Here is a 57,671-nt window from a genome sequence, read left to right as displayed (position 1 = left end):
TTATTTTTTAGATGATCTAATCTTGCTTGTTTCACTGTGATGAAGATATTTATTTCGCAATACTTGCTTTCCCTCCATAAACCTAAGCACGGCAATGACCATATTGAATATAATTGCTGATAAAATCAGTCCAATATGCAAAATTTCCAATTTCATTTTCGACATATTGGATTTATGCTTGGGTGGCTCACAGTATTCTAAAATTGCTTTAAGTGGCTTAATTTAGACAATAGCAAGGTTGCTACTGTCTTAACAATCACTCGATTTGCTTTAAGCCGTTTTAAATGTCCGAAAAATTATCTTGTCTAATAATAACTTGCTCTTTTCTTGGAAAATTTATCCAGTTGTTTAAGAAAACCATCAAAATAATCTTTTTCTTTTTCTTCAATACGATAGCCTGCATATAAAGTCCGGCGTAAACCTTCAGGTGCAACGCAGTCGAGACGTCGAGATACCACCCAACCTTTTTGCTCATATTCATTTACCACCCAATCTGGCAAAGCAGCAATACCATGACCACTGGCAACCAACTGGATCAACATTTGAGTCAGATCTGTAGTACGAATATGTTTGGGCTGAATATTGGCAGGAATAAATAGTCTAGACATAATATCAAGACGATGCTTATCTACAGGATAGGTTACCAAAGTTTCTTCTGCTAATTCCTGAACCGTAATTTCCTTCATACGCACCAGAGGATGGGTCTGAGATAAAACCAAACGTGATTCATATTCAAAAATTGGGAAATATTCGATGCCTTTCAGTGCGATCGGATCAGCAGTAATTAACAGGTCAAACTCACCTGTTTGCAATAATTCATGTGGATTTGCTTCAAAGCCAGAAGCAAAGTCTAAGTCTACATCGGGATATTGTTGACGGTATTGATTTAACAACGGCATTAACCAGTCAAAACAACTGTGACACTCAGAAGAAAAAACAATTCGTCCAGTTTGTCCGTGTACGATACGGGTAATATCAGATTGAGTAATTTGTACTTGAGGCAAAATATCATCTGCCAATTTCAACAACCTCTGTCCTACATTGGAAAAACTGACAGGTCGTGAACGACGGTTAACTACTTCTACACCAAACCATTGATCCAGCTCTCGGAGTTGATGCGACAATGCCGATGGGGTCAAACACAGATCTCCTGCGGCTGCCACTAATGAGCCATGCTCACGAAGAGCAGTCAGTGTTTTTAGATGTCGAAGTTCTAACATTCAGTCTTTACCAGATGAGTTTGTGACGCAAATCATTGCCTATAGCATAACTGATTCACTAAAGTTATGTTTAATTATTTTCACCTATTGATCAATATAATTATTTTTTTTCACCTTAATATACAATGAAATAATCTGCTACGATATTGTATTTAGCTTTTAAAGTACATCAACTTTAAAATAAACCTCTGATATAACAATTAAAATCCTCAATAAAAAAGGATTTAATATAAAATCATTCAGCTTAACATGAAAACATTTCACCTAATCGCAATCCCATATCAGATAAAAACTTTTACAATACTCAATTCATCACTTTTTATATTGTTCAACATGACGCTGGAACGAAAAAAACTCGAATTACCTCAAGGACACGATAAATTGTTGCTTCATTCATGCTGTGCGCCGTGTTCAGGTGAGGTGATGGAAACCTTAATTGAATCAGAAATTGATTTTTCGATCTTTTTTTATAACCCCAATATTCATCCTGTAAAAGAATATTTAATCAGAAAAGAAGAAAATATTCGTTTTGCCGAGAAGCACAATATTGAATTTATCGACTGCGATTACGATACCGACAATTGGTTTGCCCGTGCCAAAGGCATGGAAAACGAACCTGAAAAAGGTATTCGCTGTACCATGTGTTTCGATATGCGTTTCGAACGAACAGCCCTATATGCCTATGAACATGGTTTTCGCTTAATCAGTAGTTCCTTGGGTATATCTCGTTGGAAAGACATGCAACAGATCAATGGCTGTGGAATCCGAGCAGCAGCACATTATCCTGAAATTGAATATTGGGATTATAACTGGCGCAAAAATGGTGGTGCGCATCGTATGATTGAAATCAGTAAACGGGAAGAATTTTACCAGCAGGAATACTGTGGCTGTGTGTATTCATTACGTGATACCAATCGCTGGCGTATGAAAAATGGTCGTGATCGAATTAAATTAGGTGAAAAATTTTATAGTAATGCTATGGATGAAGAGCACTAAATTTAGCTACTCTGCCTTATACCAATTTTTCCAAGAGCTGGTTCCTCGTACCTCGATCGGTACGGTTGGAATCAGTTGTTCTTTTAACAGTTGAATTTGATCCACATCATGCGCTAAACGGGATTTAACCGAATGGATGCATTCCCTGTCGCCAAACTCACAGCGATCTAAATCGGTACCGCCACATGGACCATTGGCTAATCCTTTGGGGCAAGTTTCTGGGCAAATATATAAAGTTTCAGCCAAACGACATTGACCACAGCTTTCACAGCCCAGCAAATAATGCTTACTTAAATATTCAGTCTGTAAGAGTACTTTGGCAGCAGCTTTTCTGTTCCAAAAGCTGGCATTAAAAATAAAAGTACCAATCCCTTTCACAAAGTTAGACTGAAACATGGCACGATGAATCAGGTCTAAAAACTGATATTTCACCTTGTTGTTCAATGCTGACTTTATCCGTTTAACTGCCACTTTTGGGCGAAGTTGTTCACCCTCTGCCAGCTGCCACAATTGATTCCAGAGTATCTCGCATTGAGACAAATTCAGGTCGCGATATTGTTCAATATACTGTTCTAACAGCATTTGCTCATCAGCTTTATGACATGCTGAAAGGTGTACACCGGCATAACCCAAATGTTGGCAAATCAAAATTTGTAAAGCACAGCGCTTATACACATTTTCTGGGCATTGATTGACTTGATCCTGTGCTAAAACCTCTAGCATATGCGGGGTAATCACGATACCGGCAACTTTATGCTTCACCATAAATTGTGCTCGCGCTAAAGTCAGTGGCATGACACAAGCGAGCGTTTTTTGGATATATTTTTCTTGGGCTAAAAAAGTTTGCAGTTGTTTTAAAGCAGACAAATCAAAACCCAATTGAGTAATGATGTAATCTGCACCTGCATTTAATTTCTTATGTAGTTTTAAATACTGTGCTTGTTGTTCAGCTGGCGTATATTTAAAGGGATTAAAAGCCACACCAATATGGAAACCGCCATATTGATGAGCAGCCATAACCGCATTGACCGATTCTAAATAGCGGGTTCTGGCATGTTGCCCCTGTCCATCATGGTGTTGTTTAAGCTTATCACCTGTCAGTAACAAGATATCTCGTAATCCGACTGAATCTGCTTGCTTTAAAAATAATTTAAAATCATCAATGTCTCTCCCCTTACCTGCATAATGTAAAACCTTCTCGATATGATCTGGATATGCTTGTGCAGCGATCAAAGGGGCAATATCCTCATCAGTACGCACACGATCAGACAAAGTCATACAGGCTGGAAAACCTGCCAAACTTTCCCTGACAGGCAGTACCTGTTTTTTTGTAGGGAGATACTCTACTAAGCAACAAAATTGATTTTGCGCAAAATACTGGGAAAGCTTAGACATAAAATACAAATGTAAAAAGACAAACAACAAAAAATTAAGTCAGAATTATAGAATGTTTTGCATCAAATTACTGTGCTTAGACACAATTTTATCTGGCATGCAGCCTTTCGAATGACCTGTTTATAAATTGAAAGGGACCATACTAAAAATTTCGGATCAGACTCTTTGTAAAATTTTAGTTTTTTATACGTTCTGCTAAGACTTGTTTAAGTACATTAGTTCCGTTGATTACAGAGGGAAAACCTGAATAAACTGACATCAAAAGCATAATTTCCTTGATTTCCGTTTCACTTAATCCAATATTCAACCCTGCATGGATATGGAATTTGAGTTGGGGTTGTGCTGTTCCTAATGCAGTTAATGCCGCAATCGTCGCAATTTGTCGGTATTGCTTGCTTAAATTATCTCTTGCGTAAATATCGGCATATCCATACTCAAGGATAAACTTGAGCAATTCGGGAGAGAATTCAGCATATGCTGTTTTTAGCCGATCTACTTGCTGACTGTCCAACTGTGATAATTCATCTTCACCTAATTTTAATCGATCAACATGATTAATTTTACTCGCTGTTTTACCTATTTCATCATGGATGCCCTGCTTTTTTCTTTCTACTAAAACATCTTTGAGTATATTCATTGCATTGATGCTACTTGGAAAACCTGAATATCCAGACATTTGTAAAATGACTTCCTTAAGTTCATTGATGCTAGTTCCTGTATTTAATGCCCCGTTGATGTGAACTTTTAATTGTGGTTGCGCATTACCCATTGCCGTCAACGCAGCAACAACCGCGATTTCTTTAGACTTTAGGTCAAGCCCAGTTCTTGAATAAACATCACCAAATGCGTATTCAATAATGTATGTGCCTAGATCAGGCGAGACATCTTTTAGACTTTGAATGACTTTTTCACCTGCTTCGCCATCAATTTCTTTGAGTTTTTCCCAACCTCTTTCATATCGACTTAATTGCATTTCGCTTTTAACAGGGCGGCTAAAATCAGGCAGTGTACTCTTCTGCATAATCTTTTCTCCTTTGATTTGATGATTGAATGGGTGCATCGATAGACGACCATCGGTGTTTATATTGATTTCATTTATCGCTTGCACAGATGGAGCCAATGCTATTCCGATAAAATAAACGGTCAAAATGACTGCATGTTTAAAGCACATCTTTTTCTCTTTGCTGTGTTTATAAAGCTGTGTTTATTAATTTGCTATGTAAATCAATAAGAATATTTTTCTGACCAATAAAGTCAGATGGATATAAAGTTAAATAGTCATGCTGAATTCTCAATGCTAATTTTTTATATGGCGACTTTTATAAGCTTGCATCAAGATGTCTTATCAATGGATTAAATTAACACAGAAATATAAATATTATTAAAATATAAGTGTAGAGATTCTTATTATTGTAACATTTTATACCACTCCTCAGGTCTCAAAGTGGAACAAATCAATAGCCTATTAAACACAGCAGCACTTTTTTGGCAAAGCTAAATTGTTTTTAAATTTTCAAGATTTTTCCCTGATCCATATAAAGCACTTGCGCATTTAAATAAGCCAACTCATCGGCGTGATGTGTCACATAAATCATCGGTAATTGAGTCTGGGTTTTTACCCGATCAAGGAAAGGTAAAATTTGCTGTTTTAAGCGTTGATCCAAACCTGTTAAAGGTTCATCTAGCAATAATAAATCTGGAGAAGACAACAGCGCTCGTCCAATTGAAACACGCTGCGCCTCTCCACCAGAAAGTTGATGTGCATGGCGCTTAAGTAAGTTCCTTAGTTCCAATAAATCCACAATCTGCTCAAAAGCAAATTTTTTGTCGAGATCAGTGCGTAAATGTTCGGCATATTTTAAATTCTGTTGAACATTCATATGTGGAAATAACCATGCCTTTTGAAAAACCAAAGCAATACGACGCTGATGCATCGGGACACGAATTTTTTTCTGATCATCAAATAATACTTGTTTGTTCAGTAATATTGAGCCTTGGCTCGGTTGTAATAACCCAGTGATATTTTTAAGTAAGGTTGATTTACCACATCCTGAAGGTCCCATGATCCCGAGTAATTGTTGTTGCATGTGCAACTGTACCTGTAGATTCAAGTCAGCATATTGAAACTGAAAATCACATTGCAGCATCTTTGCCTCCTAGTTTTCGCTGATACTTCTGCAAAATATAATAATTTGCAATCAATGCTGAGAAAGCGATTAACAAAGACAGCACCACCAAACGCATGGCAGCCTGCTCACCATCAGGTTGTTGAATCAAGGAATAAATGGCGATTGGGATAGTGCGTGTTTCATCTGGAATATTCCCGACAAAAGTAATGGTTGCACCAAATTCCCCCAAACTACGGCTAAAACATAAAATACTCCCGATTAAAATTCCGGGTAGCGCCAAAACCAAACTAATACTTCTAAACACCTTGAATGGACTGGCACCTAGAGAGCCTGCCACCTGTTCTAATTGCTGATTGATCATTTGAAAAGACAATCGAATCGGCTGTACCATAAGTGGGAAAGCCACCACCATCGATGCTAAAACTGCACCTTTCCAATTAAAAGCCATTTGAATACCGAGTTGATTCAAATATTGACCAATCCAACCCTGTGCACCAAATAAGATTAAAAGTAAATAACCTAAAACAACTGGCGGTAAGACCATTGGCATCTGTAGTAATGCTTCAACAACAAACTTCAACTTAAAGTCATAACGCGCCAGTATCCAAGCCAGCATCACAGCAAAAGGCAGGCAGAATAAAGTTGCACAAATCGCAACTTTTGCCGATAAATACAGCGCACTCCACTCTTCAGGGCTTAACATAGACGATGACCTTAAAGTGTAAATCCATATTGAAGCAGTATTTTTTTGGCTTGCGGATTTTCCTTTAAGTATTGATTAAATTTAACTGCAGATGGATTATTTTGTCCCTGTTGAGTCAAAGCAATCGGATAGACGATGGGTTGATGACTATTGCTTGGAAAAACACCTGAAATTTTGACTTTTTTACTGATCAACGCATCTGTTTTATAGACGATTCCCACCTGACACTCGCCACGTTCAACAAATGCTAAGGCTGAGCGAACATCGTCAGTGCCAACAATTCGACCATTCAAACTATCGAGCCAATTCAATTTAATTAAGCTTTGTTTGGCATATTTACCTGCGGGTACAGATTCCATTTGTCCTGTACACAAGCGACCCTGAAAGGATTGCGCAAAATTAAATTGTGGAACAGTTTTAAACTGTTGCTTACTTTGAACTGGACTGATTAAAACCAACTGATTAAACAGAAAAGGCTTCACTTGGTTGTGTTGAATTTTTTGTTTTTGTACCAAGTAATTCATCCAATCCTGATCGGCAGAAAAGAAAATGTCGCTGGGTGCACCTGCTTCAATCTGCTTTGCCAGAGCTGATGATGCACCAAACACAGGCACGATTTTAATCTCAGGATTTTGCTTTTCATATACTTTGGCAATATCTGTAACAGCATTGGTCAAACTTGCTGCCGCATAAACCTTAACAGTTTCAGCATGTGACAACGTCGAAAATAGCGTGAAAGCAAGCACAAAATTGATCGGTCTACGCATTTTTGGTTCTCTCAGTTTTGGATGAATAACACAGGTAAAATCTGTCCTTTCTGTATGTCTTGCTCTGCGGGAACCCGTACAATACAGTTGGCATGGATGAGATTACTGAGCATATGAGATTGTTGTTTTGCTAAACTTTTTAAACTTAAGTGACCTTGTTCAAAGACAGCACTCATTCTTAAAAATCGTTCACGTGCATCGGATTTAAGTGCGTGACTGATGATGCCGTTTTGCCACTGTGGGGGAGATTGATGCCCTTGCAAAGCGCCAAGTAAAGTTGAGACGTAGACTTGCATACCGATATAGACCGCAGCTGGATTTCCCGGTAATGCCAATAAATAACAATGACGTTGATCTTTGCGCTGATATTTAGCAAACAACATCGGTTTGCCAGGTTTTTGTTTGACTTTCCAAAAAATTTGCTCAAAACCTAACTTGAGTGCAACAGGTCGAACAAAATCATAGTCCCCAACAGAGACACCACCAGTACTAATAATCAAATCATATTGATTTTTGAGTTCGTCAAATAAATTGAGGACTTGTTGTTGTTGATCATCAACATGAATCACATCTATGCTTTGATTGTGTGTTTGGAACCATGCCTGAATCAAAGGTCCATTTGCATCAAAAATTTTACCTGAGTTTAAACACTCGACAGTCTCAGCAACTTCATCCCCTGTAATTACTACAGCAATTTTAGGGTATTTAAAAACCTTTAATTGCTTTATTCCTGCCATACTCAACGCAGCAATCACTCCCGTATTTAGCTTCTGACCAGCAGGCGCAAGTCGCTGACCTTGCGTCACCTCTTCACCCTTCTCACGAATATCTGCATATTGTTTTAATTTTTCATCAATTCTAATCACTTGCGTGCTAAGCACTTCCACAATTTCCTGACGGGCAACTGTAGTAGTTCCTATCGGTATTTGACTTCCTGTGAATATTCGTAAGGCCTGTCCTTGTAACAGTTTCACATCGACTGTTTGCCCTGCACGCACCTCACCCACAACATCAAACTGTATACCCGCTTCTATCGGTTCTTGACTAGATAACGCATATCCATCAACAGCACTTTGCGAAAACAAAGGTAAGTCAATCTTTGAAAAAATGTCATCTGCAAGATATCGATTAAGCGCTTGGCTCAGCGGTAAAACTTCTATATCTAAACAATGGCTATGTGTCAAAATAAGCGCTAAAGCTTGATCAATAGAAATTAAGCCCTTCTCTACACCGCAATCCTGACTAACAACCTGATGATTCATTGATAGCCTCCTGTATGCGGAATATTTTTTTGCACATCAAAGAGATGAACCAAAGCAGGTAAAATCGCAATGAATGATTCTTGTGCACCTTGTCTACTTCCCGGCAAGGTGATGACCAAGCTTTTTTCAATATAGCCAGCAACCCCACGGCTTAAGGCAGCATAAGGTGTACGGCGCTGACCAAAACTGCGTGAAGCTTCCATCAAACCGGGAATTTCACGCTGAAGTAAGGGTTGAATGGTTTCAACAGTAAGATCTTTTGGCCCTAATCCTGTCCCTCCCACTGTTAAAATCAGTGGATATTGATTTTTTTGCTGTTCAATTAAAGCCAATAATTGTTTAGGTGAATCAGGAATCACTTGATAGTCAATTCCCACAAAATTGGCTTGTTCGAGGATCTCCAATACATTTTGCCCAGCAGTATCTGGTTTTTTGCCTGAAGCAACAGTATCAGATAAAACAATAATTGAAGCAGTCAAAGGTTCTTTCAATACACGCGTAAAGTGCGATTTCCCACCTTTTTTCTTCTGTAATTTGCATTGATCTAGACATAAGTCCTCGGGTTCACAATGCGGTTTCAACATATCGTACAAGGTTAAACCTGCCAAACTCACTGCTGTTAATGCTTCCATCTCTACGCCAGTTGGACCTATTGTTTCAACTGTAGCCATGATCACCACATGGGTTTCATTTAACTCGTATTCCACATCTGCACGATAGATTGGCAAAGGATGGCACAGTGGAATTAACTCATCGGTACGTTTGGCTGCCAAAATTCCTGCAATTCGGGCAGTTTTTAATGCATCACCTTTTTCAGTATTGCCATTTCTTAACAGTTCGATGCAATGCGAAGGTGCATGTAATATCCCTGTTGCAACCGCTGTACGATAGCTTTCTGCTTTCATGCCCACATTTTTCATTACATCTTCCTTCTATTGCGATATTTTCCAAGGCAAATCGTGTTGTGCTGAATATGTTTTACATATGCCATTGATAAATAGTCTGTTCACAAGTCTTGTTGAGTACAACGTTTTGCTCACGATCTGACTGCAATGATTTATGTGCTGAATGTTGATGTTCACAATGCTGTTGCATGTGAGATTCATTATGTGAAACTTGACTTGATCCTACATAGTCCTTACGGATACAACAGCCTGCAACATATTGGCTACTTCCATCTTGATAAAACTCTTCTTTCCACACAGGAACCTCATGTTTTACTCGCTCTACAGCTTCTTCACACGCAGCAAAAGCTTCACGACGATGTGCTGCATAAGCCACTGCAATAATGGCTTTTTCACCAATCTCCAAAGTCCCAACCCTATGGATCACTCGAACATAAGGCACAGCAAACTGCTGTTGGATTTCTTGTTCAATTTGACGAATCATTTTTTCAGAAACAGGCGCATAGGAAGTATATTTTAATGACTTAACCGCTTTACCTTCATGATGATTCCGCACAGTTCCAATAAAAAAATCAATTCCACCACATTCAGGAAAATTTTGAATCGGGTCAAAACTTTCTAGGCGCAGTGCTGAATCCTGAATACGGTTAAATTGTTTGAGACTATGTTTAAAAGTATGCATATCAACCTCCAGCCACTGGAGACAGTAAAACCACGGTACTGTCTGATTCTAATAAAGTTTGACGTGGAATAATGTCTTCACCAATCGCGCAGGCACAACGATCAAGCAATGATTCTGCCTTGGGATAACGGCATATTAAGTCATCTAAAACGTCTGAGATTGTCATTCCAGATTTAGTTTGCAGACTTAAATCTGAAGGTAATAAACGTTCTATCGCACCAAAACATTCAATTTTAATCTCAATCGTTGGCGATGATTGCTTTGAATCATGGTCTATTGCTGTTTTAGAAAGAACGGAAGAATTCAACATATTAGCCTCCAATCATATACATACTAATTTTTCGGGATGGGGAGTGATCTAACTTTGCTTCTTGAGCGATATCATGAAAACCTCTTTTTTTCTGCCAAATATAATCAGTCAGAGTCTGTTGAAGTTGTAAATTAGACTGTAAATTGAAAGTCTTAGGAAAAAAAGTAAAGCGTTGAGGCAATCTAGCGTGTACCGCAAAAGATATGGTTTGCACCGAAGGTGTTTGAGCGAAATATGTTGGATGCATCCGAGCTGATGATTGTTGTAATGCTCTAATCTGTGCCTTGAGGGCAATACCTTGAGGGGCAAATAAACAATTGAAGAAATCGCCTTGAGCTGTCAGACGCACACGATCACAAGTACCACAAAATGAATGAGTGATGGTTGAAATAATCCCAATCGGATAACCATTAATTAAATATTGTCGAGCAGGCTCAGAGGATTGCCCCTGTTGTAAGCTGACTTCAAAATCTTGCTTTAATTGCGCTAAGATATACTGCTCACTCACAACATCTGCTTGTGTCCAATGTCCTGCACCATCTAAAGGCATAAATTCTATAAAACGCACGATGCAATTATTTTGAATCGACCAATGTGCCAAAGGTAAAATTTGATCTTCATTTTTACCTTTGATGAGTACCGCATTGATCTTGATTTTTAATCCGACTTGTTGTGCAATTCCAATTCCGTCAAGTACAGGCAGTAATTCTTTTTTGGTCAAATCTTTAAATTGGCTAGGTTGCAAACTGTCTAGACTGATATTTAAATCATCAAGCCCTGCTTGTTTTAACTGCACTGCATATTGTTTAAGATAATAAGCATTGGTGGTTATCGAAACTCTTTTTAAACCCAGTTTTTTCAATTTTTGTAAATCATCGATGAAATGTACTACACCTTGACGCATCAACGGTTCTCCACCTGTGATACGAATATGCTCGATTCCACGCTGCACCATAAACTCGCAAAAAACATACAGCTCTTCAAAACTGAGTAAATCATGTTTTTTGATCCACTCAGGATGTTCAGGCATGCAGTAAACACACTTAAAATTACAGCGATCAGTTACCGAAATTCGAAGCTTACGCTTGATGCGACCATGTTGGTCGATAAAGGCAGTATTCTGTTTATGTGGTGTCATTGCATTCATACACACATCCCTTGAAGCACTGTTTAAGTTCAAAATGTTTTAAACTTGAAATTTGCGCTATTTTCTTAAGCTTAAAATTGCAAAAAGTGTTCCAACTTTAATCATTGCGAAGCGAACTTAAAATAAAACCACTGTTGTTGTTTTTTACCAACAACTAACCTAATGATTTAAAAAATAATCTATTTTTTAATACAACAGTTTTAACTGGCGATATTGCTGCAGCTCATCTAAAGAATTAATACTGTGAAAAAAAAGTGCATGATTTTCAAAAGCTGCCTTTTGAGCGTGCAAATCACTAAAACACTGTTTTAAACTGCGCTGTCCCTGATCAAAATGAGTGCGTATCATGGCGAATGAACTGCGCTTTAACAGACAGAATGGATATAACGCTTTGCCATTGATCTCAACATAAGCCACCTCTGCCAACGGGACACGTGCTAAAGCCCGATGTAATTTCTCAACTACCTGAACTGGAACAAATGTCACATCGCAGGGCACAAACAACACATAGTCAGATTTCACATAAGACCACGCACTTTTCATTCCCATGAGAGGCCCTAAAAAGCCTCTTTCATCATCTTGATAGCAATAAATATTGGGAATAAGTTTTTGATAAATCGAATAATCACGATGACTGTTGACCCAGACTTGTGCAACTTGATGTTTCAGTTGTTGATGGATTTTTAGTAACTGAATTTGATCATCAAACTTTTGCAAAAGCTTATTTATTCCATTCATACGTCTTGCTTGACCACCCGCAAGGATCACCAAATCAGTTTGAGGGTATGTCGACAACTTTGTTGTTATTGCACTTTTTTTTTTCATTCTATCGCCTCCGCTTGACAGGCTTTAATCAGTCCACGTATCTCAGGTAGACAGGAACCACAGTTACCACCTGCTTTTAGGCAGGCAGTTACTTGTTTTTCATGTTGGATGCTTTTTTCTTTAATGGTGGCAATAATTCGATTTTTACCCACTTTAAAACAACTACAAACCAGTGGACCATCACTGTTTGCTATCGACATGGCTTGTCCTGCCAAAAGTGCTTTTCGGTGCATTGCGCTGAGTCGTTCCCGCTTAAATAAACTGGCAACCCAGTCCCGATCAGGTAATAAAGCTTTTGGTGCGATATATAAACTCGCAATCAGGCGACCATCTTTTAACACCACACTATGACTGATATGTGCGGTTTGATCTTCTAAATTCAGCCATTCAAAGCTTTCATCTTGAAAAGGTAAAAGCTGCTTTAAATGCTGGGTAATTTGTTCAAAACGACGCCGATCCGCCAATTCATAACGTATCGCCTGAGTGGTTTTAATTTTGGTCCACCAAACTGTACTTTCGATACTGTTTTGAACCAGATGTTCATAACCCACTCGTACATAAAACACGCCTTGCCATTGTGTATAGAATGGTTGAATCATCACTGGAGTGTGCTTGAATTCAGGCTCTCCTGAGATCGCATCAACAACTGGGTTGACCACTTTTCCAATCCGCGCATCTGATGCAAACTGATCATTCCAGTGGATTGGCGCAAAAATTTGTCCACGGCGAATGTTATCACTCAGTACCGCTCTTAAAACACATAAGCCCCATGCGGATTTGATCTCAACTAGTTCAGCGTCCTTCACTCCATATTTCAGTGCATCATTAGGGTGGATTTCACAAAAAGGTTCTGCCTTATGGCTAGACAAATTTGCAGAAAGACCCGTGCGAGTCATGGTATGCCACTGATCACGAATCCGTCCTGTATTGAGAATTAAAGGATATTCATGTGTCGTTGAATGTACTGGATCAATCGCTGTTGTGGCAATAAATTTGGCATGTGTATTGTTATGGCTGAATTGCCCAGATGAAAATAATTGAGCAACATCCTGCTGATGTTCCGAATCCAAAATAGGCCACTGTACTGGTGCAAGCGATTGATATTGCTTAAATGAAAGTCCAGTTAAACCTGCCAAATTAAAATATCGAAATGTGTCAGTCTCTGAACGAGATGACAGTCTTTGGTTTTGATAAGCGGATAACTGTGCATGTTCTTTAAAAATTTCATGGCTATTTTCAAAATCAAAACCTGAGAAACCCAATTTTTTTGCTACTTGCGACACAGACCACCAATCTGCTTTTGCCTGTTCAGGTGCTACTAAAAAAGCCCGTTGTCTTGAAATACGCCGTTCAGAATTGGTCACTGTTCCATCTTTTTCTCCCCACCCCAAAGCGGGTAAAAGCACATCCGCAAATGCTGTAGTGTCGGTGTCTTTACATATATCGGATACCACCACAAACTCACATTGAGTTAAAGCACGTTTAACCTGATCTGCATTGGGTAAACTCACCACTGGATTGGTCGCCATAATCCAAATGGCTTTAATTTTCCCTTGTTCAACTGCCTCAAATAAATCTACTGCTTTTAAACCCACCTGTTGAGCAATCGTTGGACTGTTCCAAAATGTTTGAACCAATTGTTGATGATGAGGATTCTCCAAATCCAGATGTGCTGCCAACATATTGGCAAGCCCCCCCACCTCACGTCCGCCCATGGCATTGGGTTGCCCCGTCATCGAAAATGGCGCTGCACCTAACTTTCCAATTTTTCCAGTCAACAGATGACAATTAATGATGCTATTGGCTTTGTCCACACCTCGAGAGGATTGATTAACCCCCATTGAAAAAAGCGTCATCACTTTTTCTGTGTGTGCAAATTTTTCAAAAAATAACTGTAATTTTTCCTGTGAAATTGCTGTTTTTCTCGCAACATTTTCTAAGCTTGATTCCGTTTCAGCGCTTTGTAATGCTTCGTTCAACCCTTGTGTATGGGCATTTACAAATTCGGTATCGGTATAGTTATGTTGATATAAATATTGGAGTAACCCATTAAACAGTGCGACATCTTGTCCAATTTTAATTGGTAGATGTAAGTCAGCTGCTTCGCATGTTGCGGTAAACCGTGGATCAATGACCACCACAAATAAATCATCTTGTTGCTGTTGTCTACGCTCTTTAGCTTGCATGATTCGTTGATACAACACAGGATGACACCATGCCGTATTTGACCCAACCAACACCACCATGTTTGTATGTTCAAAATCCTCATAACTGGCAGGTACTAAGTCTTCACCAAAAGCACGTTTATGTGCCGCAACCGCCGAAGACATGCATAACCTTGAGTTGGTGTCGATGTTGGCTGTTCCCAAATAACCTTTAACAAATTTATTGACCACATAATAGTCTTCAGTCAATAACTGCCCAGAGACATAAAATGCAATACTTTCGGACCCATATTGTTGGATATAATGTTGAAATTTATCTGCAATCAAATCAGTTGCAGTATCCCAGTCACTCTCTTGACGTTCTGTTTTACTTCCAAGCATGGGGTGTAAAACACGTGTTTCCAAACCAACTGTATCAGCGAGGTTACTTCCTTTGATACAAAGTTTTCCATAATTGGATGGATGATCAATATCTCCTGCAACAGACAGCTTTTGCCCAAATGCAGTCTTTTCAACTGTTGCACTCACACCGCACCCTACACCGCAATAAGGACATGTAGTGTGGGTGGTTTTGATGTTAGTTTCTGTAGAGCTATGCAGTTCCACGACAGGGATACTATTCATTTCTGCGGTGCTCCTTATCTTGTGCATGGAGTTAACAATTTTTAGAGGTTTTCATTCCCACGCTATAACTAGACTGGATCAATAACATTCGTTCATAACGAAGTATTCAAAATCAGAGAAGTTAAATGCTGTAATTGTCTTAAACAACACTTGAGCTGCGCCATATACAGCGTGGGTGGGACAAAATCATGAATAAAATTAGCCTGCTTTTTTCAATGCAAAATCTCGACCAAATAGCAACTTATTGCGAATTGCAGAAATCGGAGTTTGATCAGCAATCAACTCTGCATACCATGCACCGTCTTCTGTATCTCCAAATAACACCGCACCCACAACATGGTCATTTTGAATAATAATGCGTTTATAGATTTGTCGTTTTTCATCATTCAACACAATATCTTCAAAGCCCTCATTCTCTTGGCTATTTTCGATATCAATACGTCCAGCGGAGAAAACATCACAACCACTGACTTTAAGTTGAGTTGGAACAGTGGGTGCTTTAAAAGTTAAACTGCCATGCTCTGCCAAATGTGATGCACAGATAAAGGCTTGCCCCCATAGTGGTTCAACCAAACCAAAGGTTTGCTGGCGATGTTCAATACACTCACCCACAGCATAAATACTCGGGTCATAGGTTTGCATGGTGTCATTGACCAACACACCGCGATTGCAACGTAATCCTGCACTTTGTGCTAAAGCCATATTTGGACGAATACCAACGGCAAAAATAACCAAATCAGCAGCCAATATCGTGCCATCCTTTAAGCGCACTTGACTGACATGACCATCTTCACCCAACAGCTCTTCTGTATTGGCTTGCGTGATAATTGAAATACCTTTTTGTTCGATTGCCGTTTGCAACATTTGACTGGCTTTGGCATCCAATTGACGGTCCATAATACGATCCATCAAGTGTAAAACTGTGACATTCATGCCACGTTGTTTTAATCCATAAGCAGCTTCCAAGCCCAATAAGCCACCACCAATCACCACTGCATTGCGTTTGGACTGACAATATTCAAGCATCTTGTTGACATCATAAATGTCACGAAAACTCAATACTCCTTTGAGATCAGAACCTTGAACAGGTGGGATAAATGGTTTAGAACCTGTGGCCAAAATCAAACGATCATAATCCACCATTAAACCTTTTTGGGTGTAGATCTGCTTACGAGGGCGATCTATACGCACGGCTGGATCACCTGCGATGAAACGAATATTTTTATCGGCATACCATGCATGTGGGTGTAACATGATGTCTTCTATCGTTTTATCTCCCGATAAAACAGGTGACAGCATAATTCGGTTATAGTTCCCCCATGGTTCTTCACCAATCACCGTGACCTCGTAGCGCTCAGGTGCCATATCCAACAGATCTTCTAAGCAACGCATCCCTGCTAAACCGTTGCCAATCAAAACCAGCTTCATTTTTTCCTGAGTCATGCCATTGTTAGTGATATAGGTTTTTTGTGGCGTTGGGCTAATCCAGACTCGACCATCTTCAATCTTGCTTGGGAAGACCAACAACTTTTGGTCTTTGTCTTCTAAACAACGTCCTGTGGCGAGACTAAAATGTTGCTTGTAGATGGGTGAAGCTACGACACGCTCACCTTGAAGATCTCCAATAATTCCACGTGACATTACAAATGCTTGGCTAAATGGGTCTTGATTACTGAGCGCATATACTCGCTTTTCATTCCCTACACGAAAAATTGCCACTTGTTGCTCATTCAACAAAGCACCAACACCAGTATTCGGTGTGATATCGTCCAAAGCACAAATATCCAACCAATCTAATTCATTCATTTCTTTTAAAATTGTCATGAGACTCTCCCTTATCTTTAAGCTTCAACTACAGCAATACGACTAAGATCTCGTTCCGCTTGGGTTTTAGGGCGAATTTGTCCACGAACCTCTGCAAATTGGATATGTGGGTCTTGTTGTTGTTGCGACTTGGCATTGATAAATGTCACAAAACGCTTACGAACTTCAGGATCTTCAATTGCAGTGCGCCATTCATCTTGATAAGTTCCAACCACATGGCTCATACGGCGCTCTAATTCTGTCGCGATGCCTAAAGAATCATGTATCACCACATCTTTTAGATAATCCAAACCACCTTCCATATTGTCACGCCACACTGAAGTACGTTGTAAACGATCGGCTGTTTGGATATAGAACATAAAAAATCGGTCAATGTATTGAATTAAAGTTTGCGTATCTAAATCTGAAGCCAGTAATTCGGCATGGCGTGGTTTCATTCCACCATTTCCACAGACATAGAGATTCCAACCCTTTTCAGTTGCAATCACTCCCACATCTTTACTTTGTGCTTCTGCACATTCACGAGTACAGCCTGAAACCGCCATTTTTAATTTATGTGGTGAACGTAAGCCTTTGTAGCGGTTCTCAAGAAAAATTGCTAAACCTACAGAATCATCGACACCATAGCGGCACCATGTACTGCCTACACATGACTTTACTGTTCGTAATGACTTTCCATAGGCATGTCCAGACTCAAAACCTGCATCAATTAGTTTTTGCCAAATTTCAGGTAATTGATGGACTTGCGCACCAAACATATCAACACGTTGTCCACCTGTAAGTTTGGTATATAAACCATATTCTTTAGCAATTTGACCAATCGCAATTAAACCATCTGGCGTTACTTCACCACCCGCCATACGTGGTACGACAGAATAAGAGCCGTCTTTTTGGATATTTCCCAGATAATAGTCATTGCTGTCTTGCAGTCCAGCATGATTTGCTTTCAATACAAAATCATTCCAGCATGAGGCTAAAATATTGGCGACTGTTGGTTTACAAATATCACAGCCCAAACCATGTCCATACTGTTGAATCAAATCATCAAAGCTTTTAATTTCATTGACCCGAACCAAGTGATACAGCTCTTGACGGGAGTAAGCAAAATGCTCACAAAGATGGTTATTGACTGTGACGCCTTGACGCTGTAACTCTGATTTTAAAACTTGTGTAACTAAAGGTGCGCAGCCACCACATGCCGTTGCAGCTTTGGTGCATTTTTTCAACGCACCTAATGAAGTCGATCCATCAGCGATTGCTTGACATATATCTGCCTTAGATACGTTATTACACGAACAAATAGTGGCACTATCAGGCAATAGATCGACTCCACTCCCGCCTGCTTTCGCAGCAGACTGAGCATATCCCGGCATGATTAAGCTTTCTGGATTTTCTGGAACAGACAAGCCATTCAGCATCATTTGCAATAAATCATTATATTCTTTGGCGCAGCCCACCAGTACTGCACCTAATAATTGTGTTTTCTCAGCATTGACGACGATTTTTTTATAAACCATCGCATCTTCATCTGCATAGAAGTAGCTTAAAGCACTCGGTGTCATGGCATGCGCATCGCCTACGGATGCAACATCTACTCCCATCAGTTTTAACTTGGTGCTCATGTCTGCGCCAGCAAAGGCACCACAACTTTGTTGCATCACGTGTTTGGCTGCAATACGTGCCATATCATAACCAGGCGCAACCAAACCATAAATTTTGTTATTCCATAATGCACATTCACCAATCGCATAAATGTCCGGATCGGAACTTTGGCAATAGTCATTGATCACAATACCGCCACGCTCTCCCAAGACCAAACCACTTTGACGGGCTAATTCGTCACGTGGGCGAATTCCTGCTGAGAATAAAATAATGTCTGTTTCAAGTTCAGAGCCATCACCAAATTTCATCAAGTGCGTGCTGTTTTGACCTGCTTCAATCGCAGAAGTGGCTTTTTGGGTATGTACTTTTACACCCAGATTTTCGATTTTTGCCCGTAAAACCTTACCGCCTAAATCATCAATTTGAACAGCCATGAGACGAGGTGCAAACTCAACCACATGCGTTTCAAGGTCTAAATCTCTTAAAGCTTTTGCTGCTTCAAGACCAAGCAAACCACCACCAATAACAACACCTGATTTGGCATTTAAACTCGCTGCTCGAATTGCATCCAAGTCATCAATGGTTCGATAGACAAAACAGTTTTCGCGTTCATTTCCCGGAATAGGTGGGACAAATGCATAAGAACCTGTGGCAAGTACCAATTTATCATAGGCAATGACATCTCCCTGATTGGTGGTGATACGTTTATTAACTGTATCAATTGCGATGGCTTTGGTACTTAAACGAAGATCTATGCCATAAGCATCAGCAAAGTCTGTGCGACAAAGGGTTAAATCTTTTGCTGATTTTCCAGTGAAATATTCTGTTAAATGCACCCGATCATAAGCGAGGCGTGGTTCTTCTGCCAAAATCGTAATTTCAATTTCATCACCCGCATGTTCCAACACAGATTCAATAAATTTGTGTCCAACCATTCCATGACCAATCATGACAAGTTTCATCTTCATTCTCCTCAATTCACTTTTGCTTTTGTTATTTGTGACTCAATTAAGCCGCACTGTTGTGTTTAATACTTGTGGTCGCATTTTGTTCCATGCTATTGCGTTCAAGTACAGCGGCTTCAAATAACTTTTGCTCTTTCTCTTTATGTTCAACTGAGAAGCGAATCATCAACACACAACTCGCAGCGATCACCACTAAACCGCCCAATACCATCAATGTGGTTTGAATATCCAACATACCTTTTAATAAAAAACCCGCTGCGACTGCGCCCACATTTCCACCAGCGCCAATGATTCCAGCAACACCACCCAATGCATCACGATCAATAAATGGCACCAGCGCATAAGTTGCACCACAAGCCATATGGGTAAATAAAGCAAATACTGTCATTGCAAGGATCGCTAATATCGCTGTATTCATTTGTGAAAACACGATGAGAAAAACACCTTCCATCAAGATCATGGCGAACAGCACTTTCGTACGCCCGTCTAAACCTTTCTTGGTCGCAACTTTGTCTGAAACAATGCCACCGAAAGCACGTGCAAAGAGTGCCAATAAACCAAAAATACCTGCCACCATTCCTGCTTCTTTTAAACCAAATTTAAAATGGTCTACGTAATACATTGCGACAATGTTATGAATGAAAATTTCTATCCCAAAGCATGCTGCATAAGCACCAAATAAGATCCACACTCGATAGTTTTTTGCAGCATGTATTAAAATCGCCATACCGCCTTTCTTATCACTGCCAACCTGTAGCCCTTGTGCACGGAGTTCTTTAAAATTCCCTTGTGGTGCATCTTGCGTGAACTTCCAGTACATCGCCCCAACAATCAGCATCAGCACACCCGGTACAACCAGTGCAACTCTCCACCCCATCGCTTGCTCTACACCAAACATGACCAATGCAGCGAGCATCAACGGCATCAATGCTTGAGTTGCACCACCACCTGCATTTCCCCAACCTGCAGTTGTTGCATTTGCTGTACCTACGACATTTGGGGCAAACATGATACTGGTGTGGTATTGCGTGATGACAAAACTGGCACCTATTGCACCAATCAATAATCGAAAGAATAAAAAGGACTCATAACTATTTGCAGAAGCTACACCAAAAACTGGAATACTGCCGATAATCAACAATGCCGTATATGTTTTACGTGGACCGTATTTATCACATAAGGGTCCAACGATCAGACGGACTAAAATAGTGATGGCAACAGCAGCAATATTGATATTGGCGATTTGATCTTTGGTTAAATGAAATTCACCCGCAATCACAGGCATTAAAGGTGCACAGGCAAACCATGCAAAAAAACAGACAAAAAAAGCGAGCCAACTCATATGGAAGGCTCGCATTGCTGCGCTGCTGAAACTAAACAGATTAATTTTTGTTGCTTTTTTAGCATCTAAATTTGAAGACATAGCTTCGATCTCCTGAACTGAACGCATACAAGTTGCTGCTATGCACAAGGCATATCAGTAACGATCAGAACGGACGTCGTTGGCCGTCTTACAAATTTTGAAAGTCTTCTTTGACTTGCTCAGATATAAGCATAGTTCGTGCCAATATTTTTAAACCACTGTTTTTAAATTTAATTTAATTCCTTTAGGTTTTATTAAATAAAAATAATCATGACTTCAGAATTAAAATATAAAGACCTAAACACTGATCTCCCCTTTATATTCATTGCACATGCATGTTTAGAATGCAATTTGCTTCAATAGAGTGCATTTTATTTTTCCCTTTTTCCAATTCATCATCCACAAACCAATCCATCATCCATAAACAAGTCAGAGTGCTGTAAAAGATTTGGCATCTTAATTGCTTATCATTGAGTGAATCTTTATGTCTAGACACACTCAAGTCGTTGCATGTCAAAATTAAAAATTGCACTCATTGATGATGATATAGAACGCGCATCTTTTATCAGATCATCGTTAATCGAACATGGCTTCGAGGTTGTTGCTTGCCTAATGATTGACCATTTAAATAGTACAGACTTACAACAGTTACATGCTGATATAATTTTGCTCGATATGGATCATCCTCATCGTGACATCATCGAAAGTTGCGTCAGTCAGTTTGATTTACCGACTGTTTTATTTACCAAAAATTCGCAAAAAGACACCATAAAAAGTGCCATTGAAGCAGGTGTAACTGCCTACATCGTGGATGGAATCGATCCTGAAAAATTAGAAAGTATTTTAGAGATATCAATCGAACAATTTAAAAAACACAAAAAATTGCTCAAAGATTTAAATGAGACCAAATGCAAACTTGCAGACCGTAAAGACATTGAAAAAGCTAAAGTGATGTTGATGCACATGCATCAAATCGAAGAGGAAAAAGCATTCAGTTTATTGCGTAAAAATGCCATGAGTCATCGTATGACAATGGGCGAAATGGCGCGAAAATTAATTGAAGCACAGGCTTTGCTTCAATCACAATTTAAGGAATAACCTATGCAAACACTTGAAAAAACTAATATTCAATTAGGTTATATCCCATTATTGGACTGTACTGCAATCCTTTGGGCACAGCATCAAGGCTATTTCACGGCGCAAGGTTTAAATGTCACATTGGTCAAAGAGCCATCTTGGGCAAGTCTGCGTGACCGTTTGGCTTTTGGTCTTTTAGATGCAGCACATTGTTTATCGGCAATGCTTCCAGCCGCTGCTACAGGCAATGATCAATTGGGAATTCCTTTACAAAGCACATTAGTACTCAGCACTAATCGCGCATTTATCAGTCTCAGTCAAAAGCTCTGTTATGATTTAGACATCTCTGCTCAAGACACACCACAACAGTCCGCAAGCAAAATTGTTGACTCAATCAAACAAGGTCATCAAATCAAATTGGCGCATGTATTTAAACAGTCTATTCACCACTATTGCTTAAGAGAATGGTTAGCTTTGGCAGATTTAGACACTGCAAAAACACATCAATTGTTAACACTCCCCCCACCTTATATGGTTGATGCCATTTCAACTCAACTGATTGATGGCTTTTGTGTTGGTGAGCCTTGGAATATTCAAGCACAAATTCAAGGTCATGGTCTGGTCATTGCGGAAAGCAAGCAAATTATTCCTGAAGTTGCAGACAAAGTTTTAGCAACGACGCAAGAATGGGCACAAACACATCCTCATACGTTACATGCACTTGAAGTTGCCATTCAACAAGCACAACAAGACTTGAGATCACTTGAATCCCTTCAACAAGTCTGGCAAATGTTAGAACACAGTGAAATTATACGTTTTAATTGTTCTGATTTGATTCATACCCAAGCCTTTTATAAGATTCAAAATATTATTCGATCTTTTGGAATGCAAGATGCACCCAAAGCTGAAGATTTTGAATGGATATTGCAACAGATGTGTGCGTGGGAAAATTTAAAATTGGATCAATCACAAATTAAAGCAATTGCTGTTCAATGTGTAGGAAAAGAAAGTAATACTTCATCTAAAAATATTATTAATTGAATGTATAGAATTACCGCTACAACGAAGTCGTTTTTAACTATAAATTTATATGCTGAAATAACAGCTATATCAGAAAATGATATAGCTGTTCCAATAAGTTTTAAGCTGGAATCTGTTGGGTAATACAGTGAATATTTCCTCCACCTAATAAAATTTCTCGTGCAGGAACACCAGTAATGAGATAGTCAGGATACATCTTTTGAAATAACACTTTCGCTTGTTCATCAGTCCTATGGTCGAGTAACGGGAAAATAATCTGTTGATTACTTATCAAGTAATTCACATAAGAACCAGCCAAACGATTTCCTTCAAAACGTTCAATTGCATTTCCCTTTTCGATATCAATCGTTTCACTTTCATAAGTATAGAGTGGACCGGGTGCTGGTAATTTCCAAACTTTTAAGCTTCTTCCTTGAGCATCTTTGGTATTTTTAAGCACCTCTAATGCTGCAACTGAACGAAGATATTGCGGATCATTTATATCATCTGTCCAATGTAAAGCAACTTCTCCAGGACGAACAAAACAGCACATATTATCGACATGCCCATCCGTTTCATCATTATAAACACCTAAAGGTAGCCAGATAAAATGGGTCACACCTAAACATTCTGTCAATATTTTCTCAATTTCATGTTGGCTAAGATGAGGATTTCTATTTGGATGTAACAAACATTCTGCTGTAGTCAAAAGTGTGCCCTCCCCATCAACATGAATTGCACCACCTTCAAGCACTAAAGGCGTTGGATATGTGGAAAAACCATGTATATCAGCAATTTTTCTTGCAATTAACTGGTCTCGATCCCAAGGGCAATATAACCCTCCATTTTCTCCTCCCCAAGCATTAAATACCCAGTCAATTGCTTTCCTTTCACCTTGTATGTTTTTCACAATTGTCGGACCAATATCACGTGCCCATGCATCATCACTCTCCATCTCAACAAGCACCACCTGATCTGTTAGGAGGTCACGTGCTTTATCCATTTCAGCCCTTGGAACTGCCATAAAAACTGGCGTTGTTTGAGCAATTGCTTTCGCAACATGGGAAAAAGCATGTTGCGCAGGTTGAGCATTTGCACGCCAATTATCTGTACGGTATGGCCAAATCATCCATACAGCTTCTTGAGTGTCCCATTCGCCTGGCATATGAAAACCATCTTGAGTCGGTGTATTTATTTTGTGTTCCATATTCTGTTTATCCACGACAATTTCATCCTTAGAAATAATGATTCATCTAATTCAATTTTCATTTTTAAATCTTTCAAAGTTTTGAGTTTAAGTATTTTAGGTGGTTGCCCCAAAAGAAATCGGTTGCTTTCTCAACTTTTTATAAAGCAATAATAAAGCTCCTACAGCTAACCACATTGCACCAAATTCCAACGCAGATTTTTCTAAATGCAACCACAACCCTAATAATGACAACACTGAAGCCATAGGAAGTAATAAGTTCAAGAAAATGTTTTTAAATCCTGCGCGCTCTTTACGAAGTACAAAAAACTTCATAAATACTGAAAAGTTCACCATGGTAAAAGCGATTAAGGCACCAAAACTCACTAGGCTAACAGCTGTTGCTAAATCAATAACAATCGCCAATAAAGAAACAATACCCACAAAAAATATTGAATATAGTGGTGTACCTAATTTTGCATTTACCGAACCAAATATCCTTTTATTGAATACTCCATCTCGCCCCATGATATAGAGCAAACGTGAAGCACTGGCATGCGATGCCAAACCTGAAGCAAAGGCATTCATAATTTGTACTGTCAATAATACTGACTGAAAGAGTACACCACCCACATACAAAGCAATTTCAGGTAATGCTTCATCTGGCTTTTTAAATTGCTCAAGTGATGGAAATGACAATTGAACAAACCATGAAACTGTAATAAAAATAACACCACCCAATAACGTGGTGAGCATAATTGCTCTAGGAATCGTCTTGGTTGGGTTCTTGCTCTCATGTGCCAACGTAGATACCGCATCAAAACCTAAATAAGAAAAACACACCAAAGAAACACCGGTCAGTATGGTCAGGTATTCAGAATGACCATTAAAAAGCGGTCTTAAAGTCATCACACTGCTATACCCCTCTGATTTGCCAATCCCAGTTACAACCAAAAAGATAAAAACCAACATCATTGAAAGTGTTGCAGCAATGAATACAAAACTGAAATTCGCAAGAATATTAATGCGAAAGCTATTAATCAAGGTGAGAAGTCCCACCATGATGATGACCCATCCCGTGTAAGATACGTCTGGTATCAAGGCATTGAGATAAAATGATGCCAATAAAACATTGACGAGGGGAATCAATAGATAATCGATGAGTGAGCACCACCCTACAAAGAAACCTGCCGTCTTACCACAAGTTTCAGTGGTATAAGTGTAGGCTGAACCTGATTTTGGCGAAGACCGACTAAAACGGGCATAACTAAAAGCCGTTAACAACATTGCGATCAATGCCAACATATAAGCTAAAGGTACACGACCTTCAGTGACTCTTGAAATGATACCAAAGGTATCAAATACTGTTGCGGGTGCCATATAGGCCACACCGATCACAACGACTTGCCAAAGTGAAAGCCCTCTATGATTATTATCGCTTTCCATGCATATTTCTCCTGTATTCGTGCAAATACTTTTTGTAGATTTTTATTGACTATCGAGTACTTGAAAGAGAAGTCCTTTTCTCAATCAGGTACGTGTTAAAAAACTAAATTGTGATCACATTTTCTTCTAAATAACCGCTGAGACCAGACTCTCCAAGTTCTCGACCAATACCACTTTTTTTGAATCCACCCCATAACGAGTTGGGTTGAATCATTTGAAAAGAATTAATCCAGATGTGACCTGAACGTAGTCGCTTGGCAAGCGTTTTACCGTGCGCAACTGAACCCGTTATAATGGTCGCAGCCAAACCAAAATCTGAATCATTGGCTAAGTTGATTGCCTCCTCTTCACTTTCGAAAGTTCGACAACAGATTACGGGTCCAAAAATTTCTTCTTTCCAAAGTCTGCTTTCTGTAGGCACATCGATAAATACATGAGGTTTGATAAAAAAGCCTAATTTCGGCAACTGAATTTGATTCAAATCAATTAAAGATTGCAGTTTTTCATTTTGCGCAATCATTAAATACTCTTGTATCTTGTTCAATTGTTTCTGCGTGGTGATTGGTCCCATACTCAAAGGTCCAACGAGATCAGCGCCTAGAGTCATGGATTCAACAGCTGCTTTGAACTTTTGATAAAAGCGATCTGCAATCGACTGATGTACCAATAAACGCGAAGTAGCTGAACACATTTGACCACTGTTATAAAACATCCCGCCTAATGCTTTATCTACTGCTTCATCCAAATCTGCATCATGTAAAATTAAAATGGGTGATTTTCCCCCAAGCTCTAAAGTGACACGTTTGACTGATCGAGCGGCTGCCTGCATAACATGTATCCCAACTTCTGTACTTCCAGTGAACGAGACTTTATTAACTTCATCATGGGCAACTAAATGTTGTGCAGCAACCGCATCAGCTAAAATTAAGTTAAAGACACCTTGTGGAAACTGGATTTCATCTAGCATCTTTGTGAATTCATATTCAGGTAAAGGAACAAGCTCAGATGGCTTAAAAACCAAAGTACAACCAGCAGCAAGTGCAGGCGCAATTTTCCATGCACTGGTAATTAAAGGAAAATTCCATGGTGTGATGAGTGCAACAACTCCGATTGGATTTTTTTGATGGATCAATTCAGTCCCATCTTCACACTGCTTAATTTGGCTAAATGCTATTTTTTGAACTAAATCTGCATAATAGCGATAGCAATGAATACTGTTTTCAACATCAACTCGTGCCTGTTCAGATGACTTACCGTTGTTTAAATGTGAAAGTTCAATCAATTTAGATTGTACTTTTTCAAGTTGGTTCGCAATTTTGTTTAACCAATCTGCTCTTTCTAAAGGTGTAGTCAAACTCCAACTATGGAACGCTTGATGAGCGGCTAATACAGCAGCATCTACATCTTGTGTCGAAGCAGTGAAATAGCGCATTAGCACTTGTTCATTGCAGGGATTGATCAGTTCAATTTCTGATGTTCCTGTGGTGTTTTGCCACCTTCCATTAATATAATTCTGCATCTGCTGACTCTCCATTTTTCGATACACTTTTAGGCATTCACTTTTTGGTATTTTTTAAAAACTATAAATCATTCAATTAGTTGTTATTTTTACGTTTTCCGCTCTACTTCTTTAGTATGTTCACATTGGGCGATCAACATTCACTTTGGACAGGTTGATCGACCAATAAAATTGAAAAACAACGATATATTTATAAATAGCCTTCAGACTTTAATTCCTGAATCGTATTTTGAATTGCTCGTCGTAGAGTTTGCACAATAAAATCAACTTGTTCGCGTGTTAAAATTAATGGCGGTGATAAGACATTCATATGTCCCACAGGACGTACAATTAAACCGAGTTTTTGACAATGATTGGCAATACGCTTACCCACACCTACAGAACGATCAAATAGTTCTTTAGTTTGCTTATCACGTAAATTTTCTATGCACATCATGAATTTTTTACCACGTACTTCTCCTACAATTTCTAGATCATCTAAAGTCTTCAATTGTTCTTCGAAGTAGCAGCCCATATCTTGGACATGTTCACAAATATTTTCATTTTCAATAATTTCAATATTTTTAAGCGCAGCTGCACAACTGACAGGATGCCCTGAGTAAGTAAAACCGTGCGTCAATAATCCTCCATCATGATGTGGTTTACTTATCGCATCATAAATTTCATCTGAAATAATTGTCGCGCCTAAAGGCAAATATCCTGAAGACAAACCTTTTGCACAGGTAATAATATCTGGGACAATGCCAAAAACGGCTTTAGAAGCAAACATATGACCTAGACGACCAAATCCAGTAACCACTTCATCCGAGACATATAAAACATTATATTTTTTACAAATCGCCAAAGTTTTAACGTGGTAACCTTCTGGCGGGACAATTACTCCCCCTGCTCCCATAATAGGTTCAGCAAAGAAAGCTGCGACATTATCTGGACCCAATGCTAAAATTGTATCTTCTAATTCTTTGACTTTTTCATCACAAAAATCTTCCATCGACTGTGATTCTGGTTTGCGGTATGGATTTGGGCAGGAAACGTGATGAACCAGTTCATTATGAATTTCGAATCCAACGTGGTCTGCTTCGATTCCAGTAAGTGTCATACTGATATAAGTACTGCCATGATAAGCATCTTTACGAGTAATCAATTTTTTCTTAGAAGGTTTGCCAATTTGATAAAAATAATGGTGAATTAAACGCACCGCCGTATCATTTGCGACTGAACCACCACAGCCGTAAAAGACATGATTTAAATTTCCAGGTGCCAACTCAGCCAACTTTGCGGCAAGTTTTGCAGCGGGTACTGTGGTTTGATGACCGAATGGTGAATAGTAAGGCAATTGCATGATTTGTTCGGCAACCGCATCTGCAATTTCTTTTCGACCATAGCCAATATTGACACACCATAATCCACCTATACCATCAAGGTATTTATTACCATGAGCGTCATATACATAAGCATTCTCACCTTTAGACATGATTAAAGAACCTTCATCTTGAAAGGTCGAAAAATCTGTCCATGGGTGAATCACATGATCTTTATCTTTTTGCCAAATCTCTTGAATATCGATTGCAACGGGTAATTTAGAGTTCATAATGATCTATCCTTTTTCATCAAAATACTTCGTTTTAAAATCCTGTATTTCTTACATTTTGCGTCTTGTTAGAATTGTTAAATTGCTTCTGTTTGTTTTTGTCGCATTGATCCTGCACACTTTTGGTCATAATTTAGAATTGCATTGAGTAAAACATCAGCTCCTTGGCTTGCATCTTTGAAATGCACGTCCTCAGCTTCGTTATGACTTAAACCACCAATACAAGGAATAAAAATCATGGTGGTTGGGCAATGTTTTGCAATATTAATTGCATCATGACCTGCACCACTGACAATCGGTTGATGGCTATAACCCAGTTGATCTACTGCATCTTGAACCGTACCAACACACATAGCATCAAAATAAGTGGCTGGACTGAGCCAATGCTGTGAAATCCGAAGCTCTAAGCCTCTTTGAATAGCGAATGACTGTAAGATGTTACGCGTTGCAACTTCCATTGCCTTTAATATGTCATCCTCTGGATGACGTAAATCAATGGTCCATTGAAGATGCCCCGGAATAGTATTGCGTGAAGAGTTTGCAACTTGCATTTCACCAAAGGTCACTAAGCCTTGTGGAAACTTCTCTAAAATATGTTGCTCTAATGCAACAATCATTTCAGCAGTACCCACCATGGTATCTTTGCGCATATTCATAGGCGTGGTGCCTGCATGCGCAGCTTTACCTTTGGTCTCGACATCTAACCAAAGAATCGCTTGTCCACCAGTCACAACACCAATTGCAATTTGATTGTTTTCTAACACTGGTCCTTGTTCTATATGGGCTTCATAATAGGCTTGAAATGGGCGCGCCAACGGATATTTACCCAATTGCTGGGTACGTATGAGTTCTTCATATACTGAGATACCATGTTTGTCAGTCGTATCATAGGCTTGTTGTTTAGGTAATATTCCAACAAATGTCGCTGAGCCCATCATCGCTGGTGTAAATCTCGCCCCTTCCTCATTCATCCACACGATAAGTTCAAGCGGATGAGATGTTGTGATGTTCTCCTCTGTAAGCCGTTGCAATACCTCCATTCCAGCTAAAACACCATAGATACCATCAAAACGTCCACCTTTAGGTTGAGTATCTAAATGACTTCCCATTACAATGGGCAATCGCTCATCATTTTGACCTGAACGGCGTAAAATCAGATTCCCTATTTCATCATAATGTACTGAAAGATTAATTTTTCTTGCCCATTCTAAAAGTAAGTTTCGTCCAGAAATATCCTGATCGCTCAGTGCAAGACGTGTATTTCCACCTTTGTCAGTGGCGCCAATTTTTGCCATTTCCATCAGCATTTGCCATAATCGCTCTGCATTTACTCTCATTTTTTATTCATCCTTTTTAAATATTTTTAGAATTAGCTTAATATGTACTTTGAAAGATAATTAGTTTAAAAACGAGTACCAATTCCCTTACATTTTTAGGAACCAATTTAAAAATAACAAGCAAAAAAAATTATATTACAAACGTGTAATTAACTGGCACTAAAACACTATTTAGCATATAAAATACTGTTGAAAAAATATAAAAAATTAAAATAATCTTATAATCAACCAACTCATTCTTGAGTCATTTCTCACACAAAAATATAAAACCAACCCATCCATAAGCTTGCAAATAAAATCATTATTTTTAAACCATATTATATTTATCACCTATTTAAAATACCCTAATTAAACTAAACACCACAGTAGAATCTGCATTTGATAAAGCTTTATTTATATTTGCATCAGCATAATACAAATCAAAAATAAAATTCTGAAAGCTTAAGTCAACTCCAACTTTATAGTCGTAAAAATATTTCTTTTTATCCGTGTCCCAAAGTCGTGCATACGCATCTAGACTGGAAAATTTATTATATCCAATTTGAGTATAAGTTCCCCACTTTGCATTGATTGGAAAGCGATAACCCGCTTCGTAACGTAACATTTTCCCCGTTTCTAAAGTGTAGTCAGGTGAATAATAAAACGAAAAGTCCAGTTGATCATCGCTACGCAATAAATCTGAAGCAGCTAACTCGAGTGAATATTCCTCAAAATCCACCTGTGGCAAAGTTTTGTCTTTGCCAGGATAGTTCACATCCAAATACTGTAAATTTAATTTTAAGTGATCATTGAGTGAATACTTATATCCAAGAAAATAATCAAACTCTAAACTACTTCCAATTCCAAGCTGTATATTTGATGCAAAAATTTGTGCATATACACCTGTATCATGATCCATTCTTAGAATACCTTGAACTGCAGGTTTACCTTGTGTTTGCGTTGCTCCTCGCCAATAATATTCTGTTAAAAATGAAAGTGAGCCACTAATCACAAACTGATCTTTTAATATCTTATCCTCAATCGCTTTGGCATTAAGACTTGAGACAATTGTTGATGCGAAAACCCCAAGCATCACTGTATTTTTTATCATTGACTTATTCCTTGAGTCGATAATTATTTTGAATTTTTATTTTCGTTCATTTAAGAATTAAACCGAGAACCAATTTAATTAAATAATGGGTACCATTTAAACCACCAAAAATATAACCCAGTTAAAGGATTCCAATTATGTACTTAATAATGAAATAAAAAAACATCAAAAATTAGATGGCTTGGATAATCTATTCTCCCAACACTAACTGAGCTTGCTTGCTGTTTACGAACATTTATTGCAATATGCTATGTATCAATTTAATGACTGTACTATAAAAATAATAATATCTTCGGCACTTAAATAGCTTCAAACAACCGATATGGAAACAACATTCAAATGCATGATTTTGACTTAATGTGCATCTTTTATAACAAATAAAGAGACCATTTTAGGGCTCAAGGAGACAGTCAATTGCATACGCTATTAGCAGACTATCTATTACAGCATTTACAAGAAACCTGCGGAGGTACTTTACCCAGTCGAGTTTTTAATTGTTTGAGAGATGCAATTTTAGAAGGCGTTCTTGTACCCAATACTCGCCTTCCAGCTTCACGCGATTTAGCAAATGAACTTAATGTTTCACGTAATACTGTATTAAATGCTTATGAAAAATTACGAGCCGAGGGTTATATACAAGCGCATACTGGACGCGGAACTTGGGTATCTGAAACCTTACCAGATCACTATATTGAGGTTGGTTCAACACCTTCTTCCATCTCAACAGCCAAAATTGAGCCAAATTTTACACTTTCTGACCGTGCTGTAGGCTTACTTGAACATGCAGCTGCGTCCCCTTATCAATGGGGTGCTTTTGTTCCTGGTGTACCTGATGTCACTGAATTTCCACATGTTGAATTTAATCGTATTAAATCACGCCTCAGTCGCCAACCTGAAATCTCAAATTTGATCTATAGTAATGCAGGTGGATGTATTGAATTGCGACAGGCGCTTGCTGAATATTTAAAGATTGCTCGTTCAGTCAATTGTGAAACTGATCAAATTATTATTACAGAAGGTATTCATCAAGCTGTTGATCTTATATCTCGTGCCTTGTGTGATTTGAACGATGAGGTTTGGATTGAAAATCCAGGTTATTGGGGTGCAAAAAATATTCTTCGTATCAATGGTTTATCTATTACCCCAATACCTGTAGATGCTGAGGGGATTATCCCGAAAGAACAACCGCAGATCACTCCTCGATTAATTTTTGTTACGCCTTCACATCAATATCCATTAGGCTCACATTTAAGCTTATCGAGACGAAGAAAATTGCTGGATATCGCAAAGAAGTACAATAGCTGGATCATCGAAGATGATTATGACAGCGAATTTCGCTTTTCAGGTCAGCCTTATCCTTCATTGCAAGGTTTAGAAGAAAATACACCCGTCATATATATAGGAACCTTTAGTAAAACGATCTATCCCGCTCTTCGTATTGGTTATATGGTGGTTCCCAAACAACTTGTACACCCCCTCAGAACAATATCAGCAGAACTATATCGAGGGGGACACTTATTGACACAACAGGCTTTGGCTGAATTTATTGTTGAAGGTCATTATGCTGCACATATTCGTCGTATGCGTTTACTTTATGCTAAAAGGCACAAATACCTGATTGAACTGATTCATCGTTATTTAGGTGAAGAATTTTTACATGAATATAATCATGATGCAGGCTTACACTTGGTTCTCAAATTACCTGAACATGCCAATGATGTTGAAATCTGCAGATTAGCACTTTCTCGAAGTATTAATGTTCGTCCACTTTCACAATATTATTCAGGTACCCATACACCTATTCAACAAGGGTTATTACTTGGTTTTGCTTGTGTTCAAGAACAAGATATGACTTTTACATTTAGTATTTTACGACAATGTTTAATTGAAAATGGTGTTCATTCAAATGTTCCAAAAATCAATGTATAACTCAATCAAAAAATACTTTTATAACAGGCTAACTAAATTTTTGAATGCTCAAATACAAAGTGGGTATTTGTTTTAGGTATACCCACTGAGTTGAATATTAAAATAAGCGTTATATTTAGAAAATAGCCTTTTACTTAATACTTAAACTTCACATTCAAGCGCACCATCATTGGATCACCCCAATTGACCAATTGAGCATTCGGTGTCGTTCCTGCTAGATATTCTCGATCAAATAAGTTTTTAATACTCAGCCCTGCACCCCAATTTTTAGCCTCATATCCTGCATTGACATCAAATAATGCATAACTTGGTAGATAGACGAAGTCAGCATTACGTTGTGCAGTTCGAGAACTTTGATAACGAATGCCAGCACCAATATTCCAACCTAATTTATCTGGACTAAAATAATATTGAGTTGACAATGAACTGGCATTTTTAGGCACATGGTTACTACGCTTACCAATGTCGCTGCTGATCACACTTTCAGTCACTTTTGCCGTTGGGATATAACTGTAATTCGCTGAAATATTCCATTGATTGGTGATTGCTGCTGCTATTTCAGCTTCAAAGCCTTTAGTGACTTGTTCACCCGTTTGAATCGAAAAATTTCCAGAAGCATCTGTTTCTGTGACATTTCTGCGGGTTAAATCATAATAGGCAACATAACCTTGTAAACGCTGATCAAGTGCTTGTAATTTAACCCCAACCTCGGCTTGTTTACCCTTTTCAGGATTCAGTAATTGTCCATTTTCTCCTGCATCGGTCACAGGCATAAATGAAGTAGAGTAGCTGATGTAAGGTGCAAACATATCATTGATGCGGTACATCACTGAACCATTACCAGTAAATGCACGATCTGAATTCTTTGTACTGGTATTTTTTAAAATATTGTCAATTTCGATTTGTGTCCAATCATGACGACCTGATAGCCCGATAATCCAATGATCATCCACCTTAATGGTATTGCGGAGATAGAGCCCTGCGTACTGACTATAAGTCAATGCTTGAGTTGGCGTACCTAATTTTGTGCTGGTGATTCCATAGACAGGACGATCTGCATTAAAAGCATTAATGGTATCTGTTCGACGTGCATAATCACTTCGTTCACGCATCATATCGACTCCAACCATCACATCATAATTGACCTTTCCAAGATCAAAATTACGTTGCAAATTGTTGTCTAAGGTATAGTTCAAGTCCTGTTTATCTTGATTGTTAATTGCACGTTTTATTGTCGGTAATGTATTGCTTCCTGATGCCAATATCGGATTGCCCTGTGTATCTGTTTTAGTGATGGCAAAGTTCTGTTTAAACACCCAGTCATTGTCAAAATAATGGGCATAATTTGCACCGAGACGATAAACATCAACATCATAACCATGATCAGGTTCACCAAAAAATAGGCTTGATGGATAGTTTTTATAATTGCCTTTGCTATATGGAATGCCTTGTTGACGAATATATTCACGATGTTGATAACTGGCAATGACAGAAAGATCGTTTTTATCACCTAAATCAAAATTGTAAGATGGTGCGATATATTGATTTTTAAAATAAACATGATCTGTAGGGTCATCCTGATCAGATACTCGTCCGACAACTCGAAAAGCACCTTTTGCACTATTATTGGGTGCATAGTTAAGATCAAATGTCCCTTCTTTTAAACCATAACTTCCATAACTCAGTGTTGCTTTATAGGCTGTTTCAGCTTGTGGACGCTTAGTCGTTATATTTACTAGTCCTCCAGGCAAGGCAAGTCCAAAGCCCACGGAAGTTGGTCCTTTGACTACTTCGATGGATTCTAAACCCGAAATATCTTCAGCACGCAAAACATTATCAGATGCCTGTATCCGTAGACCATCAATAAAAGTTTGCGAACTTGAAATCTGCCCACGAATAATAAAGTCATCCCACCCACGGCGACCATATTGTCCTGACGTGACCCCTGCCACACCTTCCAAGGCTTCAGCAACAGTTTTCGCTTGCTTTTGTTCAATCTGTTGCTGACCGATTGCACTAATCGACTGAGCTGTTTCAAATAAAGGCGTATTCGATCTTAAAACAGCATTTGCTGTTTTAGGTGCATAAGGCTGCTGATTATTTTCTGCTTGAACCGTAATGGTGGGCAGTTTTTGAGTGTCTACTTGCTGTTCAAGACCAACTTCAGTTTGTGCATAGGAACTACTTGCCATGATGGCAAGCACAGAAAATGTCAGGGAGGATTTATTAAATTGCATTAAACAACAACTATAAAAATTTAAACGTAATTATAATCATTTACATTTAAATTCCTAATAATTTTATATGAAAAACTGACTTTTAATATCGTTAAATTTAACCCTTTAAATAAAATATAGAAATACTGAGTTATTGAGATATTCTTAGTCATTATTGAACTCAGGGCATATCTTGAATCGTATCTAACACCTAGTCATGAGCTTAAAGATATGCCCATTCCAAGGGTTTCAGTCTATTCTGTTCTAATTGATTTATATTAATTGTAAAAAAGATCTGTCAAATTTTCTAAGCTTTTAATTACTCTATCCATGGTTGTTTTTGTTCCACTTTACCAAATATCTATTTTGACTGATTTCTAGACTCCAAAAAAATAAAGATCAAAAAAGCAATCCAATCACCCACTTTTGTTCAATCATCTAAATTTGATTATAAAAAATATCTTTATAAAAAACTTAAAACACATCATTTTAAATTTATTCTTTAAATAAAAATTCAACAATTTCATCAATATTTTTTGACTCAAATTTAACTAAACCTTGACTCAATTAAGTTGACAATATTTGATATGACGCATATAGTTAGCCACCATACTATATGGTAGCTAATAAAATGAAGCTAGAACAAAAATACCGAGCCCTCTTGGATGAAGCGAGTAAACAAAGCATTACGGACATTGAAAGTATAAAATTATGCTTTCAAACCCTTTCACTCGCATCTTTGATTGATCATGACTGTGCAATGCAACTTGCCCCGCATGGTTTAACCGAAGGTCGTTTTATCGTTCTATTCTTATTAGATGCATCACCTCAAGGTTTAGCTCCAAAAGATATTGCTGAGAAAGCAGGTATTACGCGTGCAACAGTGACTGGTTTGTTGGATGGATTAGAACGGGATGAACTCATCATACGTCATGCTGACCATGATGACCGACGCGCTTTAAAGATTCATCTGACCAAGCAAGGCAAACAAACAGCGAAAATTGTGTTTGAACAACATAGTCGTTGGATTGCACAGATTTTTGGCAACTTAACGATACAAGAACGCATACAGCTCACTGCGCTTTTGGAAAAAGTGAGTCAAAACCTGATTCATCCACAAGATTAAAATATCAAGATCTAACAAAACCTCTATCTAAAACTTTAAAACGCCCCAAGAAAGGAAAACAATATGTACCACTATCTTGTTGAATTATATACACCAAATGCGACTTGGCAGGCGCTATCAAATGAACAGCGAATGCAGTATCTGAACACTGTTGGTGAAGCACTTGGAAACCTGTCAAGTATGGGTATTGAAGTGTTAACCCTAACAGAAACCGTTTCTCCAATCGACCAAAATACTTCACACCGATATTTAGGAATTTGGCGCTTTTCTGATCCAAAGGCGCGTGAAGCACTCCTTGATGGGATTCGTGCCAGTGGTTGGTATCAGTATTTTGATCACTTAAATGCTGCGGGTGCAGAAGGAAATTTCCCTCAACATATCCAAGCTTTGGTCAATGATGGGTAGAAACGCTCAACAAGATCCCTACAAATGATTGAACAAATCAGATTATTTTTTTAAATAAAATTTATCCACTTTATCAGCCAACGAATAAAGGCTTCAAAGTGGATAAATTCTGACAGCTTGATCAACTCACTTTAGCAATCTTTGATCTTTTGACCAAACTGGAGCAGAGTCTCTAATCTACTTGTACGACTACTCTTTTGGTTGTTTTATTCTTACGGGTCACCAGTAGTCCACAAATCACCACGATAGAGGTTACCCCCAAAGACAAGGTCGTTTCATAGCTGTACTGAGCTGATAAAAACATATAAGACAACACACTCATGATCACGATAATCACAAACCAAGTCAGCCAAGGGAACATCCACATTTTAAAACTAATCTGCGTACCCATTCTTTCCAGTTGATGTCGTGAACGTAATTGCGAAACAGCGATCACCAAGTAAACCACCAAAGCAATAGAGCCTGTAGTTGAAAGTAAGAATCCAAAAACTTGGCCTGGGAACATATAATTCACAGCACAACAGATCAACCCGATAAAAGTCGAAGCAAATACAGCAATCGTCGGTACACCTGAACCATTAATTTTAGTGACCAGTCTCGGTGCTTCTTGGCGTGCTCCTAAAGCAAATAGCATCCGTGAAGAAGTATAAACCGCTGCATTCATACAACTTGCTACCGCAATAAATACCACAATATCCATAATTAGTTTAGTTTGAGGAACATTTAGGCTTACCAGAACATACTGAAAAGTACCTAACTTTTGTAAATCTGGTGAACGCCAATCGACCAAAGCAACAGCAAGAAAGATTGAGACAACAAAGAACAAGATAATGCGATAAAGCACCAAATTGGTCGCGCGTTTAATTTTTTCCTGAGGATTTTTTGATTCGGCTGCTGCGATAGAGAGGATTTCAATACCAAAAAATGAAAATGCAGATATTAGGATCGCTGACAACACACCGCCCATGCCATGAGGCATAAATCCACCATTGGAAAATAAATTTCCCACACCACTTACATCACGAGCCAAAGGCCAAAGTCCAAATACTGCTGTTGCACCAATCACAATAAACAATAAGATCGCAATCACTTTAATTAAAGCAAACCAGAACTCAAACTCGCCAAAACTTTTCGTGCTAAAGAAATTTGCAAGACTCAGTAAAATAATAAATGCAAAAGCATAAATCGCACTGGAGACTTGTGGAAACCAAGCATGTAAAATTTCTGCACCTGCAATCGCTTCAATGGGGATCACCAAGACCCAAAACCACCAATATAACCATCCAACGGTAAAGCCTGCCCAAGGACCTATTGCTTTACGTGCATAGGTAGAAAAAGAACCTGTATCGGGTTGTGCAACAGCCATTTCTCCAAGCATGCGCATCACCAAAAAAACAATTACACTGGTAATAATATAAGCGAGTACAGCAGCAGGACCCGCCTTTGCAATTGCAGCAGAAGAACCAACAAATAAACCTGCACCAATTACACCACCGATACTAATCATCGTGATATGTCGGTTGGAAAGTCCTTCACCTAGTTTTGTTGTTTTTGCACTATTCATATTTTATTCCTTAAAATAATCAGCAGCAGTTTCCATTTCAAATCTGAGCTTTGTCGCAACGCTTTGGAAAATGGTCATGCTTTTATAAAACTGTGAATTACATTTTTAAATTCCTATTAAAAATAAAGAGAGAAAACCAAGGATTTTCTCTCTGGATCGCAACGCTAATTTAAAGTTGGCATTGCAAATTGTTTGGACTCACGGATTTGAGCTGAGGGCCAACGTTGGGTAATGGTCTTGCGACGCGTATAAAAACACACACCATCTGGACCATAAGCATATAAGTCACCAAACAATGAACGCTTCCAACCACCAAAACTATGATATGCGACTGGTACAGGCAATGGTACATTTACGCCCACCATACCTACTTGAACATGGTTGGTAAAATAACGGGCAGATTCTCCATCGCGTGTATAGATACAAGTCCCATTTCCATACTCATGCTCATTAATCAATTGCATCGCCTCTTGCATGGTTGCTACGCGGATCACCTGTAAAACAGGACCAAAAATTTCTTGTTGATAGCTGAGCATTTCTGACGAGACTTGATCAATCAAAGTAGGACCAACAAAAAAACCTGTTTCATAACCTAATGGCTTCGCATTGCGTCCATCCACAACAATTTTAGCACCTTGTTGTTCAGCACTTTGGATAAAAGCTTCTACTTTCTCTTTATGTGCTTGTGTAATGAGCGGTCCAAAGTCATTTTGCTCATCGGCATAGTACCCATACTTTAACTGTTGCATTTCCAGTTTGAGTTTTTCGATCACAAGATCGGCAACCTCATCACCGATTGCCACGGCGACAGACAATGCCATACAGCGCTCACCAGATGAGCCAAAAGCAGCACCCAATAATGAATTGACTACATTATCAATATCCGCATCGGGCATGATAATGGCATGATTTTTTGCACCGCCTAATGCCTGACAACGTTTGCCTGTTGAGGTTGCTGTACGATAAATATATTCAGCGATCGGGGTAGAACCAACAAAACTCATAGCTTGTACTTTTGGATGATGGAGCAAAGCATCGACTGCTTCTTTATCGCCATTGACCACATTGAACACACCATCAGGTAAACCCGCTTGTTTCAACAATTCAGCTAAATATAGGGCTGCTGATGGAGTCTTTTCAGAGGGTTTCAGAATAAAGCAGTTGCCACAGACAATTGCCATTGGAAACATCCACAGTGGCACCATCGCAGGGAAATTAAATGGGGTAATTCCAGCAACCACACCTAAAGGTTGAAATTCGCTCCATGAATCAATATCTGGACCGACATTTTTTGAAAATTCACCTTTTAAAAATTCAGGTGCTCCACAAGCATATTCAACATTTTCAATGCCACGTTGCAATTCACCTTTGGCATCATGACAAATTTTGCCATGTTCCTGTCCAATTAATTCACAGAGTTTATCCGCATTTTCTTCAAGTAATTGTTTAAACTTAAACATTACTCGCGCTCGTTTTATCACAGGTGTATCACGCCATTCCGGGAATGCTTGCTGCGCAAGCTCAACGACTTGATTGACCAGTGCAGTATCAGCAAGTGCCACCTGTTTGCTAACCTGACCTGTTGCTGGATGATACACAGCTTGTTTTCTGGTGGTCTTAGCAACCAGACCACCTTGAATAAAATGTCCAACGACATCAACCGTTTCGATTGTTTCTGTAAAATCTGTATCTGGTGATGCTGGACTAAAATTTTCTAAATTATTCATCACTTTTCCTTGTCTACCGTCATTTTCCATGAGCTTTGATTTCATCTACAAAATTTATTTCACTTGGTATAAGGTATCTCCAACAGCATTCATTAATCGAGATAGCTGTGCTTCGGTACTGTTAAACATCGGTCCAAATTGAATGGTGTCACCACCAAAGCGAACATAAAAGCCTGCTTTCCACAACTTCATTCCTATTTCAAAGCCACGAATTGTCGCATCTCCATCACGAGGGGCTAATTGTAAGGCACCGATTAATCCACAGTTACGAATATCAAGAATATGAGGTGCACCTTTTAATTCATGAATCAGTTTTTCAAAACTTGGGGCTAAAAGTGCAGACTGAGAAATTAAATTTTCTTTTTCAAGTACATCCAATGTTGCTAATGCTGCTGCACACGCGACTGGATGCGCTGAATAGGTATAGCCGTGGGTAAATTCGACCGCATGTTCAGGCAGATCTTGTTGCATAAAGGCATCATAGATTTCATGGCTCGCCACTACGCCACCTAAAGGAATTGCACCATTGGTAATTTGTTTAGCAAAGGTCAATATATCTGGGCTTACCCCAAAATATTCCGACGCAGTCCATTTTCCGATACGTCCAAAACCAGTAATGACTTCATCGAAAATAAGTAAAATATCGTGTTGATCACAGATTTCTCTTAAGCGTTGTAGATACCCTGTAGGTGGCACAATACAGCCTGCCGATCCAGACACTGGTTCTACAATCACTGCTGCAATATTAGAAGCATCATGCAACTCAATCAGCTTGAGCATTTCATCCGCCAACGCTACGCCACCAGTTTCTGCACAGCCTTTGGTGAAGCTCAAATGGGATTGTAAAGTATGAGGCAAATGATCAACATCCATCAATTGCCCAAACATTTTGCGGTTCCCACCAATGCCACCTAAACTGGTACCTGCAACGTTTACTCCATGATAACCACGTGCTCGACCAATCAATTTGGTCTTACTTGGTTTTCCTTGAATTCGCCAATACGCGCGTGCCATTTTGATCGCGGTATCTGCGGATTCTGAACCTGAATCAGTAAAGAAAACATGTTGTAGTTTTTCAGGCATATGCTGAATAATTTTTTCAGCCAATTGAAAAGCCAGAGGATGACCAAACTGGAACGCCGGTGAATAATCCAATTTCGCCAACTGTTGACTGACTGCCTGTTGAATTTCAGTTCTCGTATGCCCTGCACCACAGGTCCATAAACCTGACAATGAGTCATAAATTTCACGCCCATGGCTATCAATTAAATACGATCCTTGTGCCCCAACGATCATACGTGGGTCTTGATGAAAATTACGATTTGCAGAAAACGGCATCCAGTAAGCTTGATAGTTCAAATTCATCTGCGTATTGGATTGACTTGCTTCCGTTGCATAGTCACGGTCAGTTGATGTATCGATCTCAAACATAATCACTCTTCTTGTTTTAGGGTTATGTCTTGAGTGTACAAAGCGATATAGTTTTGATAAATTCAAATTATCTTGAGTTTAGATATAAAAAAGTAAAACTAAATGAAACCGAAAAAATTAAACCAAGTGACTGATTTTGATATAAAGTTGCTTAAAATTTTTAAAACAGTATGCGATTGCCACAGCTTTACAGCTGCCGAAAGTATCCTTGGCATTAGCCGATCTGCGATTAGTTTACATATGAGTGATCTTGAAAATCGTTTAGGTATTCGGCTTTGCCAACGAGGGCGAGCAGGCTTTGCACTCACCGATGAAGGGCGTGAGGTTTTACAATATATTGAAATGTTGACCGCCTCGATTGAAGACTTTCGTGCCAAAATCAATCAAATGCACAATCAATTGAAAGGTGAATTCAACATCGGGATCATTAATAATCTGGTCACCATGCAAAGTGCTTATATCACCAAATCTTTGGCGCAACTCGCTGAAGAAAATTCTGAAGTGGTGATCAATATCAGCATGAGTACATTGTCCGATATCGAATGTCGTGTTTTAGATAACCGTTTACATGCAGGTGCCATTCCCTTGGTCAGTCCACTGTCAGGATTGGATTACTTTCATTTATATCAAGAAAACTCATTTTTATATTGTGGGGAAAATCATCCTTTATTCAACCACACAGGTAAAATCAACCCAAAAGACCTCAAGCAATGGAATACAGTGCTTCCAAACTATGCCATCAGCCCAGAAGCAATGAAGTTACATCAGTTATTAAACTGTTCTGCTACTGCAAGTGATCGAGAAGGAATCGCTTTTCTTATACTGACTGGTAAATTTATTGGTTTTTTACCCGATCACTATGCGAGAAAATGGGTCGTAGATGGCTTTATGAAACCTATTATGCAAAATGTTATGCATTATAGTACACCTATATGTCTTATTACACATAAAGGAAAAAATGTTAATATTATTTTAAAAACTTTTATGGATATTTTAAAAAGAATAGTTCCACCGATTCAATAATGTTTACTTCAACAAATATATTAAAAAGCGCTTTAAATATAATCTAATTAAAAACTAAACCATATTTAAAGCCAAACATAATATAAATATTAAAATAAACGTGATGCAATTAACATAATTTCTATTTAGTAATAATCCACAACCAATATTTTATGTAGATCACTTTCTAAATCTTCTATATTGAGGTGAACCATGCTATTGCCTTGCTTTTCAATCAAGCTGTTAAAGCTAAGGCTATCAACGTTTGCTTTGCTTTTAATCGCTTCAACAGTGCTATCAATCATTTTGCAATTTGAATTATTTGAATCTCTTTCACAGGTAAATTCTACTATATCCCCGTAAAACATGATCTCCTCAGCAGATGCATTTAAACTTAAAATCGATATACTAAATGTTATTAATAAAAAGGCTAATTTTTTAATTAACTCCATCTCAATCCCCTTTAAAGAAATGGTGTAGTTAATTAATTACATAACCTCATTATTAATACAAGATTATCCAGTGGATAAATAAAAAAATAATTGAAGTAAAATATGATTTACTTCAATTAATCATATTCAATTGTGACGGTTGCCATAGCTCGGACTTTTCCGGGGGTCACTTTGGTTGCTGTTTGATAGTAACGTGCAGTCATTGGAACATTGTATTGAATGTTGTCATTTGACTTTAAAGTACCCAATTCCAGCTTGTCATTTTTAGCAATCACACGATTGGCATTTTTATATTGAGACTGCAATTGTACGCCCACACCTGAAGCACTGGTTCCAGTAGCGTTAGTATTGGCAAGGACATTTTGCATACTACTACTCACCGCATCATAATCAAAACTTAGGCTAATCTTATTGGTTTCTTCATAACCTGTTGGATTTTTACCGCCATTACATAAAATGTTCAGGTCAAATGCTTGTTCGCCTTGGGTAGAACCAACACCTTTGAAATCAGCTTTATTCACGGTTGGAAGATTTACCGTTTTATTGATATTACCTAATATTTCACATGAAGACGAAGCAATGGTAATGGCATTGCCATAAACTGTACTGGTTAACCAAGGTGGGTTTGGGCGATCTGCTGAACGATAGCTACTATATGTACCCGGAACCAGTGCACCCGAGCCTGTAGAAGTTCCAGTTTTTACAATTTCAACAATAAAAAAACCTTCAGCCAAAACACGTCTACCCGTTGCAGTACGTCGGTAAGGATAATAATCAGCAAAACCTGGAGCTGACGGTGCTTCTCGATATAAACGGATACCAATACCATCAATATTGGTATTAAAAACAGAATTACCGATAGGGCTCAATGAATAATTTTGAGTATGAACTGCCTCAAGCGTACCAGAACTGCCACAACTATAGGTTGACCCATTCGGTTTGATTGGAAAGGACGCTTTTTTCAAAACTTTGCCAACAGCATCGCTTGGTCGAACAACCACACGTCCTACTGCCATACTGACATCTACTGTTGAGAACCCTCGATCAGGTATACAAGCAGCATAAGCCCCTGAACTGACTGCTCCAGCTAAAAGCAGGAATACACTGTTTAAAACTTTATAGTTCATTGACACACACCTTCCGCCATGATCATGGTTTGCTTTTTGTCTGCTGCTTGCGCCGAAACATCATACTGAATGCGACATTGCTCATCGGCATTTTCGCCCCATTTAACCGTTACTGTATCTGCCGTGGTATTGGTTCTCAAGTAAACCATACTGCCCTGCGCAACCATACCGACATTTTCACCTTTTGTATCATATACTTCTGCTGCAAAAGGTAGCGTGTCACCATTCTCTTTCATACTGTGAATATAAATTGCCTTACCCAGTTTAGTCACAAAACTGACTTGTGAAATTGAACCTGCATAAGGAGCGATACGTTGGCTGGTACCATCCAACTCAACATCCGCAGACATACCTTCAGGGTCAAGTGTAATGTCATTTAAACGATAAGGTGTCACATATGGAATAACGGCATAACCTGATTTATTGATACTTAAACCGGTCGCATTATTGACTTTTGCACCCGCTGCTTCAGGAGCATAAACCAAGACCATAGTTTGACCTTGATCAGGTCCAAACAATACGCCTTGAGGATGTGCAACAATATTACCACGTGCTGTCAACATCGCTTGTTCATAACCATCAGCAACACTATAAGAACCACCTACAGTTGCATAGTTTGTACGATACTGTGCATTCAAGTTAGCACTTGGATTGTCGCCATAACGCGTCGATACAGACGTACCATAGTTAAAGCGATCACCAACCACACCACTCACACCCACTGTCGCATTATCTTGCGTCATGATTGAGTTTAAGTTGGCTGAGCTTTTCTTAAACGACAACGGTAATGACAATGTCAGCATATACTCAGTATCATTACTGGTTACTTTTGTGGCTTTATTTTCGATATTACGATTGATCGCTGACAAGCCATAAGTCAAACCACGGTAAGAATTGCTATAACCGACCTGATATTGACGTGTCGTTTCTTGACGATTCCAATAATCTACCCATGAACCTGTCACGTACATGTTCCCCCAGCCTTCTGGAAGTCCTTGATTTAACGTGATCTGAAATTCACTACGCTGTTTGCCAACATGCGTAGAACTGATGCCTTTCTTGTCTAAATCTTGAACTAAGATAGCATCACGTAACTTATAGAAGTTTTCAGTAGAGTATCGATAAGCCGCCAAAGTTAAATTGGTATCTGTAGGGGTAATCAACTTACTGTAGCTGATTCGGAAACTTTGCCCACTTTCACTTTTACGGCGCTCAAAATCAGCTTGAGAGTGTGTCACATCGAGTGCGACTGCACCAATCGGTGTAGCAAATGCACTTCCTAGTGTCACAGCTGAATAATCTTCAGAGAACTGTACACCACCATACGCTGTAATTGAGTTGTTGACCCCGCGTTGATATTTACCCTGTACGATAAATGGATCAAGGTCGATATCTTTATCACGGAATTGCCCCATTGAAACAGAATAACGGCTCATTCCCGGACGTAGCATTTGTACAACAGATGCATAAGGAATCGAATAACGCTGAACTTCACCATTGGCTTCTAAAATAGAAACCTCTAGCTCACCACCAAAACCTGTAGGATAGAGGTCATTAATCTCAAAACTACCCGGCGCTACCGTCGTTTGATAAATAAGTTGACCTTGTTGACGTACTTCGACTTTTGCATTGGTTTTTGCGTTGCCGCGAATACGTGGTGCATAACCAATCATGCTGTTTGGAAGCATACGGTCATCACTGGAGAAATCGACACCACGATAGCCGTATGAATCAAAGATTTCACCATCAGTGAAGCTTTCACCTAAGGTCAATACACCTCTGTATTGAGGAAACGCACGTTGAACATAAGTGCTGATCGCGTCATAACTTGATTTAGAAGTATGATCAACCGTTGTTCGATCTTGCCACTGCCATTGACCATTGTGACGAAATTGCCAACCCGCTAAATTTGCCCCAGCAGTTACTGAAGTAAAGGCATTGGTGGTTTCTTCACCACCCTGCAATTTATTAAAAGTTTTGTAGGCACTGGCATTATAAGAAAGAAATGCAGCATTAATGCCACGATCCCAAACACTTGGGTCAACATAGCCTTGTGCATTTTTTTGCATAGCCACTTGTGGAATAGAGATGTCAACACGTAAACGTGAGGTATCAAATTCATAAAACGAATCTTCTACCCACTGTTCAATTTTCTGACATCCAATTGGATAAGTGCTTTCGCCTTTTTTTAATACTTCTGCTTTAACGCCATATTCTAAAAGTTGGCTTGAGTTAAAGCAGGTATAGGCATTTTGATTATTTTCAGTGGCTTTAAACACCATACGGTGTTTGCCAAACCAATTTCCATTGACATAAATATCGACATTGTAATCGCCAGGTAAAACAGGATTACCATATTTAAAACGATTCACATCAATCTTTTTAGCGTCGCCAATTAAAAAAGCCGAATCAAATTCTGCTTCTGCAGCAGTCGGAGACTGTTCTGTCCCGTCTAAGTCAGTTTCAGTTGCATTAACTAGAGCTGGAATGCTAAGTGTAATCACGCCACAAGCCACATAATAACGAATATGTCGCTTGATCCACTTATAGCTTTGTTCATTTTTTTGCATAAAGAAGTCTGCCTATTGACAAATGAATAGGTTTTTAATTCGCTTACTCTCAGTTAAATGGAATGATTAAAGGTGTTTCATCATTATTCAAAGGTGCTTTAAATGACGCATCACAGTGAAATTTAAAGCCTTGCCAATTTAAGGCAATTTAATATTGCGCTCTACACGACCACCATAATCATTGATTGTGGTGAAAGTCATTTTTGCGACATTCGAACCTTTTAAGTTCACAGTTCCATCAGAAAACGGTTTCAACATTAAACCTTCAGCAAGTAAATCAACGCGTTTACCTGACTGATCTTGCATAATCGAAGTCAAGGTAATATAAAATGGCGTCGGGTTTTTAATTGCCAACTGTGTCCCATTACTGCTCCATTGCAACTTTTCAGGTGCTAAAGCAGCATCTTCTTTAATTCCGCTCGGACGATAGAAAAACTTAATACGTGAACGAATCGCGAGTTGTAAAAAGTTCTCTGGTACAACATTTTGATCTTTGGCGGAAGGCTTCGGTGGAATATCCAAAATATTCAACCAAAACAACGTTTCTTGAGTTTTACTTAATTCATTTGCTTTAGGCATACTGCTAATACGTAAAGACTGTCCTTTTTTTGCTTCCACCCGTGAAATCGGTGGTGCAATCATAAAAGGTGCTTTTGATTGATCAGGTGTAGATTTAGCATCACCCTCATCAATCCATGCTTGAACCAATGCAGGATTATTTCCGTTATTACTCACTTGTAAGGTAATTTCACGTGAATCAGATGGATAAATCACACGAGTACCATGAATAATGATTTCAGCATTTGCTGCACCAAACGGAATTAAAAGTGCCAGTAAACCTTTTTTAAAAAAGGAATGATTCAAGAACATAACGATTATCTCTACCTAAAATAAAGTAAAAGAGCTAAGTGGGCTGACCCACTTTAGCTCTGCACAATTCAATAAAAATTATTGATAGATAATAGTATATTGAACTGAAGTTGTAACTTTACCAGCAGCAGAAGCGTCAGTTGCATAGTATTCAGCATAGTAGTTAAGATCAGCTGAACCTTTATCAGCAACGTCTACCCATTGAGAGTTCGTTTGCGCACCAGAAGCACCAGCAGCAAGTACTGGAATGAATTGGTTGTTAGAACCTAAAAGTTGAACTTGAACGTTTTTAGCACCGTTCGCAGTAGCATTTTGGTTGTTTAAACGACCAGTACCGAAGTCAACAGTTGAACCTGGTTCGAAGTAAGTTGCAACTTTACCTTCTGAACAGTTTGCTAAGTTGATTGTGAAAGGAGTACGACCAGCAACATCACCTGTTTTAGCAAGTGTTTGCTTAGATACAGTTGGAAGGCTTACTGTAAAGTCTTTACCTTGTGGTGTAACGATGTCACAAGTTTTATCAGTAACTAAACCGTTAATTGTAATTGTACCATCTGCTGCAAAAGCACTAGAAACCCCTAAAACTGCAACTGATGCCGCTAAAAAAATCTTTTTCATACCAAGTGTCCTATACAAACAAAAATGATTAGTGTTGGTCGATGTGTATTATGCACACTCAGACAAAAATGTAAACAATGTCACACTTTTTAAAGAAAGAGATACGATTCCTAGCAAAACTATCAATTTTTGAGATCAATTATTTATTTATATTTTTTAATATCTTAAATAATCATTAAATTGATTTTTCAGTTTTAATTAAATTATTATTTTTTTGTAACTGAGCTGTAAACAAGCATAATTCAAGTGATTTTGACTTTAGATTGAAGTTTTAATAAACAAGTTAAAAAGCTCAATGAATTGAATAGATTACTTATTAATGTATAAAAATCATGCTATTTCTTAGCAAATAACTGAATGCCCCAATATGAACAAAAAATAAACAAAGCATACATTAATACTTCCTTTTTATTGTATTACGAGCCGCAAAATTGAGATCAAATATTGTGTGTTTTTATCAATGAAATTTAATATATTAAATAATACACTTAAAAATCAGACTAAAAATTAAATTAAAAATGATTTCAAATACTTAAATTAAATTTTAGATGAGATTATTCTTCTCCTTACTACATCAACCGAGCAAAAAATAGAGACATCACTGCCTCTATTTTAAATTCATGTCGATTTGATTAAGCACGAATAAATGCTAAAAGATCTGGATTGATCACATCAGCATTAATGGTCAACATGCCATGTGAGTAACCTTCATAAGTTTTTAATGTACCATTTTGAACAAGTTTCGCAGAAAGAACACCTGAGTTTTCATAGGGTACGATCTGATCATCATCGCCATGCATGACCAAAACTGGCACTGAAATTTTTTTAAGGTCTTCCGTAAAGTCAGTTTGGGAAAAAGCCACGATGCCATCATAGTGTGCTTTTGCACCTCCCATCATACCTTGACGCCACCAATTTAAAATCACAGGCTCTAACCTTTTGCTATTTGGACGATTAAATCCGTAGAAAGGACCGGCTGGTAAATCGTAATAAAACTGCGCACGGTTTTTAAATAACTGACTTTGTAAATCATCAAAAACTTCTTTAGCTAAACCGTTTGGATTATTTTCTGTTTTTAACATTAATGGTGGTACTGCACTGACCAAGACGGCTTTAGCAACATTCTCCTCTCCATGTCGTGCTATGTAATGTACAACTTCACCCCCGCCAGTCGAATGTCCGATATGCACAGCATTTTTAATTCCCAAATGCTTAACCACTTCTGCGACATCATCCGCATAATGATCCATATCATGTCCATCCCAAACCTGACTTGATCGCCCATGTCCTCGACGGTCATGGGCAACGACTCGGAAGCCTTCATTTAAAAAGAACAATAATTGTGCATCCCAATCATCCGAGCTAAGCGGCCATCCGTGATGAAAAAACAAAACTTGTGCATCTTTCGGTCCCCAATCTTTATAGAAAATTTCCACACCATCTTTTGTCGTAACATATGCCATGTTTATTTCTCCCGTTTGAGATTTACATTTCAATTATTGATCTATGTTTTAATCAATGTGTACAAATCCCATTCCCATTGGAAATGAATTGTTGGATTACATTTCAATACTAAGATTAAAGTAAACTTGATGGTCAACACTTTTAGTTATCGCCTGATAGCAAAAATGTAAATAAAAAATCAGTTGAAAATAACGGTTTTATGTTTGAGCCTTGATCGCTATCATTTTATTTTTAAATTCCAGTTTTAAAAAAGGTCTCCATCTTACAATCTTGCAACATGCTTCCCAAGCATATTTATTTGTTATATTTTTCGACTTGACCTTAAAGTCCACTTCAAACTTATAGTGATTACATCGAGCTCTAAGCCACTCAATCCATATGGTTTAGTCCTGCTTCCCATGTAAAGGTTAACTAAAATGAATACTGATAAGCAGTTTACTGAAGTTGAATTTGGACAATATAAGGTCAAAGTCCCATCAGGTGGATATTATGATCGCTTTAGGATGAATCCCGATTTGGATCAAGTCGCTCAAGACACTACTGTTGGAAATATCGATTTTTTTCGAAAAATTCCTAAGAAGCAAATAGCATCAAGAGTCGGACTGGTTTGGGCACCGAATTTCTATTATAAGAGTTCAAATGTTCAACTTTTAATGTTGGCACCCATTCGACAACTCAGAAATAAACTTCCACAACCATTAGAGCCACTGCAAGCACTCCCTGGTTATGGCTTAGTGGCACTGACATTTTTCCATTATGATGTTTGTGATAATGACCCATATAACGAAGTTTCAGTCGCAATTGTTGTACGCCAACCACAAGCAAAAGGTTCACATGCCTTAGAATTATTCCGTTCCATGCGTCAACACCATTTCTATGCTCATGTTGTCGCGCTCCCTGTAGATACTGAAATTGCACGTATCAGAGGAGTACATGGCTATCAACTTCCTAAATGGCTGACTGAAATTCATGTCAATATCAATACATCGACAATCCATGCACATCTCAAAGATACTATAGGTCAACCAGATCTTAGTTTAACGACAACAACACCGAAATTAAAGAAACTAAAACCAGAATCTCGAATCAGTAAAACAACGATGTTGCATCAAGTTGATCATCAATGGCAGCAAACTCAGGTTTTGACCAACACACTTTCATTCACTCAAAAACTCTTGCCAAAACATGTTAAATTGATTCGTCATGGCGGACCACTAAGTCAGTTATTAAATGAATTAGATGCATCCACCATCTTACGCTTAGATGTTGTTGAGGATGCACAAGTGGTGCTGCATTTACCTGTTCCTGTAAAAATTAAATCATCGAGTAACTGAACGATTTGAATAAGCGCATTTCATCGCTACTTTGATGTTATTTTGGTGTTTTTTTGAGGTGATCCTGTTCTCAATCAGGACGGAGATTTTTTATTATTACAGCTATATATCCAATATATGTAGCTGCACTTATGTACGTGTATGTGTCCGTCGTCCCCCTAAACAATTAACAGATCTACTTAGACTTTGTATATTGCATCGTCAAAAGCTAATTGATTTTTCTAAAAAATACTTTAGGGTCTGTGGACAATTCGTCTATGTTTGCGACTAGGTATTTTTTAGGCGATTCTAGGCGCGAAATACGAAATTTAGTCATTCTAAATGATGAGAAACACTGTTTCGCAAGGGAACGACGAAGCGACACAAAACACGCTAGTCCCCGCTGCGCCTTGCGCTGCAAACAAAGCAGTGCTTTGTTCTTGCTCAGGGTTGTAGTTAAAATTATCTCAGGCTACGTTATGAAACTCAAAAATAGCTCGCTATTCTCTTCATTTCCTTGCGGAGTACACTCCTCATGCCTGCTTAATTTTAACCTACAACGCAAGCCATTTATGAAATGTCTACAGCCCCTAATCACACATACAAGTCATAATTTAATTAACATTTACAACCTAATCCAGTTAGTATGAAAATTAAATTCATCGAAAGTATATATTTAAGTGGAAACAAGTATGCCAATTGAATATGAAAAACTACCTCTAAGTATTCAAGAACAAATAGGACAGAAACAAGCAAAGATTGATGAAATTGGGATGTCCAATGCCAATATTCTGCTCTATGAAGACATGGTGTTAAAAGTAGAAGCGCATCAAGCTGAATCTAATCATGAACATACCATGTTAGGCTGGTTAGCCAATAAGTTACCTGTACCTGAAGTTCTTCTGTCCATTCAAGAACAAGAATTTAGCTATTTATTGATGAGCCGTGCAAAAGGTGAATTCGCATGTTCAGATTACTGGCTCAGTCATCCTCAACAGTTGGTCAAAATTTTAGCCCAATGTTTAAAAATGTTATGGGCAGTACCCATTCAAAACTGCCCTTATGACCTATCTTTAAACCATAAACTCAAAATTGCTGAGCAAAATGTACTTCATAAAAAATATAGTATTGAGGATGCGGAAGTAGGTACCTATGGAGATTCTGGTTTTCAATCTCCTGAAGCGCTTTTATCTTGGCTAAATGAGCATCGTCCTAAAGAAGATTTAGTTTTTTCACATGGAGATTTTTGTTTACCCAATATTTTTATTGATCAAGAAAATATTAGTGCACTAATTGATTTAGGTCGAAGCGGTATCGCTGATCGTTATCAAGATATTGCCCTGTGTTATCGTAGCTTGAAGCATAACTTTTCTGGTGTTTACTCTGGTATTGCTTATCCTGACTTTAACCCTGACATATTATTTGATGAACTAGGTATGACGCCAGACTATGACAAAATTCGTTATTACATATTGTTAGATGAGTTATTCTAAGTTGGGTGCGAAATCAAAGGTCGAAAGCGCTTAGTCCCATGTGGAACATTTTAATTTAAATGTTCCATTTAACTCATTAGAACGCCTACGAAAGTAGGTTTTTTAATCATTTTAATTTTATGCAATACCTTATAAATCAAAGGTCGTTTCTGCTCAAATTTTGACTAACCCAAGAGATCTATTTCAATAAAAATAAAGAAATCATCGATCATTGTTATGTTTTAACTTTAGACACTAAAGTACAAGACACTTCTAATCAGCTCGGTTAAATCTTTAAACATGTTCTTTTCTATCATCAGCGTTTCTAGAATTATTTCAAGTCACTGTTTTAATCGTCATTTCAAACTAGGCGATCCATAGTCAATCTATTACAATACCCGTTTTTAGTCAGCGCATTGTATTTTGAACCAATCTTCTCCCCAATTAAAACGTGGACTTAAAAATCGTCATATCCAATTGATCGCTATGGGCGGCGCTGTGGGTACTGGACTATTTTTAGGTTCTGCACAAGTCATCCAATCTGCTGGACCTTCGATTATTTTGGGCTATGCCATCGTGGGTTTGATTGCATTTTTAATTATGCGTCAAATGGGGGAAATGATTGTAGAAGAACCAGTGGCTGGTTCTTTTAGTTATTTTTCACAGAAATATTGGGGAAGATTTCCAGGCTTTTTATCTGGCTGGAATTATTGGGTCGTCTATATTTTAGTCGCGATGACTGAACTCACCGCAATCGCCAAATACATCCATTATTGGTGGCCACATATACCTGCATGGGTATCCACTCTATTTTTCTTTATCGTGGTTACAGGCTTTAATTTAGGCAATGTTAAGTTTTATGGGGAATCTGAATTTTGGTTAGCCATTATCAAAGTGACTGCCGTCATTTCAATGATTGTGTTTGGATTATACTTATTACTTACAGCAGGCGCAGATTCAACAGCAAGTTTTAATAACCTATGGCAACACGGCGGGTTTTTCCCGCATGGATTTTCAGGGTTATTTTATATGCTTGCCTTTTTAATGTTTGCCTTTGGTGGTATTGAATTGATTGGTATGACTGCTGCTGAAGCAGAAAATCCTGAGAAAAGTATTCCTAAAGCCATCAATCAAGTCATTTTTAGAATCCTAATCTTCTATATCGCTTCTCTTGCCATCATCATGTCTTTGATTCCATGGAATCAACTTGATTTAGGTGGTTTGGACAAAAGTCCATTTGTGATGATTTTTAGTCAGCTTGGTATTGAATGGGCAGCTCATCTGCTCAATTTTATTATTTTGACCGCGGCACTTTCTGTTTATAACAGTGGTATGTACGCCAATAGCCGTATGCTCCACGGACTTGCTATTCAAGGCAATGCACCTACGATTTTTGCCAAAGTAACGCAACAAGGCGTACCCGTGCCTGCGGTGGTATTCTCTTCTGTCCTTATTTTTGGTTGCGTTTTGCTGAATTATTTTATACCAGAACAAGCATTGAGCCATCTTATGTATATGGCTGTTGCTGCGTTGGTTTTAAATTGGGCAATTATCAGTTTTACCCATTTAAAGTTTAAAAAAATAGCTCAGATAGAAGGTACTCAGACTAAATTCCCTGCGTTATTTTCGCCTTTCAGTAATTATCTCGTCCTGACTTTTATCGTGATGATTTTATATATCATGTGGACACAAGGCTTTAAAGAGTCCGTCATTTTAATTCCAATTTGGATTTGCTTTATGTTTGGATTATTTAAAATAATGACTTGGGATAAATCAAACTAATTTAAAACAGGCTTATGAGGAAAAATAAGCCTTGTTTATAATTAATATGGGTTTAGCCTTAAAAATTGCACAAGTAAGTGTTTATCCAAGAAAGATTTTTATCACTTATTTTTTATCACACTCCGCTATTTTTATTGTTCAATTATAGCGTTAAATATAGTCAATCTGTTGAAAAATTAATACAGTAGAATATCATTTCTCTTGATCATAAAATTAAAGCGATCAATATATTGTTTGATGATATAAAGCTTGCACTGCCACGCTTTAGCTCTAAAGTTTAAATTGTTTTGCGTAGGCGATACTTTACTTTTCAGAGATGAAAAGTAACAAAAATCTTCCGTTGAGCGAGGGGTACATCCTAATACCCCCGCTCAACATGGCGACATCCATGTCGCCTCGTGATAGCAAGACTGTTTATGATTCATAAGTACAAAATAAATGAATCATCCAAATCACTTGTATGAATAATCAGGCGGTTTGACTATATGTGACTCAAACTCTGATTACAATTGCTAAAAGCATATACGCACTGAATTACATAAAATATTAACGATATCACTTTTAAGCATCGTGAATTCAAATACCTTATGCTGATCTGGCAAAATCATATCTGTAATTGGTTGGGCTAAATATAAGCCATTTTCACTATTGGTCAAAAATACAAACCCATCCCCCGTTTGTACAGAAGCAAAAACAAAAGATCGATAGCCGGGATTATTTCCCCAATGCCATATGTAAGTGTTTTTCTGGTTTTTTTCGACACCCCATCCTAAGCCCCAACTTAGATTAAGTTTAGGCTCGACCATTACAGTTGATTGAGTGATTGCTTGAAGTAATTTGGCATCATTTAATACTGCTTCTAAGAATTTTCCATAATCTTCTGCTGTGGTATATAGAGAAAATGCAGAAACAGGCTCAGTAAGTTTTATAATGTTTCGTGGCTGAGCATTAGACTTAGTTCCGATGAGAAGCTTTTTCTCAATGTCAGTATTCCAAACAAAACTGCTATGTACCATACCAAGCCTGTTAAATACTTTATCTTTCATGACTTGATCTAATGGCATACCAGTCACATTTTCAACAGCGCGCTGTAACAGTATAAAACCTTCCCCTGAGTACATCCATTTTTCGCCAGGTGTTGCATTAAACTTTAAGGGTCCTGATGCCCAATTCGGTAAACCAGAAGTATGATTTAATACCATCCGAGCAGTGATCATTTGAAGGCGAGGATCAGTGACCAGATCATAAGGTTGTTTTTTCAAAGGATCATGTTGATGCCGATAGCCTTGAACTAAATATTGGGTTAATGGCGCATCAAGTTCCAATTTACCTTCGTCAACCAATTTCATAACGACATAAGCAAAAACAGGTTTACTGAGTGAAGCTGCTTGAAAAATACTTTCGGTATCTTGTTTAGACGGTTTGGAACATCCGTTGGCAGAATCCAATGCAACAATTTTCTTATTCTTTATTACAGCAATCGCGAGATTACATACATTATTTTTCTTCGAAATTAGTGTTAAACTTTCATGAAAGTTTATAGGCTTAGATTTATTTTTTGGCGTAAGTACACATCCGATTAGAAGAATTGATGGCATTAATATGAAAAATAAAAGCTTAATTTTTCTTGTTAAAAATATAATATATTTTAAAAAATAAATCAAAATCCACATAAGATATAACAACTCAATTTTTTTAAAACTCAAAAATAACAATTAAATAATAATTAAGCTATTAATTTTTCACCCAAAGACAATCCTTGCACCAATACAGTCTAAAATATAAAAGCAAACCTTAATCAACCTAATTAAAAATATAAAACTTCAACCCAATATACCAAAGCATTAAACGATAATTAGACTTCTTTAAAAATTTCTTTTTCAAAAATATAAATCAACATAAAAATCTCCTCATCCTAGCCTTCTCCATAAGGAATAAGCAACTTTCAATATCCATATGAGTCCTTCAAAATAAAGATTCTTTACTTATGAAGGAGACCTACTAGAAATATGATATGGAATAAATCAAACTAATTTAAAACAGGCTTATGAGGAAAATAAGCCTGTCTGTGTTTCTTTACAATTCAATAATTAGCCTCTTTTCCGACCCAAATCCATAATATACCTGTAATACGTTGATTTAGACGAATATTATCAATTTGATATTTAGATAATATATTTACTCTATTTTTAAACTTAGATATAGCATTACTTGTGGTGTAGTCATAATCCATTAAATTATCTGTATACCCCTGATACGATTCAAATAATTCCCCATATTCAAAAATATGCGTTAATCCTAATGCATGACCAAGCTCATGGGCATACGTTTCCAAAAAGCCTTGTTCAACACCATCTTTAAAGAAAACAATAGCATTATCAAATTCATCTTGACTAGAAAGTTCTCCTTTAAAATAGTTTAGACTTGGATAAGCTTTAAAACTTGCACTTCCTGAGATTCCACCCCAGTTATCATTTCGATTTTCAGGTGGTACAGCTCTCATACGAATCGGTGTGAAAAAAATAAATGTTCTTCTTTCTAAATCACTATATGGCGATCGTAATTCTACCCACATTTTACGCCAATAGAGTTCTTTTAACTCTCTAATAAACTCTGTATAAATAGCCTCAGTTAGATTAAACTTTTTCTTTCTTTTTAAATTATTTTCCTTAATTTCATTTTCACCAGTTATATTTTCCAAATATTTGATGCCATATTTACTCTTTATCTCATCTTCCCACCATTTTTTTACAAAACTTCGGACTTCTGGGTCTGTTTTTGACAATAAATCTAAATCAAAAAGCTCTCTTTTCACAACCTTAAATACCATCAGAGATTGATTAAAATATCTGTTTTTAAGTTCCCACTCATAGTTTTTGGGTTTTTCTAAAATTTCTCCTTTAACTTTAACATCAACTTCAACCATACTAATGACGCTGATCGCAGAATTTTGACCAATATATATAACCCCAACCTCTTTATCCGGACATCCATTTCGTGATGCGATAACTTTAATGTATTCATTCTTTTTTAATACTGCACCCGAACAACGAATTGTAATTGCATTATTTTTTTTATAACTATATCTATTGGTTTCTACAATTTTTTTAACAGTTTCACCATTAACTGTTGTTATGTCTTCACGAGCATCTAGTTTTTTAAATTCTCGTTTTGTGTTGATAAAGCTACTTAAAGGTTCACATAAGGGTTTATATTCAATACTATTTCCATTTTCAAATACTGTCTGAGCATTTTGATTATTATCAAATGTTGATAGTGTGATGAACTTACTCGAAGCCTGAAACTTTAGAATAGTTCCATTATCTGTCAGAGGTTCTTTTTCATCAATCAGTCCTGGGTCATTTTTGTCAGTAAATTGCTGATGAATTTCTATATCTAAACATACACCATCTTTATTTATTTCCTCACTGCCATATATTCCTTTATAATTTG

The 57,671-nt window shown here is 38.0% G+C and carries 44 protein-coding genes (1 of these 44 cut by a window edge); 10 read left to right on the top strand and 34 right to left on the bottom strand.

The annotated features are described in order from the left end of the window. Positions 1–305: 305 nt before the first annotated feature. Complete coding sequence (locus AC1Z3T_RS01255; RefSeq protein WP_004828965.1) at positions 306–1,220, bottom strand: LysR family transcriptional regulator; 915 nt, start codon at positions 1,218–1,220, stop codon at positions 306–308. Positions 1,221–1,553: 333 nt separating this feature from the next. Between AC1Z3T_RS01255 and AC1Z3T_RS01250 the strand changes: the two genes are divergently transcribed. Then, entirely contained in the window at positions 1,554–2,216 is a 663-nt protein-coding gene (locus tag AC1Z3T_RS01250; protein ID WP_100885566.1) for an epoxyqueuosine reductase QueH, read from the top strand. A gap of 6 nt (positions 2,217–2,222) precedes the next feature. Here the strand turns inward: AC1Z3T_RS01250 and AC1Z3T_RS01245 are convergent, their stop codons facing one another. The 15 genes from AC1Z3T_RS01245 to AC1Z3T_RS01175 all read right to left on the bottom strand — a co-directional run bounded on the left by AC1Z3T_RS01245 (position 2,223) and on the right by AC1Z3T_RS01175 (position 20,944). Then, entirely contained in the window at positions 2,223–3,611 is a 1,389-nt protein-coding gene (locus AC1Z3T_RS01245) for a methylenetetrahydrofolate reductase C-terminal domain-containing protein (protein ID WP_100885567.1), read from the bottom strand. Between the two features lie 175 nt (positions 3,612–3,786). Continuing rightward, positions 3,787–4,782, bottom strand: a complete 996-nt coding sequence (locus AC1Z3T_RS01240; RefSeq protein ID WP_483396439.1) for a carboxymuconolactone decarboxylase family protein — start codon at positions 4,780–4,782, stop codon at positions 3,787–3,789. A 334-nt stretch (positions 4,783–5,116) separates the two neighbouring features. Next, a complete protein-coding gene (locus AC1Z3T_RS01235; RefSeq protein WP_004828971.1) occupies positions 5,117–5,758 on the bottom strand; it encodes an ATP-binding cassette domain-containing protein in 642 nt (213 codons plus the stop codon). Further along, positions 5,745–6,443 carry a molybdate ABC transporter permease subunit gene (modB, locus tag AC1Z3T_RS01230; protein ID WP_100885569.1) on the bottom strand — a complete coding sequence of 233 codons (699 nt, stop codon included), beginning with the start codon at positions 6,441–6,443 and terminating at the stop codon, positions 5,745–5,747. The genes AC1Z3T_RS01235 and modB overlap by 14 nt, the downstream gene beginning before the upstream one ends. 11 nt (positions 6,444–6,454) lie before the next feature. Next, a complete protein-coding gene (gene modA / locus AC1Z3T_RS01225) occupies positions 6,455–7,210 on the bottom strand; it encodes a molybdate ABC transporter substrate-binding protein (RefSeq protein ID WP_100885570.1) in 756 nt (251 codons plus the stop codon). Between the two features lie 11 nt (positions 7,211–7,221). Further along, entirely contained in the window at positions 7,222–8,472 is a 1,251-nt protein-coding gene (locus AC1Z3T_RS01220) for a molybdopterin molybdotransferase MoeA (RefSeq protein WP_100885571.1), read from the bottom strand. Beyond that, positions 8,469–9,392, bottom strand: a complete 924-nt coding sequence (gene moaCB, locus AC1Z3T_RS01215) for a bifunctional molybdenum cofactor biosynthesis protein MoaC/MoaB (protein WP_100885572.1) — start codon at positions 9,390–9,392, stop codon at positions 8,469–8,471. The genes AC1Z3T_RS01220 and moaCB overlap by 4 nt, the downstream gene beginning before the upstream one ends. Before the next feature lie 58 nt (positions 9,393–9,450). Continuing rightward, positions 9,451–10,059: a molybdenum cofactor biosynthesis protein MoaE gene (locus AC1Z3T_RS01210; protein ID WP_042085923.1), complete on the bottom strand. Its 609-nt coding sequence runs from the start codon at positions 10,057–10,059 to the stop codon at positions 9,451–9,453. A gap of 1 nt (position 10,060) precedes the next feature. Then, on the bottom strand, positions 10,061–10,369 hold the full coding sequence (locus AC1Z3T_RS01205) for a MoaD/ThiS family protein (protein ID WP_004828983.1): 309 nt from the start codon (positions 10,367–10,369) through the stop codon (positions 10,061–10,063). 1 nt (position 10,370) lies between these two features. Then, the gene (gene moaA / locus AC1Z3T_RS01200) at positions 10,371–11,516 is read right to left on the bottom strand and encodes a GTP 3',8-cyclase MoaA (protein ID WP_100885573.1); all 1,146 of its coding nucleotides are present in this window, start codon (positions 11,514–11,516) and stop codon (positions 10,371–10,373) included. Positions 11,517–11,702: 186 nt separating this feature from the next. Continuing rightward, a complete protein-coding gene (gene mobA, locus AC1Z3T_RS01195) occupies positions 11,703–12,341 on the bottom strand; it encodes a molybdenum cofactor guanylyltransferase (RefSeq protein WP_100885574.1) in 639 nt (212 codons plus the stop codon). Continuing rightward, complete coding sequence (locus AC1Z3T_RS01190; RefSeq protein ID WP_483396438.1) at positions 12,338–15,130, bottom strand: molybdopterin-dependent oxidoreductase; 2,793 nt, start codon at positions 15,128–15,130, stop codon at positions 12,338–12,340. Before AC1Z3T_RS01190 ends, mobA begins: the two co-directional genes overlap by 4 nt. 198 nt (positions 15,131–15,328) lie before the next feature. Next, entirely contained in the window at positions 15,329–16,954 is a 1,626-nt protein-coding gene (gene nirD / locus AC1Z3T_RS01185; RefSeq protein ID WP_042085932.1) for a nitrite reductase small subunit NirD, read from the bottom strand. Positions 16,955–16,971: 17 nt separating this feature from the next. Beyond that, complete coding sequence (gene nirB / locus AC1Z3T_RS01180; RefSeq protein WP_100885576.1) at positions 16,972–19,518, bottom strand: nitrite reductase large subunit NirB; 2,547 nt, start codon at positions 19,516–19,518, stop codon at positions 16,972–16,974. A 46-nt stretch (positions 19,519–19,564) separates the two neighbouring features. Then, the gene (locus AC1Z3T_RS01175) at positions 19,565–20,944 is read right to left on the bottom strand and encodes an MFS transporter (RefSeq protein ID WP_100885577.1); all 1,380 of its coding nucleotides are present in this window, start codon (positions 20,942–20,944) and stop codon (positions 19,565–19,567) included. A 450-nt stretch (positions 20,945–21,394) separates the two neighbouring features. On the opposite strand from AC1Z3T_RS01175, the gene AC1Z3T_RS01170 reads away from it, so the two are divergent. Beyond that, complete coding sequence (locus tag AC1Z3T_RS01170; protein WP_100885578.1) at positions 21,395–21,982, top strand: ANTAR domain-containing response regulator; 588 nt, start codon at positions 21,395–21,397, stop codon at positions 21,980–21,982. A 3-nt stretch (positions 21,983–21,985) separates the two neighbouring features. Beyond that, the gene (locus AC1Z3T_RS01165; protein WP_100885579.1) at positions 21,986–23,002 is read left to right on the top strand and encodes an ABC transporter substrate-binding protein; all 1,017 of its coding nucleotides are present in this window, start codon (positions 21,986–21,988) and stop codon (positions 23,000–23,002) included. A 100-nt stretch (positions 23,003–23,102) separates the two neighbouring features. On the opposite strand, the gene aguA is transcribed toward AC1Z3T_RS01165, so the two are convergent. The 6 genes from aguA to AC1Z3T_RS01135 all read right to left on the bottom strand — a co-directional run bounded on the left by aguA (position 23,103) and on the right by AC1Z3T_RS01135 (position 31,150). Beyond that, positions 23,103–24,188, bottom strand: a complete 1,086-nt coding sequence (gene aguA, locus AC1Z3T_RS01160) for an agmatine deiminase (protein ID WP_100885580.1) — start codon at positions 24,186–24,188, stop codon at positions 23,103–23,105. Between the two features lie 96 nt (positions 24,189–24,284). Then, positions 24,285–25,613 (bottom strand): APC family permease, encoded by a 1,329-nt coding sequence (locus AC1Z3T_RS01155; RefSeq protein ID WP_100885581.1) that lies wholly within the window; start codon positions 25,611–25,613, stop codon positions 24,285–24,287. A gap of 103 nt (positions 25,614–25,716) precedes the next feature. After that, entirely contained in the window at positions 25,717–27,132 is a 1,416-nt protein-coding gene (locus AC1Z3T_RS01150; protein ID WP_199995413.1) for an aldehyde dehydrogenase family protein, read from the bottom strand. A 190-nt stretch (positions 27,133–27,322) separates the two neighbouring features. Next, entirely contained in the window at positions 27,323–28,723 is a 1,401-nt protein-coding gene (locus AC1Z3T_RS01145) for an aminotransferase (protein WP_100885583.1), read from the bottom strand. 77 nt (positions 28,724–28,800) lie between these two features. Continuing rightward, positions 28,801–30,060, bottom strand: coding sequence for a Zn-dependent hydrolase (locus AC1Z3T_RS01140; protein WP_046761507.1), 1,260 nt, complete (start codon positions 30,058–30,060; stop codon positions 28,801–28,803). A gap of 334 nt (positions 30,061–30,394) precedes the next feature. Further along, complete coding sequence (locus tag AC1Z3T_RS01135; protein WP_483396437.1) at positions 30,395–31,150, bottom strand: TorF family putative porin; 756 nt, start codon at positions 31,148–31,150, stop codon at positions 30,395–30,397. 414 nt (positions 31,151–31,564) lie between these two features. On the opposite strand from AC1Z3T_RS01135, the gene pdxR reads away from it, so the two are divergent. Further along, the gene (gene pdxR / locus AC1Z3T_RS01130; RefSeq protein WP_151825001.1) at positions 31,565–33,079 is read left to right on the top strand and encodes a MocR-like pyridoxine biosynthesis transcription factor PdxR; all 1,515 of its coding nucleotides are present in this window, start codon (positions 31,565–31,567) and stop codon (positions 33,077–33,079) included. 134 nt (positions 33,080–33,213) lie between these two features. Here pdxR and AC1Z3T_RS01125 read toward each other — a convergent pair whose 3' ends face one another. Continuing rightward, complete coding sequence (locus tag AC1Z3T_RS01125) at positions 33,214–35,316, bottom strand: TonB-dependent siderophore receptor (RefSeq protein ID WP_483396436.1); 2,103 nt, start codon at positions 35,314–35,316, stop codon at positions 33,214–33,216. A 610-nt stretch (positions 35,317–35,926) separates the two neighbouring features. On the opposite strand from AC1Z3T_RS01125, the gene AC1Z3T_RS01120 reads away from it, so the two are divergent. Both AC1Z3T_RS01120 and AC1Z3T_RS01115 read left to right on the top strand, forming a co-directional pair. Next, complete coding sequence (locus tag AC1Z3T_RS01120) at positions 35,927–36,421, top strand: MarR family winged helix-turn-helix transcriptional regulator (RefSeq protein WP_100886309.1); 495 nt, start codon at positions 35,927–35,929, stop codon at positions 36,419–36,421. 63 nt (positions 36,422–36,484) lie between these two features. After that, positions 36,485–36,826 carry a DUF6616 family protein gene (locus AC1Z3T_RS01115; protein ID WP_100885587.1) on the top strand — a complete coding sequence of 114 codons (342 nt, stop codon included), beginning with the start codon at positions 36,485–36,487 and terminating at the stop codon, positions 36,824–36,826. Between the two features lie 172 nt (positions 36,827–36,998). Here the strand turns inward: AC1Z3T_RS01115 and AC1Z3T_RS01110 are convergent, their stop codons facing one another. The 3 genes from AC1Z3T_RS01110 to aptA form a co-directional block, all read right to left on the bottom strand. Beyond that, positions 36,999–38,390, bottom strand: coding sequence for an amino acid permease (locus tag AC1Z3T_RS01110; RefSeq protein WP_100885588.1), 1,392 nt, complete (start codon positions 38,388–38,390; stop codon positions 36,999–37,001). Positions 38,391–38,554: 164 nt separating this feature from the next. Further along, positions 38,555–40,120, bottom strand: a complete 1,566-nt coding sequence (locus AC1Z3T_RS01105; protein WP_418134818.1) for a CoA-acylating methylmalonate-semialdehyde dehydrogenase — start codon at positions 40,118–40,120, stop codon at positions 38,555–38,557. Between the two features lie 51 nt (positions 40,121–40,171). Continuing rightward, a complete protein-coding gene (gene aptA / locus AC1Z3T_RS01100) occupies positions 40,172–41,548 on the bottom strand; it encodes an omega-aminotransferase AptA (RefSeq protein WP_100885589.1) in 1,377 nt (458 codons plus the stop codon). Positions 41,549–41,650: 102 nt separating this feature from the next. Here aptA and AC1Z3T_RS01095 point away from each other — a divergent pair, with 102 nt between their 5' ends. Continuing rightward, complete coding sequence (locus tag AC1Z3T_RS01095) at positions 41,651–42,571, top strand: LysR family transcriptional regulator (protein ID WP_005032554.1); 921 nt, start codon at positions 41,651–41,653, stop codon at positions 42,569–42,571. A 125-nt stretch (positions 42,572–42,696) separates the two neighbouring features. Here AC1Z3T_RS01095 and AC1Z3T_RS01090 read toward each other — a convergent pair whose 3' ends face one another. The 6 genes from AC1Z3T_RS01090 to AC1Z3T_RS01065 form a co-directional block, all read right to left on the bottom strand. After that, positions 42,697–43,002: a hypothetical protein gene (locus tag AC1Z3T_RS01090; protein ID WP_004829019.1), complete on the bottom strand. Its 306-nt coding sequence runs from the start codon at positions 43,000–43,002 to the stop codon at positions 42,697–42,699. Positions 43,003–43,118: 116 nt separating this feature from the next. Continuing rightward, positions 43,119–44,129, bottom strand: a complete 1,011-nt coding sequence (locus AC1Z3T_RS01085) for a fimbrial protein (RefSeq protein WP_005032557.1) — start codon at positions 44,127–44,129, stop codon at positions 43,119–43,121. After that, positions 44,126–46,699 (bottom strand): fimbria/pilus outer membrane usher protein, encoded by a 2,574-nt coding sequence (locus AC1Z3T_RS01080; protein ID WP_100885590.1) that lies wholly within the window; start codon positions 46,697–46,699, stop codon positions 44,126–44,128. The genes AC1Z3T_RS01085 and AC1Z3T_RS01080 overlap by 4 nt, the downstream gene beginning before the upstream one ends. 138 nt (positions 46,700–46,837) lie before the next feature. Continuing rightward, a complete protein-coding gene (locus tag AC1Z3T_RS01075) occupies positions 46,838–47,569 on the bottom strand; it encodes a fimbrial biogenesis chaperone (RefSeq protein ID WP_004829024.1) in 732 nt (243 codons plus the stop codon). A 78-nt stretch (positions 47,570–47,647) separates the two neighbouring features. Continuing rightward, complete coding sequence (locus AC1Z3T_RS01070) at positions 47,648–48,187, bottom strand: fimbrial protein (protein ID WP_009584595.1); 540 nt, start codon at positions 48,185–48,187, stop codon at positions 47,648–47,650. A 632-nt stretch (positions 48,188–48,819) separates the two neighbouring features. Then, a complete protein-coding gene (locus AC1Z3T_RS01065) occupies positions 48,820–49,650 on the bottom strand; it encodes an alpha/beta fold hydrolase (RefSeq protein ID WP_100885592.1) in 831 nt (276 codons plus the stop codon). Between the two features lie 417 nt (positions 49,651–50,067). Here AC1Z3T_RS01065 and AC1Z3T_RS01060 point away from each other — a divergent pair, with 417 nt between their 5' ends. The 3 genes from AC1Z3T_RS01060 (at position 50,068) to AC1Z3T_RS01050 (ending at position 54,218) form a co-directional block, all read left to right on the top strand. Beyond that, on the top strand, positions 50,068–50,985 hold the full coding sequence (locus tag AC1Z3T_RS01060; RefSeq protein ID WP_100885593.1) for an acetoacetate decarboxylase family protein: 918 nt from the start codon (positions 50,068–50,070) through the stop codon (positions 50,983–50,985). Positions 50,986–51,656: 671 nt separating this feature from the next. Then, positions 51,657–52,457 (top strand): APH(3') family aminoglycoside O-phosphotransferase, encoded by an 801-nt coding sequence (locus AC1Z3T_RS01055; RefSeq protein ID WP_100885594.1) that lies wholly within the window; start codon positions 51,657–51,659, stop codon positions 52,455–52,457. A 402-nt stretch (positions 52,458–52,859) separates the two neighbouring features. Beyond that, positions 52,860–54,218: an amino acid permease gene (locus tag AC1Z3T_RS01050; protein WP_100885595.1), complete on the top strand. Its 1,359-nt coding sequence runs from the start codon at positions 52,860–52,862 to the stop codon at positions 54,216–54,218. 512 nt (positions 54,219–54,730) lie between these two features. On the opposite strand, the gene AC1Z3T_RS01045 is transcribed toward AC1Z3T_RS01050, so the two are convergent. Beyond that, positions 54,731–55,816 (bottom strand): serine hydrolase domain-containing protein, encoded by a 1,086-nt coding sequence (locus tag AC1Z3T_RS01045; protein ID WP_336932537.1) that lies wholly within the window; start codon positions 55,814–55,816, stop codon positions 54,731–54,733. A gap of 485 nt (positions 55,817–56,301) precedes the next feature. Beyond that, positions 56,302–57,671 carry the 3' portion of a zinc metalloprotease gene (locus tag AC1Z3T_RS01040; RefSeq protein ID WP_100885596.1) on the bottom strand. The gene runs 310 nt beyond the window's last position, so 1,370 of the gene's 1,680 nt are visible here — the last part of the coding sequence; its start codon lies off the right edge, out of view; the stop codon is at positions 56,302–56,304.

This window comes from Acinetobacter sp. B-6 (assembly GCF_056930735.1).
This window is presented reverse-complemented; position numbering and strand designations above follow the sequence as displayed.

What these genes read in the sequence shown, in the direction of transcription:
- AC1Z3T_RS01255 (WP_004828965.1), bottom strand. Translation starts at nt 1,220, where the DNA reads ATGTTAGAACTTCGACATCTAAAAACACTGACTGCTCTTCGTGAGCAT.
- AC1Z3T_RS01250 (WP_100885566.1), top strand. Translation starts at nt 1,554, where the DNA reads ATGACGCTGGAACGAAAAAAACTCGAATTACCTCAAGGACACGATAAA.
- AC1Z3T_RS01245 (WP_100885567.1), bottom strand. Translation starts at nt 3,611, where the DNA reads ATGTCTAAGCTTTCCCAGTATTTTGCGCAAAATCAATTTTGTTGCTTA.
- AC1Z3T_RS01240 (WP_483396439.1), bottom strand. Translation starts at nt 4,782, where the DNA reads ATGTGCTTTAAACATGCAGTCATTTTGACCGTTTATTTTATCGGAATA.
- AC1Z3T_RS01235 (WP_004828971.1), bottom strand. Translation starts at nt 5,758, where the DNA reads ATGCTGCAATGTGATTTTCAGTTTCAATATGCTGACTTGAATCTACAG.
- modB (WP_100885569.1), bottom strand. Translation starts at nt 6,443, where the DNA reads ATGTTAAGCCCTGAAGAGTGGAGTGCGCTGTATTTATCGGCAAAAGTT.
- modA (WP_100885570.1), bottom strand. Translation starts at nt 7,210, where the DNA reads ATGCGTAGACCGATCAATTTTGTGCTTGCTTTCACGCTATTTTCGACG.
- AC1Z3T_RS01220 (WP_100885571.1), bottom strand. Translation starts at nt 8,472, where the DNA reads ATGAATCATCAGGTTGTTAGTCAGGATTGCGGTGTAGAGAAGGGCTTA.
- moaCB (WP_100885572.1), bottom strand. Translation starts at nt 9,392, where the DNA reads ATGAAAAATGTGGGCATGAAAGCAGAAAGCTATCGTACAGCGGTTGCA.
- AC1Z3T_RS01210 (WP_042085923.1), bottom strand. Translation starts at nt 10,059, where the DNA reads ATGCATACTTTTAAACATAGTCTCAAACAATTTAACCGTATTCAGGAT.
- AC1Z3T_RS01205 (WP_004828983.1), bottom strand. Translation starts at nt 10,369, where the DNA reads ATGTTGAATTCTTCCGTTCTTTCTAAAACAGCAATAGACCATGATTCA.
- moaA (WP_100885573.1), bottom strand. Translation starts at nt 11,516, where the DNA reads ATGAATGCAATGACACCACATAAACAGAATACTGCCTTTATCGACCAA.
- mobA (WP_100885574.1), bottom strand. Translation starts at nt 12,341, where the DNA reads ATGAAAAAAAAAAGTGCAATAACAACAAAGTTGTCGACATACCCTCAA.
- AC1Z3T_RS01190 (WP_483396438.1), bottom strand. Translation starts at nt 15,130, where the DNA reads ATGAATAGTATCCCTGTCGTGGAACTGCATAGCTCTACAGAAACTAAC.
- nirD (WP_042085932.1), bottom strand. Translation starts at nt 16,954, where the DNA reads ATGACAATTTTAAAAGAAATGAATGAATTAGATTGGTTGGATATTTGT.
- nirB (WP_100885576.1), bottom strand. Translation starts at nt 19,518, where the DNA reads ATGAAACTTGTCATGATTGGTCATGGAATGGTTGGACACAAATTTATT.
- AC1Z3T_RS01175 (WP_100885577.1), bottom strand. Translation starts at nt 20,944, where the DNA reads ATGTCTTCAAATTTAGATGCTAAAAAAGCAACAAAAATTAATCTGTTT.
- AC1Z3T_RS01170 (WP_100885578.1), top strand. Translation starts at nt 21,395, where the DNA reads ATGTCAAAATTAAAAATTGCACTCATTGATGATGATATAGAACGCGCA.
- AC1Z3T_RS01165 (WP_100885579.1), top strand. Translation starts at nt 21,986, where the DNA reads ATGCAAACACTTGAAAAAACTAATATTCAATTAGGTTATATCCCATTA.
- aguA (WP_100885580.1), bottom strand. Translation starts at nt 24,188, where the DNA reads ATGGAACACAAAATAAATACACCGACTCAAGATGGTTTTCATATGCCA.
- AC1Z3T_RS01155 (WP_100885581.1), bottom strand. Translation starts at nt 25,613, where the DNA reads ATGGAAAGCGATAATAATCATAGAGGGCTTTCACTTTGGCAAGTCGTT.
- AC1Z3T_RS01150 (WP_199995413.1), bottom strand. Translation starts at nt 27,132, where the DNA reads ATGCAGAATTATATTAATGGAAGGTGGCAAAACACCACAGGAACATCA.
- AC1Z3T_RS01145 (WP_100885583.1), bottom strand. Translation starts at nt 28,723, where the DNA reads ATGAACTCTAAATTACCCGTTGCAATCGATATTCAAGAGATTTGGCAA.
- AC1Z3T_RS01140 (WP_046761507.1), bottom strand. Translation starts at nt 30,060, where the DNA reads ATGAGAGTAAATGCAGAGCGATTATGGCAAATGCTGATGGAAATGGCA.
- AC1Z3T_RS01135 (WP_483396437.1), bottom strand. Translation starts at nt 31,150, where the DNA reads ATGATAAAAAATACAGTGATGCTTGGGGTTTTCGCATCAACAATTGTC.
- AC1Z3T_RS01125 (WP_483396436.1), bottom strand. Translation starts at nt 35,316, where the DNA reads ATGCAATTTAATAAATCCTCCCTGACATTTTCTGTGCTTGCCATCATG.
- AC1Z3T_RS01120 (WP_100886309.1), top strand. Translation starts at nt 35,927, where the DNA reads ATGAAGCTAGAACAAAAATACCGAGCCCTCTTGGATGAAGCGAGTAAA.
- AC1Z3T_RS01115 (WP_100885587.1), top strand. Translation starts at nt 36,485, where the DNA reads ATGTACCACTATCTTGTTGAATTATATACACCAAATGCGACTTGGCAG.
- AC1Z3T_RS01110 (WP_100885588.1), bottom strand. Translation starts at nt 38,390, where the DNA reads ATGAATAGTGCAAAAACAACAAAACTAGGTGAAGGACTTTCCAACCGA.
- aptA (WP_100885589.1), bottom strand. Translation starts at nt 41,548, where the DNA reads ATGTTTGAGATCGATACATCAACTGACCGTGACTATGCAACGGAAGCA.
- AC1Z3T_RS01095 (WP_005032554.1), top strand. Translation starts at nt 41,651, where the DNA reads ATGAAACCGAAAAAATTAAACCAAGTGACTGATTTTGATATAAAGTTG.
- AC1Z3T_RS01090 (WP_004829019.1), bottom strand. Translation starts at nt 43,002, where the DNA reads ATGGAGTTAATTAAAAAATTAGCCTTTTTATTAATAACATTTAGTATA.
- AC1Z3T_RS01085 (WP_005032557.1), bottom strand. Translation starts at nt 44,129, where the DNA reads ATGAACTATAAAGTTTTAAACAGTGTATTCCTGCTTTTAGCTGGAGCA.
- AC1Z3T_RS01080 (WP_100885590.1), bottom strand. Translation starts at nt 46,699, where the DNA reads ATGCAAAAAAATGAACAAAGCTATAAGTGGATCAAGCGACATATTCGT.
- AC1Z3T_RS01075 (WP_004829024.1), bottom strand. Translation starts at nt 47,569, where the DNA reads ATGTTCTTGAATCATTCCTTTTTTAAAAAAGGTTTACTGGCACTTTTA.
- AC1Z3T_RS01070 (WP_009584595.1), bottom strand. Translation starts at nt 48,187, where the DNA reads ATGAAAAAGATTTTTTTAGCGGCATCAGTTGCAGTTTTAGGGGTTTCT.
- AC1Z3T_RS01065 (WP_100885592.1), bottom strand. Translation starts at nt 49,650, where the DNA reads ATGGCATATGTTACGACAAAAGATGGTGTGGAAATTTTCTATAAAGAT.
- AC1Z3T_RS01060 (WP_100885593.1), top strand. Translation starts at nt 50,068, where the DNA reads ATGAATACTGATAAGCAGTTTACTGAAGTTGAATTTGGACAATATAAG.
- AC1Z3T_RS01055 (WP_100885594.1), top strand. Translation starts at nt 51,657, where the DNA reads ATGCCAATTGAATATGAAAAACTACCTCTAAGTATTCAAGAACAAATA.
- AC1Z3T_RS01045 (WP_336932537.1), bottom strand. Translation starts at nt 55,816, where the DNA reads ATGCCATCAATTCTTCTAATCGGATGTGTACTTACGCCAAAAAATAAA.